The sequence below is a fragment of the Novosphingobium sp. FW305-C-30-35 genome (genome assembly GCF_058783135.1).
The window spans coordinates 401,923-458,003 of sequence record NZ_JBYSYJ010000002.1 but is presented as its reverse complement, the minus strand read 5'-3'; the positions used below and the strand labels follow the sequence as shown (position 1 = coordinate 458,003).

The window sequence follows — 56,081 nt, the reverse complement described above, 5'->3', positions numbered from 1 at the left end:
TGGACTGCGCTGGCAATGGTCCTGTTCGCGCTGGTCATAACCCTGTCCGACCGGGGTGGCCTCAAGCTCCCACCGATCGCGATCCTCACCGTCGTGCTCTACACGCTGGGATATTTCCTGCGCCTGTTCGTAATGACGAAGATCTCCAAGAGCGGTGACCCGGCCTCGGTAAGGCGCTATTTCGTCGAGGAAAAGATGATCGCGCTGCCGATGTCGGTCGTGATTCTGGGTGTCATCTCGGCCAGCGGCATCGGCGGCCAATCGGGCGAGCTTGCCTGGGGCTTCATCGGCGTGTGGAGCGATCCGGTGCTGCTCGACCTCTTCTGGATCGGCGCAACGCTCACCGTGATTTCCGTGCTGGCGATCATCATCCTGCTCGACCCGCGCGAGAACGCCTACTGCGTGCCTTTGGAGCGCGCGGCGAGTCTTGTCGCCGGGATCGGCGGTTCGGTCCTGCTCGCATGGTTCTGGGGCCTGAAGATGCCGCGCGATGCCGAATTGATCGGCGCGGGCGTGCTGGTCGGCGCGATTGTCCTGCTCTCGCTCGCCCCGCGCCTTTCCGCGCATCGGCACGCGCGAAGCGAAACTGCCTGAATTGAACGATTTGCCAGGCGGAGTGCGTCGGGCCGTGAAGATACAAATGGGAGACTGAAGATGGGGAACCGGAACTCTTTCAAGGTGTTGCTTGCCGCAACATCTGCAATCGCTTGCATCGCATCTGCTCATGCGCAGGAGACGCAGAATTCAGCTGCGGACGCGCCCGAAGACCAGTCCATTATCGTCACCGGCAGCCGCATCCGCGGCATAGCCCCGGTCGGTTCGAACGTCATCGCCATCGGCGCGGACGACATCGCGCAGGAGCCGGTCACCTCGACGAATGACTTGCTCCGCCGCGTGCCGCAAGTCGTGTCGCTCGGCGCCAACCGCAACGGCGGCTCGGCCCAGAATGGTGCGGCCAACGCCACGCGCGGTGCCGGTATCAACCTGCGCGGCATCTCCACCAACGCCACGCTGCTGCTGTATGATGGCCGCCGCTTCCCGCCGCAGGGCACGCAAGGCCAGTACACCGATCCCTCGGTCCTGCCGGCCATCGCGCTCGAGCGGGTCGAGGTTGTCGCCGATGGTGCCTCGGCGGTCTATGGCTCCGATGCCATTGCCGGCGTCGTCAACTTCATTCTGCGCCGCAACTTCGATGGCGTAGAGGTGCGCGCCCGCGCCGGTATCGCCGAGGGCGGATATACCGAAAAGCAGTTCGCTGGAATCTTCGGCAAGAAGTGGGATGGCGGTTCGGCCATGATCGCCGCCGAATACACCGACAACACCCACCTGCGCGGCTACGATCTCGATTTCTACCAGGACGATAACCGCAACCGGGGTGGACGCGATCTGCGCGTGCAGAACTGCAATCCCGGCACGATCAGCCTTGGCGGCAAGACTTACGCGATTCCGCAGGGCGGGGTAACAGCGGCCAATGTCGGCTCGCTCGTCGCTGGCACTGCCAACCGCTGCTTCTACAACGCGCTGGATACCGTAATTCCCGAACAGAAGCGCTACAACGTCACGGCTGCCGTCTCGCAGGACGTGGGCGAGAGCGTGCGCCTGTTCGCCGACGGGTTCTATTCCTATCGCAACGGTACCATTGCCGGCATCAACAACATCAGCGCCACGGTGCGCAACACCAACCCGTTCTTCGTTACCCCTGTTCCGGGCACCACGCAGCAGACGGTCCTGTGGTCGATGGTCCCGACGCTGGGGCCTGACTTCAACCCCTACCACGGTGAATCCTGGAACGTCGTCGGCGGGATCGAGGCCAAGCTGGTCGGCGATTTCAAGGCGACCGCCTATTACGCCCACGGCGAGTCCGAGGACGTGGCCGATCGCCGCCTCGGCGTGAACACCGCCGCACTAAACGCTGCCCTTGCCGATACAAACCCGGCCACAGCGCTCAATGTCTTCGGCGGGCCGAACAACCCCGCCACTCTGGCGAAGATCCGCGACAATCTGTTCGTGATCACCGGCCGCACCAAGCTAGACGTTGCCAACGTCCAGCTCGATGGCTCGCTGTTCGACCTTCCCGGTGGCGCCGTCCGCGTGGCCCTTGGCGGCGAATATCGCGAGGAATACACCTACACCGACCTGCTCACCGGGCAGGCCGCCACTCCGCGCCGCACTGCCGATTCCGGCACACGTAACGTGAAGGCAGTGTTCGGCGAGCTCTTCGTGCCGATCGTCGGCAGCGGCAATGCGATGCCGGGGATAGAGCAGCTCTCGCTGTCGATCGCGGGTCGCCACGAAAAGTACAGCGATTTCGGCAGCACCACCAATCCGAAGATCGGCCTCACCTGGAAGCCGGTCGAATCTCTGACCCTGCGTGGCAGCTATGGCACGTCCTTCCGCGCGCCGACCTTCACCGAGGTCTCGACCATCGCGGGCGGGGCGGGGCTCTACTATGATACGCTGCCGGGTGCCTCGGGCAACCTCACCGGCATCGGCATTGCGGGCGGCAATCCGGGGCTCAAGCCCGAGACCGCGACGACCTGGTCTGTTGGCGCGGAATTCCGCCCGATCAGCGCGGTGCGCCTGTCGCTGACCTATTTCGACATCGACTACAAGGATCAGATCCAGGCTCTTCGCGGCACGCCAGGCATCCTCACCAACCCGCTATATGCCTCGTTCGTGAAGCTGAATCCGACGCAGGCCGAAGTCGATGCACTGATTGCCTCAGGGCTACCGATCAATAACACAATCAACGCCAACGCCGTGCAGTTCATCGTCGATGGACGCCGCCAGAATCTCGGCCGTTCGCGCGTGCGTGGCATCGATTTCGCGGCCTATGCCAACTGGGATGTCGGCGCGGTGAAGTTCGATGCGGGCGTTTCGGGCACCTACTATACCAAGTACCTGTTCCAGGCGCTGCCCGGCGCTGCCGTATCCAATGTCATCGGGCTCATCAACTTCCCGCAGAAGTTCCGTTCGCAGGCGGATATCGGTGCGAAGGTTGGCATCTTCTCCGGCCGCCTGACCTGGAATCACCTGGCTGCCTACACCAACACCACGGTCACGCCGGTGCAGAAGGTCTCGAACTACGATACCTTCGACCTTGGCCTCAACGTCGAGGTGAACGAGCATCTGCGCATCGGCTTTGACGTGCGTAACCTGCTGAACGAAGATCCGCCGTTCGTCGATACCTCGCGCGGCTACGATCCGCAGTCCGCCAACCCGATCCCGCGCATGTTCTCGATGACGGCAGGCGTGAAGTTCTGATGGCGGCGCTGCTATCGCTCCTGGCGGCGGCCACGATTGCCAGCGCCAGCCCCGGCGATTGCAGCGCGCTTGAGGGCGCCAGCGGGTACGTGGTGGTCGAAAAGGCCACCGCGATCCCCGCAGGCGTTGCCTTCAGGCCCGACGACAAGACCACCTTCTACAAGTCCGTTCCGGTCGATGCGCCGTTCTGCCGGGTCGAGGGCAGGATCGAGGGCACCATCGGCTTCGAACTTTGGCTGCCGATGGCGTGGAACGGGCGGTTGCTCGGTGCAGGCGTCGGCGGTGATGCCGGGGTGTTCAACTACCTGGACATGAGCCTGCGCGTCGCCCAAGGCTTCGCCACCGTCACAACCGACAGCGGCCACAAGGTGACCGAGGCCCACTGGATGCGTGTGCCCAAGGCCCGAACCGATTATGAACATCGCGCGGTCCACCTGACGGCACAGGCCGCAAAGGCGCTCGCTGCACGGTTCTATGCAAGGCCAGTCGAACGCAGCTACTTCACCGGCTGCTCGGGCGGCGGCCGGCAGGCGCTCAAGGAAATGCAGGTTCACCCGCTCGATTATGACGGCGTGATTGCAGGTGCGCCGGGGCCTAACATGCCGCTGCAATCGGTGCGGATGATGTGGTTCGCGCTCGAATCACAGCGCAAGCCGGCGGCCGCGCTCAGTGACGGTGACTGGTCGCTCTACGAGAACGCAGTGACCCGCGCCTGCGATCCGCTGGACGGCAAGGTCGACGGGATCATCACCAACCCCTTGCAATGCCGCTTCCGCACGGCGACGCTCCTGTGCAAGCCGGGGCAGGCCGAAGGCTGCCTGACCGCGCCCAAGCTTGCTATGCTCAAGGCCGTCATTGCACCATTGCGCGACGAACGGGGCAGGGCGATGGACCGGGGCCTGTTCCCCGCTGTCCGCACGCGCCCCGGCCCGCCGTCGCCGCTGTTGCGTGCGATGTGGGCCGACGCCGCGCACGATGATCCCGAATGGGATGCGCTGACCTTCAGCCGCACCGGTGATCTTGCCACAATCAACCGCGTGATGCCGCAGTTGCGGGCTGACAGCACGGCGATCAGCCCTTTCCTCTCAGCCGGGCACCGCGCGATCATTTATCAGGGCTGGCAGGACCCATCGACCAACGCCGGGCCGACGCTCGAATATTACGGCGCGCTGGCCCGCGATAACGGTGGTCTCGCGAAGCTGTCCGAAGCCGTGCGCCTCTTCATGGTCCCCGGCATGTACCATTGCCGTGGTGGTCCGGGAGCGGACACATTTGGCGCTTCCGGTCATGCGCCGATCAGCGAAGATCCGGCCAGCGACATGCTTTGGGCGCTGATCCGCTGGGTCGAGGAAGGCATCGCCCCCGCGCGCATCGAGGCGCGCAAGATTGCCGATGGCACAAGCTTCACTCGCCCGATCTGCGCTTTCCCCGCATCGGCCCGGCTTGAGCGTGGCCAGTGGACCTGCCGCCACGATCCCGCCCTGCTGGCATGGCCCTCTGCCCGGCTGAAACGATGACTGAAACTCTCAGCGACCTGCTCTGCCGCCACATCGCCACGGCCCGATGGGAAAGCCTGCCCGATCGTGCCCGGGACGGCGCACGCAGCGTCGCGCTCGACGCCATCGGCGTGATGCACGCGGCCAGTGGCTTGGCGCCCGAGGCCGCACCGTTCATCGCGCTGGCCCGTGCCAACGGGGCAGGGCCGTGCTCGATCATCGGGACGCCGCATCGTGTCCAGCCGCTTGGCGCAGCGCTTGCCAATGGCGCGCTGGCCCACGCGGTCGATTATGAGGACGCCTTCGATCGCGCCCCGGCACACCCCAACGCCTCGCTCGTCCCCGTCCTGCTCGCGCTCGCCCAATCAGAAGGCCTGGTCGATGGCCGCCGCTTCCTCACCGCGCTGGCCGTCGGTGGCGATGTGGCCTGCCGGATCGCGCTTTCGCTACGCCAGCCGATGGAGCAGGGTGGCTGGTACCCCCCGCCGATCGTTGCGGCATTCGGCGCGGTGGCGGGGGCGGCCAATCTGCTGGGCCTGTCCCCTCAGCAGACCAAGGATGCCCTTTCGCTGACCTTGTGCCAGGTGACGATGCCGGGCGAGATCAAGCACAGCCGCCGCACCACCTTGCGCGCGGTGCGCGAAGCCTTTCCGGCCCAGGCCGCGCTGACCGCCGCGTTGCTGGCGCGCGAAGGCGTCCCCGGCTTCGAAGAGCCGCTCGAGGGCAAGTCCGCCTTTTTCGCGCTCTACGCTGGCCGACAGTTCGATCCGGCTGACCTGACGGACCGCCTCGGCACCCATTACTGGGGCAGCGAGTTGACCTTCAAGCCGTGGCCGTCCTGCCGCGGCACGCACCCGTTCATCGAAATGGCGCTGGACCTATCCGCGCGCCACGGCATCAGGCAGTTCAGCATCGAATGCGTCGAAGTCAGCGTCGATGCCATCCAGTCCATGCTCGTAGAGCCGCTGGCCCGCAAGCAGGCGCCCGAGACGGCGATTGACGCCAAGTTCTCGGTTCCCTTCACCACCGCGCTGGCCCTGGTGCGCGGCGCGGTGCGGCTTGACGATTTCGACGCCGCCAGCCTCACCGATCCCGAAGTTATGGCCATGGCCGCCCGCGTCCAGGCCACGGTGGAGCATCGGCCAGAATGGCAACCCGGCGTGGGCGGCGCGATGCGGATCGTGTCGAGCAATGGCGAAAGCCATCACGCCTGGCTCGAGAACGCGCTGGGCTGCCCTGCGCGGCCACTCTCCCCGGCAGCTCAACGCGCCAAGTTCATCGATTGCGTCGGGCGTGCAGCCGTCCCCGTCATGCCCGAGGGCGCCAGCCGCCTTGCCGATGCGATCCTCGGGCTCGATACTCTGGCTGACGTTGGCGCGCTGTTTCAGCCGACGGAGTAAGTGCCCTCGGCGTCGAGACAAGCCGGTCGGATCGCCAGAACCTCGATCGCCTCGGCCTTGCCACCGAAATCGACAAGCTCGCCTTCCTCGGCCTCCATCATCGCCCGTGCCAGCGGCGCGGACCATGCGATCAGCCCGGCGGCGGGATCGGCCTCGTCATCGCCGACGATGGTGATCCACCGCGCCTTGCCGTTGAGACGATACTGGACCGAGCAGCCGAACGCCACGGTGTCGCCATCGGGAGCGGGCATCAACTCGGCCGTTGCGGCGCGCGTGCTCCAGTAGCGCTGTTCGCGCCGCGCCTTCTTGATCACTGCCTCATCCGCGCCCTCGGCTACCAGAGCCTGCACCTTGTCCTCGCAAGCCTCCACCTGCGTCCGGATCAACGCCAGTCCCCGCTCGGTCACCAGATTCGGCCCCGGCGGGATCGGCAGTTCGAACACCGGTTCAAGATGTTCGTCATCACTTTCCCGGCGAAACGCGACGCTCATGCACAAAACTCCAAACAGGCTGGCTTCCGATTGGCGGTCCTGCCAAAGGACCGCCTATGGCACAGGCAACCCGGGCAACTAAAGCGCTCGAACAGGCCGGTATCCGGTTCGAACTGCGCAGCTACCAATATGATCCCGATGCGGACTCCATCGGGCAAGCCGCCGCGTCCGCGCTGGGCGTGGAACCGGCGCAGGTGTTCAAGACGCTGATGGTGCTGATCGACGGCAAGCCCGCCTGTGCCATCGCGCCCAGTGACGGCGAGGTTTCCATGAAGCGCGTCGCGGCAGCGCTGGGGGCAAAGTCCGCAACGATGATGCGTCCCGGCGATGCCGAACGCCTCACCGGCTACAAGGTCGGCGGGATCAGCCCGTTCGGCCAGATGAAACGCGTGGCCGTGGTGATCGACGAGACCGCGCTTCTATGGGACGCGATCTTCATCAACGGTGGCCAGCGCGGCCTGCAGGTGCATCTGGCCGGAACGGACGCGGCGCGCTTGCTGGACGCGGTCGTCGCCGATATCAGCGCGGCCTAGCCTCGCGCCGACGCCAGCCGTGAACGCGCCAGTGCGCAGCACAATGCCGTCGATGTCGTGATAACCAGCGCCACAGCCAACCGCAGCGGATCTATGGGCGCAAACAGCCCCAGCACGCTCATCGCCGAGCCGCTTGCCAGCATCTGCAGCGCGCCTGCGAGGCTGGTTGCCGTGGCGGCACGGCCGGGTTCGGCAAAGCCCACTGCGTTGAAGGCAACAGGTCCGGCAAGGCCCGCTCCAAGACCCAGCAGCATGATCGGCGCGATCAGTAGCCCGACACCTTCGATCCCCACCAGCGCCAGCACCAGCGCAATCCCCGCGCCCAGAGCAGAACTGCCCGTGCCGATGATCAGAGCACTCGAACGCCGCTCCACCGGCACGACCAGACGCGTCCCGACGATGCTTGCGGCGGCCACCCACAGCAGCGCGGTGCCGGCTTCGCCCGAGGACAGGCCGAAACGGTGGACCAGCAGGAAGGGGGCGGCACCAAGGAACATGAACAATCCGCTACTGGCGGCGCCCAAGGTAGCCGCCGTGAGCACGAATTGCCGGTTTCTTGCCAGCTTGGCGTAGGAAGCGATCAGTCCGCTGCGCGCGCTTGCCACTCCGGCCTGAACCGTTTCCGGCAGGCGCCAGAAGGCCGCTGCCAGCGTGGCCGCTCCGCTCAGCGCAAGCAGGGCGAAGACGGCGCGCCACCCGGCAAGATCGGCCAGGCTTCCGCCGATCACGGGGGCAACCGCGGGAGATATCAGCACAATGGTCATCAAGGTCGCCTGCGCGCCGGCTGCGCGGTCCTTGCCGAACAAGTCGCCGACCATGACCCGGGCAGTCACGACGCCGAAGGCCCCGCCTGCTGCTTGCATGGCGCGTGCGGCAAGCAGCAGGCCAGTGGTCGTTGCCAGCGCCCCCGCCAGTGCCCCGGCAATGAACAGCATCAGGCCCGCCAGCATGACCGGTCGTCGTCCAAGGCGGTCGATCATGGGGCCGGCCAGCAATTGGCCCGATCCTAGCCCGGCAAGGTAGATGCTCACCACTTGCTGCGCCTTGGCTTCGCCGATTGCCAGATCGGCTGCGATCAGGGGCAGCGCCGGCACCAGCATGTGGATGGCGATCGATCCGGTGGCCGCAATCGCCGCCAGGGTCACGATAATTGCCCAGTAGTCTCGTCTCGCGCTCAACACTTCACGCTCTCACGTCCCTTGGTCCATATGCCGCGCCCAAACGAATGATAGCGCTTGCATGCGCTTGAATGCGTGCTTATGCAACCGATCATGACCGATCGCCTGCAGGATTTCGATCCGGAACTTCCGGAAGACTTTGACAGCCCCCATGCCGAATATGCGCGCCTGCGCCAGCAGTGCCCGGTTGCCTGGACAGAAGGCCTCGGCAGCTTCTGGGCAGTGACGCGGTACGAAGACGTAAAGCGTGTGGCGTCGGATTCTGCCACCTTCATCACCTCGGTCCAGAATGTGATTCCGAAAGTCGCCTATACCGGGCGCCGGCCGCCGTTGCACCTCGATCCGCCCGAGCACACGCCATATCGGAAGGCGCTCAATCCCCTGCTCTCGCTCGATCGGGCCGAAACCTTCGCCCCGCGTGCCCGCGAACTGACCCGTGCCCTGCTGGCGCCGATGGTGTCCCGGGGAGGCGGAGATATCTGCGTCGAACTGTCCAGCTATCTTCCGGTTCACGTGTTCGGCGAATGGATGCGCATTCCCGAGGACTGGCTCGATACGCTCCATGACAATGGCCGCGCTTTCATCCTTGCCGTGCATTCCAACAAGCCCGAGGTGATGAAGGGGACTTCGCTCCGCCTTTATGACATGGCCCGCGCCCTGATCGCGCTGCGCCACGAACACCCGCAGGATCCGGCGCTCGATCCCACCAGCGCGCTGCTTCAGGCGCGGCACGAAGGCGAGCCATTGCCCGACGAATTGCTGGTCGGCACCGTCCGGCAGGTCCTTGTCGTCGGCATGGTCGCGCCCATGGTGATGATCGGCAACATCTGCGTGCATCTCTCGCGTGACAAGGCGCTGCAGCAGAAACTGCGGTGTGACCCTTCGCTCATTTCCGCGGCAATAGAAGAGTTTCTCCGGCTGTACACGCCCTATCGCGGCTTTGCGCGAACCGCTGTCTGCCCGGTGGACCTCGGCGGTCGTACCATCGAACCGGGCGAGGCGATTGCGCTGATCTATGCCTCGGCCAATCGGGATGAGGCCGTGTTCCCCAACCCTGACGAGTTCATTCTGGATCGGCCCAACATCGCCCAGCACCTTGCCTTCGGGCGCGGCCCGCACAACTGCCCGGGCATTCATCTGGGCCGCATGCAGCTGCGCGTCGCGCTCGAGGAAATCTTGGGCGCAACCAGCGAGTTCGAACTTTCCGGGCCGGTCACGGTCAGCCGCTGGCCAGAGATCGGCGCGCTATCCGTGCCACTGCGGTTCGCCTGATCTGGCAAAAGAGAGCGATTGCATCATCGGCCGGGATCGCGCTAGCGTGGGCGGGATGAGCGCACCGATCGACAAGACGCCGACCCTGGACGATGTGGCTCTGATGGCCGGGGTATCGACCGCGACCGTCAGCCGCTTCGTCAACAATCCCGAGGTCGTGGCAAAGGGTACGGCAGAGCGCATCCGTGCTGCGATCGCTGCAACCGGTTACATTCCCAATCTGCTGGCGGGCGGTCTGGCCTCGAGCCGGTCGAAGATGGTCGCGGTGCTGATTCCGTATCTCACCGACTCGATCTTCAACGATACGATCCAGGCCATGGTCGAAGAACTTTCAGCAGCAGGGACAACGGTCATGCTCGGCCTGACCGGCGTTTCGGAGAAGCGCACCGAGGACCTGATCCGCGCGGCCCTCAGCCGCCGGGTCGACGCGATCATCTTCACCGGGCCGGTCACGCCGCAGGTCGATGCCATGGTGCGGCGCAGCCCGGCCTTGTTCATCCAGATGTGGGACCTGCCTGAAGACCCCATCGGCATGGCGGTCGGCTTTTCGCACCATGCCGCCGGGCGTGACATCGCACGCTTCCTGATGTCGCGCGGCTATCGCCGTCCGCATGTCGTCACCGCCGAAGGTGCACGCGCCAATATGCGACGCGCCGGTTTCGTCGAGGAATGGCAGGCAACCGGGCACGAGCCGCCCAGTGAATCCTGCGTGCAGGTGCCCTCGAGCTTTGGGCACGCCCGCCGCATCTTTGCCGAGGTCCGCCGTTTGCCCGAGATGCCCGACGTCGTGGTCTGCGGCTCGGACTATCTCGCGCAAGGCGTCATCGTCGAGGCGCTGGCCGCCGGGCTGCGCGTGCCTGAAGACATTGCCGTGGTCGGCTTTGGCAACAGCTCGATCGCCGGGGAGATGCGCCCCACGATCACCTCGGTCGAGGTGGACGGTGCCCGGATCGCGCGCGAGGCCATCGCCGCCATCCGCAAGCACCGCCCGAACCAACCCCCGGCAGAGCGGTGGGTCGATGTCGGCTTCCGCCTCGTCGCCCGCGAAAGCGCCTAGCGCGTAAGGTAGCCGCCTTCCACCGCAAGGCTGTGCCCGGTGACATAGCTCGCCGCGTCCGAACACAGCCACGCGCTGGCCTCTGCCACTTCTTCCGGTTTGCCGAAGCGACCGAACAGGCTGAGCGCGGGGGCGAACTCTTCCTCGGTGAAGCCGGTCGTCTCCAGCGCACCGCGCAGCATCGGCGTGTCGATCGCGCCGGGCAGGACCGCGTTCACGCGGATGCCCTTGCCGGCATATTCAAGACTGCCGGTCTTGGTCAGGCCGATCACGCCATGCTTGGCGGCAACATAGGCCGCGTTATTGGGCTGCGGGCGGAACGAGCTGACTGAGCCGATATTGACGATCGAGCCCGAGGAACCCTGCGCAAGCAACTGGCGAATCTCGTATTTCATGCAGAGCATGACCGAGCGCAGGTCGACGTTCAGCACCTTGTCGAACACTGCCATGTCAGCTTCATGGATCGGCAGGACATCGGGTGTGATCGCAGCGTTGTTAACCGCGCAATCGAGCCTGCCGAACGTGGCGACCGTTTCCGCCACCAGCGCCTCGACCTGGGCCTCGTCCGCCACGTCCGTGCGCACGGCATGGGCGCTGCCTCCAGCCTCGCGGATCGCGGCGACAGTGGCCGCAGCGGTGTCTGCGTTGATGTCCGAGACGATGACCTTTGCCCCACGCGCGGCGAGGAGGCGCGCGGTTGCCGCGCCCATGCCCACGCCCGCGCCGGTAACGATGGCGACCTTGCCTTCAAGCGATACGAGGTTCGGATTCACGATGTAGCTCCCTGTGCGATCCACGTGCGGATCTTGGCCATGTCGGTTTCGTTCAACGGCGCTCCGCCGAAAGGCATGCGCGCGCCCTGTCCGCCATGATCGTTATGCGTACCTTCCAGCTTCATCACCAGATAGGACTTGTCCGGGGCGCCCGGTGCCACCCGCATGATCGCAGGCGCCCCTTCCGAAGGCTTGCCGACAAGGAAGCCGATCGCCGCATCGCCAACCAGCGACATGCCCCCTGCCTCTTCGCCGGTCAGATGGCAGGTTGCACAGTTCTGCTCCAGGATCGGCACAATATCCGTTTGATACGAGACGGTTGGCGCAAGTTGTTCAGCACGTGCCGAGAAGGCGAGAGCGAGCAGGGCAGCGCCGCCCAGGGCAAGCTGTTTCATGCCGACACCGCGTGCCGTCCGGCGATGTAGCCGAAAGTCACCGCAGGACCGATCGTGCCGCCAGCGCCGAGATAGGCCTGGCCCGTCGGCGCGGCGATGCAGTTGCCGGCAGCATAGAGGCCCGGGATGGGTTGCCCGTTTGCAGCCAGCACTTGCGCATCGGCATTGATCTGCGGACCTCCCGCCGTATCGAGTGTGCCGGGTGCGAGCACGATCGCGTAATAAGGTCCTTTTGCAGAAAACGGGTGCATCGTATTGTTCGGGAACGGGTTTTCAGGTTGGCTGGTGCCTTGCCGACGCGCCGAGAACAACAAGTGCCATTCGCGGTCGTACAGGTACTTGCCCCGCCCGAATTCGGGATCGACGCCCTTCTTGGCGTAAGCATTAAAGTTCGTGATGGATTGCTTTGCATTTACTGCAAATTCTGCGCTGAGCCTCACGCCACCGGTCCGGTCCTGCCACGCTGCCAGCTGTGCGTCGATACCGGCGAAGACCTCGTCCCACGTCTGTCCTTCGACCAGATGTGGCTGCTCTGCTTTGTTCACCGGGAAGGGGAAGGCCCCACCGAAGGCATCGATGCTGCGCTGGTCGAACAGCATGAACATCAGATGGTTGGGGTATTCCTCGTGCGCCGGGTCGTACCAGAAGTGGGCCTGCGTGCGGTCGTTGTAATCGCGCTTCTCGTTGACCACGCGCTTGCCGTACTTGTTGACGAGGATCATCGAATCCCCCGGCAGAACGAAGGCGCCAAGGCCGATCCCGCGCGTCTTGAGCGCCTCGCCCAGCACGACCTGCGTCCGCCAGCCAAGCCCCATGTTGCCCATCATCGCGCCCGCTTCCTGCGCGATCGGAATAAAGTCTCCGGTCGAACCCGGCAGCGAGCATGAGCCGTAGACGGCGGGCTGGTGGACATCGCACAACTGCACGTTGTGGCTGTAACCACCGGTGCCAAAGACCACGCCCTTGTTCGCCTTGATACGGATGGTCTTGTCACCCTGCTTGGCCTCGGCCCCGATCACCCGGCCCGATCCATCCTTGACCAGCCGGGTAACGCGGGTCCGCGTGAGGATCGGCACGCCCTTGGCCTTCAGATATGCATGCATCTGCGAGGCAAGGCTGCCGCCGCCTTGGGTCGAGCCCGAACCCACCGCCGGTTCCAGCGCGCGGCCAGTCGGCACCTTGTTCTCGGGCAGATGGTCGGCATAGTCCGGGGCGGGCTTGTCCACCTGGAACAGGCGGAACTGCTTGAACTGCACCGCGCCCAGCTCACGCAGGTGATCGACCGCGGCAGAGCCATGGTCATAGAACGCCTCGACCACGCGGTAACGGTTTTCATCAAGGCCCAGCGTCGGGCTGTTAGGGTTGTACTGGCGCGGATAGCCATAGCGCACGACGTAGCGCAGCGCATCGGCCTTGGGGTCCTCGATGCCCTGTTCGCGAAAGATGAAGTGATTGAAGATCCAGGTGACGCCGCCTGATTTGGCGGTGGTGCCGCCAAGGATCGGCATCTTCTCGAGCATCATCACCTTCGCGCCTGCCGCAAGGGCGGTAACCGCCGCCGTCCCCGCCGCCGCGCCAGAGCCGACGCACAGCACGTCGAATTCATGGTCCCAGCCCGAAGCGGGCGCGTCTGCGGCCTGTGCGGCGGTGGCGATGCCGCCGGTTGCTGCCGCCGCCGCTGCAACGCCTGCACCGGCGAGCAGCTGGCGGCGATCGATACCCTTGCTGGGCTGGGTCATGTCACGTTTCTCCCGTCGTCTCTTGCCATGGTTGCGGGGCGCTCACCGCCGCCCCGCGATGTAATCGTTGATCACCTCGTGGAACCGCCGCACCCGGTTTTCCTGCCGTGCCAGATAGGCGTCATCGTGCCCGAGTGAGTGCAGGCCCTGCTGCTGCGTCACGGCCACGTCGAGATCCTGGATGAGGAAGTCGCCCTGCGGGATCTCTGCGCTGTAGGCGTCAAAGTCGCCGCTCTGATGCTCGGCTTCCTTCCACGGGCGCAGTCCATAAAGCGTCGGCACATCCGCGCCCCCGGCCACTTCCGGCGCAAGATACCAGTAGTCGAAGGTTGACCAGTTGGGATCTTCCATGTCCGGTTCGGTGCGGAATACGTGGAGTCCTTCGGGCGTGCCGGTCAGCGTCAGGTTCGGGAAGCAAGTGTGGTGGAACTGGTCGGTCAGCTCGTCATCGGCCAGCTTTTCGAAGTGCTTGTAGCCCCGCTCCGGCCCGAGCTTGCGCCGCGCCTGCTGCAGCGCGAGGCGGCCTTCCTGTGCGCGTCCTTCGAAGTCTGCGGGATCGAGGTCCCACTCCTTGAGCACTTGCGCCCACAGCGGTTTCATCTGCTGCGCGTCCTGATAGCGGCTCGAAGGCTGCAGCTTCTCGATCATGCGATTGTGCCCGGTCGGGTACATTTCGAACACGGTGGTCGAGTAGTGATCGTCGATCATGCCCTCGAACTGCGGGTGGACCGCAGGGATGTGGTAGGCTTCGTTGAAGTTGTCGGAAGCGAACTTCCAGTTGGTGTTGACCCGCAGCGTGCGCCACACCACGCGCTTCCAGCTGGCGAGATCGCGATTTCCGAGCAGCGCGGGGATGGGATCGAGGTATTCCATCAGCGGCACGGCATTGGGATCGAAGCTGTAGAAGATGAAGCCGCCCCAAGTCTCGCAGGGCACTTCCTTCATGCGCAACTTGCCGCAGGGGGAGCCCTGCGGGAAATCCTCTTCGTCCTGCACCCAGTCCAGCGCGCCGTCTATGTTCCACTTCCAGCCGTGGTAGGGGCAAGTGAAATGCTCGCCCACGCCGCCCTCTTCCACGGTGACGAGGCGGTTGCCACGGTGGCGGCAGACATTGTGGAAGGCGCGGATGCCGCCGTCCTTCTGGCGCACCATGATGACCGACTGGCGCATGAAGTTGTGGGTGATGAAATCGCCCGCTTCCTCGAGCTGGCTTTCCCGCCCGCCGACGTGCCACACGCGCTTCCACATGTGCTCCCATTCCAGCGCGGCGAAGTCCTTCGACCAGTAGCGGTCACCGGTGATGGCATCGCCGCGCGGTTCGGGGAACTGCGCGCTGGCGTGGGTGGGGTAGGGGGCATCGACTTCGGGGACCTGGATATAGGTGGCCATGGTAAAGCGCTCCTGTAACCGGCGATCTCCCCGAGCGCCGGATGGGGTTGGTTTTCTTGCTTTTTCTAAGTTACTTCGCGTTATCGAGCGTGCCCGAGAGCGGCATCAGGAAGTCCATGGTGTAGCGCGTGGCCTTCCAGCCTGCTCCGGTGCGACGGACTTCGAAATAGTAGCGACCGTTGACGGTCACGGCGCGGCCGTCCTTGCCCACGCCCATGCCGATCACATAGGCGCGCATCGAAGCGGTATCGCCTTCGTAGCCGGTCAGCGCGAAGTTGGTCAGGTAGTGGGCGTGGTGCTCCATGTTGGCGAAGACGTTGGTGAAGAACTCGCGGATGCCGGCGTGGCCGACCTGCGGGGTCAGGCCAATGCCCGAGAGATCGAACACCGCGTCCTCGGTGAAGACGTCGAGCACCGCGTCGATGTCGCTGACGGTATCGACCGCATGGGCATAGGCGATCATCAGGTCCTGAATCGCCAGGCGATCCTCGATAGGGCAATTCATTGACGTGTCCTTTCAGATACTTATTATCTTTGTTGGATGTTTCCCCGGGGAAACATCGCTTGGAACATTACGTGAACGTATTAATCGAACAGGGGCCGTATCGGGTCGGTCACGCCGTCCCAATCGGCGGCGCCCTGCGCGATGCGGGTGAAGGCGGAGGTCTGGTTATCGTCCTCTTCGACAATCTCGATCATGCAGCCGAGCGCCGTTGCCGTGTCGACGTAGCAGAAGCGCATCGCGCCGAACTTGCCGTCGATGGCCACGGCAAAGCCCTGGTCGACATAGCGCTGGCGGCAGGCATCGTAGTCGGCGGTGTAGATGCAGAAATGGTGGAAGCCGGTCTGGCCCTTGGCGATGGTATCGCGATAGGCGCTGGGGCGGTCGCAGTGCTGCTGGATCAGTTCGATCTGCACGGCGCCGGACTGCGCGAGGGCAACGGAGAAGTCGATGCCTTCGGAAGGTGCGCCCCGATAGGTCGCCTCGGCCAGTTCGATGTGCGGGACCATGAAGAACGGCCCGATTCCGGTTGCCGCGATCCACGCCTTTGCCGCCTCTTCCACGTCCTCGACGATGAAGGCTGCCTGCATGACGTGCGGGCCGGTTTGGCCGGGGGTGATGGTGATGTTGCTCATTCCTTGTCCCTCTCCAATGCGCAAAACCTTCCTGCTCCCCCGCGCAGGCGGGGGCCTCAGTCGTTTTACGCTGTCGTTCTGTAGCAACACCGAGGCCCCCGCCTGCGCGGGGGCGCCAGTGATCAGATCACTCCCGCGCTGCCGTCGGATGCCCCAGCACCATGTCGTTCAGCTTTTCATGGAACCGCTGGACGCGCTTTTCCTGGCCCGGCAGCAGGCAGCCCTTGAAGCCGCGCGAGTTGAGGCCCTGCTGCTGCGTGGTGCCGATCGAAAGGTCCTGGTCCGCGACAAAGCCCAGCGAAACGCCGTCGCCATAGACCGAATGGCGCGCGATCGCGTCGTGCCGGAGGGGCGCCGGGCCGACGGGCGTGACGACTTCGGCCATCTTCGCGTTGGGCGGATAGAGGCACCAGTGCTGGAACACGCACTTTTCGGGGTCCGTCGGGTGCGGTTCGGTGCGCAGGATCTGGCACTGTTCGGGCGACATCGTGATCGTCAGGTTGGGGAACAGCGTGCAGTGGAAGTAGTCCACCAGCTGCTGGTCGGTCATCGACGAGTAGTCGTAGCCCGCGTCGGCCCCGCGCTCGCGCTTGGCCTTGATCACGGCCTCGCGGATGTCGGAGGTGCGGCCACGGTATTCCTTGGGATCGATGCCCCAGGCTTCCGCGGCTTCATAAAGCCCCGGCGGCACGTCGCCGCTCACGTAGTCCTTGCGGCTGGTGGCCTGGTGGCCGATCATCCACATCGCGTTGTGGCCGTTCTCGTACATCTCGAACACGGTGGTCGGCAGGCCATCGTTGATGAAGGTGGCAAGTTCGGGGTGGATCGTCGGGAGGTGGTAGCTCTCGTTGAAGTTGTCGCGGATGATCTTCCAGTTGAAGTCGCAGTCCGCCGAGACATTGAGCACGCGCACCCAGTTGTCGAGCTTGTAGCCGGCGAGCCGCTCGGTATAGGGCCACAGCCATTCGTGCAGAGGGGCGACGTCATCGTCCATGCACCAGAACACGAACGGGCCCCAGGTGTCGCAGCGCAGTTCGGACAGGGTAACCTTGCCGCATGGGTTGCCGCCGGCAAAGTCGTCCGGGTCCTGCACGTGGACCAGCGTGCCATCGGGATCGAACTGCCAACCGTGATAGCCGCAGGTCAGGCGCGGGGCGGAACCGACATCCCCCAGCACCAGGCGGTTACCGCGATGGGGGCAGGTGTTGTAGAACGCCTTTACGGAACCGTCGGCCTGTTTGACCATGACGACCGATTCCTTGCCGAAGTTGTGGCGGATGAAATCGCCCTCTTCCTCAAGATCGGCCAGCACGCCGCCAAGGTGCCAGACCTTGGGCCAGAGGTGCTTGTTCTCCAGCTCCATCCATTCACGGGTGATGTAGCGATCAGCGGTGATCGTGTCGCCGCGCACGGCAACGTCGAACTCCGGGGAATAGCGGGAAATCTTGTCCTGAGCGGTCATTTCGGCGTCCTCTGATACTGTCTCAGACCGGCCAGTCTCGGGTCTGGCTGAAGTCCGTTCCGCGCCGTCCCGGCCGGACCAGCGGATTGCCTTCAAGGAATCCGTCGGCTGCCGGGTCGGTACGCGCCCAGTCCACTATTTCGCGGCGGCGACTGATACGCCACTCCCCATTCTTGCAGGTATACTCGTCGACATAGCGTCCGGCGACGACCAGGTCCTTGGGCTCGCCGTCCTCGCGGATGCGGTGCCAGGCGTAGAAGTAGACTTCGCCGCTGGCCTCGTCGCCCCGCAAGCTGATCTGTGCCTGCCCGATGATGTGCTGGCTGCCATCGAGATCGGCGAGGAACCCTTGCGCGAAGCTGACAAACTCGTCGGCGCTGCCCTGCATGAGCCCGCAATCGACCCAGGCGTCATCATGGAAGGCGCTGCGGTGCAGTTCGGGGTCCAAACGGTCCTGCCCGCGCATGTAGCGGCACAGCGCATCATGGATGTCGCGGCGGGCGCAGAGGTCGCGCAACTCGGCTTCGATGTCGAAGGCCATCAGGCTTCCCCCGCCAGATACTTGTCGACGACCATCTGGAAGTGGCGGATGCGCGATTCCTGATAGTTGCCGAGCTGCTGAACGCCTGTCGCGCTGGCGCGGAAGCCCTGCTGCTGGGCGCGCAGGTTGTCGGTGTCCTGATCGTAGACGTGGCCCATGGCGGGATCGAAGCCGGGAGCGGTGGCGTAGCTCTGGTCCTCGGCGACGTGGAAGGGCTCGGCCGGTTCCGGCGCCGGCCCACCTTCGGGATTGGGGCGCAGGAACAGGATTTCGAACAGGGTGCGGTTAGGGTCGGTTCCGATCGGGCGGAAGCGATAGACCATCGGCAGCGACAGGCCCGGGAACAGCACCATGTTGGGGAAGACATGGTATTCGATGGTGTCGATCATCTCGCTGTCCGAGACCTTCGACAGATCGCAGCCATAGGCCTCGCCCATGACCTTGCGCAGATGGCGGGCCATCACGGTTCGGGCGGTTTCCCCGGGGCCGACGGTGAGGCCCTCGCCACGGGAATCCTTGTCGCCAAGGATCATCGTGGCGAGGAGCTCTTCCTCGCTGAGGGGGGTGGCGAGGTGCGGGGAGTTGACGCCGCTGGCGGCATAGAACCGGGTCACGTGGTCCGAATGGCAATCGTACTGCACGTTGGCATCGCCCACGCCCTTCAGCAGCTGGGGATGGGTTTCGAGCACGTGGTAGGATTCGAGGAAGGCTTCCTGCGCGGTCTTCCAGTTGCAGGGCAGTTCCTTCGCCACGTGAACCGCGACGTGGCGCCCGGCGATGTCCCAGTCCTTGAAGTGCTCGGGCAGGGGGGCGAGGTATTCCTCGAGGCTCTCACCGCCTAATTGGGGACCCTCGGCGCTCGGATTGATGAAGATGAACCCGCCCCAATGGCCGACGCGCGCTTCGGGGAGGTTGGCCGTCTTCGGATCGATATGCCTGAAGTCCCAGGCGCAGGGCACGGAAGCGAGCGTACCGTCGTTGTTCCACGTCCAGCCGTGGTAGGGGCAGCGCAAGTTGTCGCCCGAGCCGACGCCTTCGCCGCGCTTGAACTTGGTCGAGCGGTGCAGGCAGGAATTGACGAAGGCGCGGACCGACATGTCCTCCTGCCGGACGACGACCCAGGAGAGGTGGGCGACTTCGTAGGTGTAGTAGTCGCCCGGCTCGGGGATGTGGTCCTCGCGGCAGACCCACTGCCAGGTGCGCTTCCAGATGCGCTCGATCTCGGACTCGAAGATCGACTGGTCGAAATAGCGGTTCACGCTGACCGGCGCGCTGCCGAGATAGACAGGCTCTTCCATGGTCAGCACGGCGGGCGGGGGAAGCGCATCGGCCGCAACGATCTGCTGGACGCTCGGGGCGTCCGGGCAGCGGATTGCGGCGAGGTCATCCGCAACGGCGGGCTCGGGCAGTCCGTGGGGGTTGATCGCGTCCAGCATCAGGCTCTCCGGGACTGCCTTCATTAAAACCGGCAGTGTTGCCTGTTTTATGGACGCAGGCGCGAGTCGGCTCAACCTAGCGGTTGCGCTAGGTTCGGGCGTGGATGCACAGAAAGCGGGACCCCGGGTCGTTGCCCGGGGTGACGATCAACGCAGGACGGTCTTGCGGTTCAAGGAGTCCAGACAAGCTCTACCCGGCGCAATGCGCCGACGATGCCGGGGACGGGGGACAGGTCGGAGCCTTCGCCCAGAGCGAATTCGGGGATGCGCTTCAGCCATTCCTCAAGCGTGATCGCCACTTCCTTGCGGGCGAGTTCCTGCCCCGGGCACATGTGCGGGCCGGAGCCGAAGGTTGAGTGGCGGGCGCGCTTGCGGGCGGGGTCGATGGCCAGGGGATCGGGATTGACGCGCGGGTCAAGCCCGTGGACTTGCGTGGGGATGGCGATCATGTCGCCCGCCTTCAGGGCGACACCATGGAAATCGGCGATGTCATGGCGCACTTCGCGGGCGATCGAGACGAGGCCGAAGCGGCGGAACAGTTCGTGGACGACCGGCGCGATATCGCTGCCGCGCTGCTTCAGATCGGCGCGCAGGGCCGGGTTTTCCGCCAGCTCGCGCATGATGAACCCGAGCACGTTGACGACAGTGTCGAGCCCCGCGATCAGCACCTGCGTGACGATGGACAGGGCCTCGTCACGGCTCAGCGTGCGGCCTTCGCCAAGATCGGCATGGAGCATGGCGCTGATCATGTCCTCGCCGGGATTTTCGCGGCGGGCATCCACCAGAGGGCCGACATAGTCGAAGAACACGGCCTTGGCCTCGTCAAAGGTCATGTCCATGCCCGGCCTTGTCATGCATTCGGCCCAGTGGCGGATCTTCGGAGCTTCTGCCGCATCGATGCCGACCAGTGCCATGAATACCCGGATCGGGAACTGTTCGGCATAGTCTGCGGTGAAGTTGCAGTGGCCCTTGTGCGCGAAGCTGTCGATCAGGTCGATGGCGGTCTGGCGGACGCTTTCGGACAGGCCGCGAATGGCGCCGGGATTGAGATGGGCGTTGAGCAGCTGGCGATAGGGGCGATGTTCGGGCGGATCGATGGTGGTGGGAATGAGGCCGTGCATCTCGCCCACCGACTTTGGCAGGACGATCACACGCGAGGAGAAGCGTTCGGGATCGGACTGGACTTCCTGCAGGGCCTCGCCGCCCAGCGCAATCCAGTGGCCTTCGTTGCGCGGCGTCCAGACGACGGCAGGATTGCCAGCAGAAAGCGCAGACCAGGCCCGATGAAAGCCCTGGGCTTCAAGCCCGGGCGGCAGATAGATGTCGATATCGACCACACGATCTGCGGGGACGTGCGACGGGCGCTGCATGACGTGATCCTCTCCTGATCTTTTGCGAAGATCATGCGGGACAGCACGCCCCGGCGCGCTTGGCGTTTTGGATAGGTAGAGGAGGCCTGAGCCTAGTGCGGTGCTCCGGGGGCGTATGGGAAGCGTTGCTGCTTGTACCACGCAAGGTCGTGCGCAGGCGGTGGCGAACCTGCGGGCAGGGGCAGGTGGTTGAGCGACATCCAGTAGGCGAGGCTGGCATCGCGCCACCAGCGCGCCTCGCGGGCCTGAATGCCGAGATAGGCATCGGTCTTGGCCCAACGCTCGGCATCCACGCGCGATTTCAGCGTGGCCCACTGTTTGCGCATGGCTTCAACTTCGGCAACGCCATGATCATAGCGGCGGACCATGGCCGACCACAGCGTTTCTCCACCGGGCATCGGATAGGTCCATGGCAGATGGTGGAACCACAGCAGGAACTGCGGCGGCGTTGTTTCGGGGCGGGCGAGGCGCGCGGCGATGGTCGGGGCATATTGCCCAGTGGCGTTGCTGCCGGAAGCCGTGCGGTCAAAGCCGATGCCATCTGCATCGGCGCGGTGATAGTAGACCGGATTCCATTCGGGCCGCTTGAGATCGGCAATCCACGGGCCGGGGCCATAATGATGATCGGGGCCGAACAGGTGGGCGAGACCGAACGGACCGGTGTAATCGACGACCGCCTCGCGCGAGCGCAGCATAATCGCTGTGACCGTATCGGTGACTTGCGCATCATTGCCGAAGGTCTGCCGCGACCATTCGCGCGCAATTGTCTGCGATGAAAGCTTCGGATCCCAGGCGAGACGACCGAAGGCATACCAGTTGGCCTGATTGAAAGTGCTGCCCGCCCAATCGCGATCGCGGCCGATATTGGACACGCCCGAGATCGCGCCGAGCGTTGCCGCCACGGTCTGACCCGGGGCCTGGCCGGTTGGCGTATCGAGCGCTTCCTCGAACAGGGGGCCGAGGTAGGCGAGGTGCGTGGCAAAGCCGAGGTATTCCTTGGTGATCTGGAATTCCGCAGCCAGTCTTGTACGCGGCATGGCGCCGAACAGCGGGTGTACAGGTTCGCGCGGCTGGAAATCGATCGGGCCGTTCTTGACCTGAACGATGACGTTATCCGCGAATTTGCCGTCGAGCGGTCGGAATTCGCTGTAAGCCTGCTTGGCGCGGTCGGTCGGGTCAGTATCGGCATAGACGAAGGCGCGCCACAGGACGGTTCCGCCGTGGGGACGCAGCGCGGCGGCGAGCATGTTGGCACCATCGGCGTGGCTGGCGCCATAATCACGCGGGCCGGGCTGGCCTTCGCTGTTGGCCTTGACCAGAAAGCCACCGAAATCGGGGATCAAGCGGTAGATCTCGTCGGCCTTGGCCTGCCACCACGCAGCGACCGCCGGATCGCGCGGATCGGCAGTCTTGAGGCCGCCAAGTTCGATCGGCGCGGAAAAGCGCGCCGTGAGATAGACCCGGATGGCCCATGGGCGGAACACGTCAGCCAGCGCGGCGGCCTTGGCGAGATAGGGCGCGGTGAGGCTTTCGGCCTTGGCATTGACGTTGTTGAGCACGGTGCCGTTGATGCCGATCGAGGCGTTGGCGCGGGCGTAATCATCATAGCGCGGGTCCTTGAAGTCAGGCAGGGTCCACCAGTCCCACAAGGATTGCCCGGCATAGCCGCGTTCGACCGAACCATCGAGGTTGTCCCAGTGGTTGAGCAAGCGCAGCGGAATTTCGGGGGCAGACGCGATGTTGATGGCGGCGGTCGATTCGCCCGCGCGCACATGGCGCAGCAGGGCAAAAGCGCCGTAGAGCACGGCGACATCGCTGTTGCCGGTCACAAGGATGACGGGACGGTTGCCGATCTTGACTTCGCGAATCAGATAGCCTTCATGGCCGAGCGCCCGCGTATCGAGATCAAGCATGGCGAGATGCGAGGCGTTGCTGGTGGCCAGCATCACGGCGGCTGGCAGGTGAGGCAGGCTGCGGCGCAATTCGGCAGCGGCGCGGTCAATGGTGGGGGAGCGGCGAGGGACTTCGATTTCTGCCCCGGCCGTTCTGGCTGCGACGGGACCGAGCCAGAGGCCGTAGCCGTCGTCGGCCCGCGCCGGGCACGTTGCAAGGCACGCCAAGGTTGCCATCACGAGGGCGATTGCTGCACGCAGGCGTGTCATTTCCCGATCCTCTCTGCAGGGGTTTCCGGCCCGATTTATGATAGCGGTATCAGTGTGTCGGAGCTGATGCAAATGCCTGGGGGCTCCGGGCCGCCCCCTTGCCAAACCTGCAATGCTGAAAATCAGGTCAGGCGCTCTTGATCTTGCGTCGCCGACCATCTAAGGTAGCGCTATCAGACAATGGGATGCCGGGGGATGTTTTGATGGGTTTGGGCCTCACGGCTTGCCTGCCACGCGACTATGCAGATGGCGTTTTCAGCGGTCGGGCCGAAGCGCCTGACGGGCCGCATGTCATCGTTTTGCGCAATGGCCGCATCCTCGACATCACGCAGACGGCCAGTTCCGTGTCGGGCGCGATTGCGCGCCGCACTTTCGCGGGGGGAAGCGATCTCGGTGCCATTGAGGATGGCTTGCCCGAGGGGTGGTCCCTGCTTTCGCCGATAGACTTGCAGTGCGTCAAGGCCTGTGGCGTGACCTTTGCTGTTAGCGCTATCGAAAGGGTGATCGAGGAGCGTGCGCGTGGCGATGCCGCCGCTGCGGCCAGTATCCGCCAAAGTCTGGAAGATACGGTGGGTGCCGGTATCCGCGCCGTCGTGCCCGGCAGCGAGGAGGCGATGGCGCTCAAGGCGGCGCTGATTGCGCAGGGCATGTGGTCGCAATATCTCGAAGTCGCGATCGGGCCGGATGCCGAAGTCTTCTCGAAATCGCCGGTGCTTTCTACTGTGGGTCACGGTGGGCTGATCGGCGTGCGATCGGATTCGAGCTGGAACAATCCTGAGCCTGAAGTGGTGCTGGTGTGCGATGGCGCCGGCGAGGTTGTCGGCGCGACGCTGGGCAACGATGTGAACCTGCGCGACTTCGAAGGGCGATCTGCGCTGTTGCTGTCGAAGGCGAAGGACAACACGGCGTCCTGCGCGATCGGGCCGTTCATCCGCCTGTTCGACGAGGGCTTCGGCATCGAGGACGTGCGCGCCGCTGAAGTGGAACTGGTGGTCGAGGGCACCGACAACTTCCGCATGGAAGGCACCAACCGCATGACCGAGATCAGCCGCGATCCGCTGGAACTGGTCCGCCAGACGATGAGCGAGCACAGCTATCCCGATGGCTTCGTGCTGTTCTGCGGCACGCTGTTTGCCCCGGTGCAGGACCGCGACGAGCCGGGCGGCGGCTTTACCCACAAGGTGGGCGATGTGGTGACGATCCGTTCCGATCGGCTCGGCGCGCTGAGCAACACCGTCACGACATCGCGCGATGCGCCCAAGTGGACGATGGGCATTGGCGCATTCATACGCAATCTGGCCGCGCGCGGCCTGGTGGAGAAGATCTGAATGGCCGCGCATACCCTTGCCAATCACGCTGCGGGCCAGCAGGCAGAGCCGCGGCTGATGGCGGCGCAATACCCCAGCTTGCGCGACAAGCGCGTGATCGTGACCGGCGGTGCGAGCGGCATCGGCGAGGGGATCGTGGAGGCCTTTGCCCTGCAGGGCGCGCAAGTGGGCTTCATCGACATACAGGAAGATCCCGCAAGGGAACTCATCGCGCGGCTGGGCTCGGCGCACCACGTTCCGGTGCTGAAGGTGCAGGACGTATCGGATGTCGAAGGACTGGGCGTGGCGATGACAGCGCTGGTTGACGAACTCGGCGGTTGCGACGTTCTGGTAAACAACGCCGCCAGTGACGACCGCCACGTGCTCGACGATATCACCCCGGCCTATTGGGACGAGCGGCTGGCGGTGAACCTGAAGCACAAGTTCTTTGCCTCGCAGGCAGTGTGGCCCGACATGAAGGCCAATGGCGGCGGAGTGATCCTCAACCTCGGGTCGATCTCGTGGCACCTCGGGCTGGATGAACTGGCGCTCTACCAGATTGCCAAGGCCGGCGTCGAAGGCTTGACCCGGAGCCTGGCGCGCGAGCTTGGGCCCTATAACATCCGCGTGAACACCATCATTCCCGGCAACGTGCAGACCGAGCGGCAGATGCGCTGGTACACGCCGGAAGGCGAAGCGGAAATCGTTTCGGCGCAATGCCTCAAGGGCCGGCTCCAGCCGGTTGACATCGCCGCCATGGCCCTGTTCCTTGCCTCTGACGATGCGCGGTTCTGCACCGGGCACGAATACTGGGTCGACGGGGGATGGCGGTGATGGTGGCTGTGCGGCGGGTTCTGGAGCTTGGCTGCACGCTGGGCGAAGGGCCGGTGTGGGACGCGGCGCGAGAGTGCCTGTGGTTCGTGGACATCAAGAACAGGCGCATCCACAGCTTCGATCCGGCTACCGGGAGGCACGAAAGTTTCGGCGTGCATGAGCAGGTCGGCTGGGTGGTGCCTGCCATCGGTGGCAGGCTGCTGGCGGGGATGAAGGACGGGTTGCACCTGTTCGATCCGGCGCTGGGCACGAGCGTGCACGTGGCGGATGTTCCGGGGGAGCCTGAGGGCAACCGCCTCAACGATGCCTGCGTCGACTTGCAGGGCCGCGTCTGGTTCGGTTCGATGGATGACGGCGAGGAAGCGCCGAGCGGCCGCTTTTACCGCGCCCATGTCCGCGAAGTGGTGGCGCAAGGGCCGGACGGGGTGTGCATCACCAATGGTCCGGCGGTATCGCCCGACGGGACGAAGCTCTATTTCACCGATACGCTTGCCCGGACAATTCATGTGGCGGACCTGGCCCAAGACGGCAGCGTCGGGGCAGCGCGGGTCTTTGCGCAAGTGTCCGACGATTTTCCCGAGGCTTATGCCGATGGGCCGGTGTGCGATGCGGAAGGGTGTGTCTGGACCGGGTTGTGGAACGGCTGGGGCGTGGCGCGCTATTCGCCCGAGGGCAAGCTGCTGCAGAAGGTTGACCTGCCGGTCGCCAATGTGACGAAGCTGGCATTCGGCGGGGCGGACTTGAAGACCGCCTTTGTGACGACCGCGCGCAAAGGTCTCGATGAGGAGGCACTTGCCGCGCAGCCGATGGCGGGCGACCTATTCGCGTTTGATGTGGCAGTGCCGGGCTTTGCCGCCCCGCTCGCGGAGTTCAGGGCGTGATGCGGCCATTGCTGGTGGTGCTGGCCGCGGGCGTCTCCGCACCAGCGATGGCCGCACCCGCGCTGGAGTTGGGCGCGGTGTGGAGCGATCATGCGGTGATCCAGCGCGATCGGCCGGTGGTGGTCGAAGGGCGTGCAGCAGCAGGCGCGGTGGTATCGGGAACTCTGGGTTCCGAGCAGGCCGAAGCCAGGGCCGGGGCTGACGGTGCCTTTGTGCTGCACTTCCCGGCCCGCAAGGCTTCGGCGGAATCGATCGACCTCAAGGTAACTTCAGGTTCCGAGTCCGTGACTGTTGCCGACCTGCTCGTCGGGGATGTGTGGCTGTGTTCGGGCCAGTCCAACATGGAATTTCAGCTTTCTCGCGCGCTGAACGGTGGCATGGAAGTGGCGATGTCGGCCGATCCTGCACTGCGCCTGCTGCAGGTGCCAAAGGCGATGTCCTACCTGCCCGAGCGCGAATTCGGCAAGGTGACGCGCTGGGCGGTTTCTGGGCCGGAGACGAGCGGCGGCTTCTCTGCGGTGTGCTGGTTCATGGCGCGTGAATTGCGCCGTGCGCGCGGCGTGCCGATTGGCGCAATTCACGCCAGTTGGGGTGGATCGAAGGTGACCCCATGGCTCGACCCTGCAGCCGGGGCCGAGATCGGCGGCGCGCAGGAGATGGCGCTGCTTGGTCTGTTCGCCAAGGACAAGCTGGCGGCCGTCACGCAGTTCGCGCCGCGCTGGACGGCATGGTACGGGGGCGAGAGCGGCGGTAGCACTCCGTGGACAAAGCCCGATGCCCTGCAGTGGCAGCCGGTTCCATCCATCAAGGGCTGGCTGGCCTGGGACGCTACGCCTCTTGCTGCCAAGCCGACAGGCACGGTGTGGATGCGGCGGCAAGTGACGCTGACCGCAGCGCAAGCCAAGGCGGGCGTTACGCTGGCGCTGGGCGTGCTCGATGACATGGACATGACCTTCGTCAACGGCCATGCGGTGGGCAATACCTTCGGCTGGGACGAGGAGCGCGCCTATGCGGTGCCGCCCAGGTTCCTGAAGTCCGGCGTGAACGAGATCATGGTCGCGGTGACCAACACTTATGGCAACGGCGGCTTTGCCAGCGCCCCGGACCGGTTGTTCCTGACGCAGGCGGGGGGCGAGAAGCTGCCGCTGGGCGAGGGCTGGCGCTATGCCATCGCGCCGACCAGGACCTATCCGCCGCGTGCACCGTGGGATGCCAATGCCGGCATCGGGCTGATGCACAATCGCATGATCGCGCCGCTGGGACACTTCGCGATGGATGGCGCGGCCTGGTACCAGGGCGAGAGCGATGTCGACACGGCGGACTACGCGCGCCGGATGAAGGGACTGATTGCCGGATGGCGCGCGCGGTTCGGACCGGAGCTGAAGGTCGGCATCGTGCAGCTTGCCAATTATGGTCCCGCTTCGGACAAGCCGGTCGAAAGCGGCTGGGCGCAAACGCGCAACGTGCAGCGGCAGATCGTTGTCGACGATCCGAAGGCGTTCCTTGCGACGGCCATCGATCTTGGGGAGCGGACCGACATTCATCCGGCCAACAAGCTGCTGGTGGCGCAGCGGCTGGCGATGGGCGCGCAAGGCAAGGCCTTGCCGATGCCACTTGCGGCGAAGGCGGAAGGCAGCACGGTGCGGGTTTCCTTCAGCGGCATCGAGGGCGGGCTTCACGCCTGGAGTTCCGACACCGCGATCGGGTTCGAACTGTGCGACGCCGCTGGCGCCTGCCGGTTCGCACCGGGCCGCGTTGATGGCGATGCGGTGGTCCTGGCCACCGACGGCAAGCCGGCGGCGAAAGTTCGCTATGGCTGGGCCGATAACCCGGTGGTCAATCTGTTCGACGGGCGCGCGCAGGCCGTGCCGGGGTTTGCGCTGGACGTGGTGCGCTGATCAGCCTTGTGGCGGGGCCGCATCGGATTCGCGGCGGACCAGTTCGTAGTCGAGCGTGGCCAGGCGTGGCCTGATCTTTTCCGATGCCCGCTCGGCACGGATTTCCTGTGCCAGAAGATCAAGCGCAGTTTCCGCCATCTGGCGGATCGGCTGGCGGATCGTGGTCAATTCCGGCCAGATGTTCGAGGCAAAGGCGGTATCGTCGAATCCGCAGACGGTAAGGTCGTGCGGAACTTCGAGATCGTTGCGATGGGCAGCGGCGACGCAGCCTGCGGCCATGTCATCGTTCGAGGCGAAGATTGCGGTGGGGCGGGATGGCAGGGCGAGCATGTTCATCGCCGCATCAAGGCCGGAACGATAGGTGAAGTGACCCTGCTGCACGAGCGCCGGATCAACAGTGGCGCCGCTTTCGGCCATGGCATCGCGGAATCCGGCGAGGCGCAGGGCGCTGGCGGATTGCTGCGGGTTGCCGATGATGAAGCCGATCCGCTTGTGGCCGAGGCCGAGGATGTGCTTCGTCATGTCGTAGGCGGCCTGATAATCGTCGATCATGACGACGCCGTGGTGCGCCTCGGCCTGCCCCGGTCCGATCAGCACCGCATGCGTTCCCGCTCGGCGGAGACGGGCCAGCAGGGCGGTATCGTCGCACAAGGGCGGCGGCAGCAGGAAGCCATCGACCGCACTGTCGACAAGACGCGCGATCATCTTCGACTGATCGGTCTCGGGCTCGCAGCGTTCGACCATGAGGTGGGCATCGAGACGGGTTGCAGCGTCCATGCAACCGATCAGCAGCTCGCTCAGATAGGAGGCTGAAGGGTTGGCGTAGAGCAGGGCGATGCGCAGTTGCGAGGCACCGGCGAGACTGCGCGCGGCGCGGTTGGGAGCGTAATTGAGCTGCTTTATTGCCGCTTCAACCGCGAGACGCGTCTCCTCTCGCACGCCGGAACCGCCATTGACGACACGGCTGACCGTCATCGGCGAGCATTGCGCGAGGCGCGCCACATCGTTGACAGTGGGACGTCCGGCGCTGCGGCGGGACTTGGTATCATTCATGTTCTGCAGGCTCCCGTTGCGTGAAGTCCTGACGCTGCAACATCCCCTTTGCAAGCGGGTTTGTGAATAAAGCAGACTTAAACGCAATTGGCGCTTGCATGCTGCTCGGCTTCGGATACAAAGGTAGCGCTATCAAATGAACGGTGGCCGCGCCAGGCAACTGGCCGGGATAACTGGTGAGAACGTAAACAGGGCCGTCGACGCTGTGCATCGCGCGTGGCAATGTCCGGGCCAGTTCAACGAGTTGGGAGAGGGAAATGGCTGCAGTGCAGCAGGACCGGGTCAACATGGCGCTTGTCGGCGCAATCGTCTCGGTGGCGACAATCGGCGGATTGCTGTTCGGGTACGACAGCGGCGCGGTGAACGGGACGCAGGCCGGCCTCAAGGCGGCTTTCGCGCTCGACGACAATGGCCTGGGCTTTACCGTTGGCTCGTTGCTTGTCGGCTGTGCTGCCGGCGCGTTCATGGCAGGCCGTCTGGCCGACCGCTTCGGGCGCAAGCGCATCATGGTGCTGGCGGCGATCCTGTTCCTGGTGGGTGCGCTGGTGCAGGGGCTGACGGGCAATCACGCGCTGTTCGTGGTGTTCCGCTTCCTCGGCGGCATGGCGGTGGGCGCGGCCAGCGTGCTGTCCCCGGCCTATATCTCCGAGGTTGCCCCTGCTGCGATTCGCGGCCGACTGACGAGTGTGCAGCAGGTGATGATCATCACCGGCCTCACCGCGGCCTTCGTCGTCAACTATGTGCTGGCGCAGCAGGCCGGGGATTCGCTCGGCGAGCTGGCGGGTGTTCCGGCGTGGCGCTGGATGTACCTGGCGCAGGCGGTGCCGGCGGTGGTGTTCCTTGTGGCCTTGCAGTTCATCCCGGAAAGCCCGCGCTATCTGGTGAGCAGTGGCCGCGCCGATGACGCCAAGGCCGTGCTGACGCGCATTTTCGGCGAGACCGAAGCGAGCCGCAAGGTCGAGGAAATCCGCGCCTCGTTCGCGACCGATCACCGCCCGCGCCTTGCAGATGTGCTTGCGCCCGGCACGGTGCTGCGCCCGATCGTGTGGGCTGGCCTGATCATTGCCGTGTTCCAGCAGTTCGTCGGCATCAACGTGATCTTCTATTACGGCGAGACGCTGTGGAAGCTGGCGGGCGTATCTGAAAAAGCCGCGCTCGAACGCAACATCATCTCGGGCGTGGTCTCGATCGCGGCTTGCTTCATCACGATGGCGCTGGTCGACAAGGTGGGGCGCAAGCCGCTCCTGCTGGTCGGTTCCGCCGGCATGACGCTGGCGCTGGGCGCGATGAGCTGGGCGTTCTCGCAGGGGACCCTGGATGCCGCTGGCGCGCTGCAGATGGACCCGTCGCTGGGCATGATCGCGGTGATTGCAGCCAACATCTACGTGATCTTCTTCAACGTCAGCTGGGGCCCGGTGATGTGGGTTATGCTGGGCGAGATGTTCCCCAACCAGCTGCGCGGATCGGCCCTGGCGGTGTGCGGCCTGGCGCAGTGGGGCGCGAACTATGCAGTGGTGCAGAGCTTCCCCGCGATGGCGAGCGGTCTGGGCCTTGCCGAAACTTACGTGCTCTACACCGTGAGCGCGGCGGTGAGCTTCTGGCTGGTCAAGGCCTTCCTGCCCGAGACCAAGGGCAAGGAACTGGAGCAGATGGAAGGCTGGGGCGGGCATTGATCCGCCGCAGGTGAAGAATACGACCGGGGGCATGAACGGCCCCCGGCGCAAAGGAGAGCGAATTCGATGAAGCCGATTGCCAAGAAATTTCGGACAGTGCTGCTGGCGGCGACCTTTGCAGCTGGGTTGAGCATGCCTGCCTTGGCAAAGGACGCTGCGGTCGAAGTTGCGATTGATACCGCCACGACCGGCCCGGTGATCGACAAGCATATCTTTGGCCAGTTTGCAGAGCACCTTGGCACCGGGATCTACGGCGGCGTGTGGGTCGGCAAGGATTCGCCCATCCCGAACGTGCGCGGAATCCGTACAGATGTGGTCACTGCCCTGAAGGCGCTCAAGGTGCCCAACGTCCGCTGGCCGGGCGGGTGCTTTGCCGATGAATATCATTGGCGCGACGGCATCGGCCCGGCGGACAAGCGCCGGGTGCAGATCAACACCAATTGGGGCGGCGTGCCGGAATCCAATGCCTTCGGCACCCACGAGTTCATGGACTTTGCCGAGCAGATCGGGTCGGAGGCCTATATCTCGGTGAACATCGGGTCGGGCACGGCGGCGGAAGCTTCGGCCTGGATCGAATACATGACCGCCGAAAAGGACACGACGCTGGCCAAGGAGCGGGCCGCCAATGGGCATCCCGCGCCGTGGAAGGTGCCGATCCTTGGCCTCGGCAACGAGAACTGGGGTTGCGGCGGCGCGATGTCGGCCGACCACTATGTCGAGGAAATGAAGCGCTTCGCCAACTTCACGCGCAATTTCAACCCGGCGCAGCGTGAAGGCGCAGCACGGATGAAGCGCATTGCCGTGGGCTGGGACAGCGACAAGCTCGACTATACCGAGGAAGTGATGAAGGCGTGGAGCACGCACGTCTATTCCTGGGATATCGAAGGCGTCTCGCTGCACAAGTACACCGTCGGCGGTGGCTGGCCGCCGGTGCGTCCGGCAACCGGCTTCGGCAACGATGAATACGCCCTGATGATTGCCGATACGCTGACCATGGACACCCTGCTCAAGAAGCAGAAGGCGATCATGGACAAGTACGACCCCGCCAAGAAGCTGCTGATTGCGGTGGACGAGTGGGGCGCGTGGCTTGCACCGACCCCGGGCAGCAATCCTGGCTTCCTGCAGCAGCAGAACTCGATGCGCGATGGCGTGATCGCGGCGCTCAATCTCAACATCTTTGCGCGCCATGCGGACCGGGTGAAGATCGCCAACATCGCACAGATGATCAACGTGTTGCAGGCGATGATCCTGACCGACGGCAGCAAGATGGTGCTGACGCCGACCTATCACGTGTTCAAGATGTACGTGCCGTTCCAGGACGCGCAGTTCGCGCCGGTGAAGTTTGCAGCGGGTGAATACACGGTGGGCGATCGCAAGCTGCCGCGCGTCGATGCCATGGCGGCAAAGGACAAGGGCGGGCAGGTGTGGGTCTCGCTCGTCAACGTCGATCCCGATGCGGGCACGAGCGTGACGATCCCCGGCTTCCGCAGCGCCAGCGGCGAAGTGCTGACCGCGCCGAAGGTGGACAGCGTCAACACCTTCGCCGCGCCATCGGTCGTCGCGCCAAAGGCGATCAGCGGCAAGGCAGCGGGCGGTGGCGTGACGATCACCTTGCCGCCGCGCTCGGTGACCGTGGTGAAGGTTTCGAAGTGATCTGAAGAAGTGCCCTGCGGCGGTCTCTATCCTCCCTCCTGAGGCTGCTGCAATACCTGAACGGCCCGGAAGGCAATGCGCTTTCCGGGCCGATTTTTGTTTGCTTGGGGGTGCGGGAAGGGGCAGCGGGGCCCCGGGGCAGGCTGAACAGTAAGGCCCGGTGTGACGGGCCTTGAGCAGTTATCACGGCAATTTTTGCATCCGAGCCCCATTCCTGCTGATTGGAGGGGAAGGCTGGCGGACTGGCCGTTGGTGCAGACTGGCGGCTTTCGGGCATTTGCGACCACAAAGCGGACTATCGGGACACGACGCCATTGCGGACGTTCAGCCCTAGCGGCTTTTCGGCCACCACCAAAACCTGAAGATAGTGTCGCTCGCGCCGAAGCTCACTCCAAAGTCAGCGCGATTGGCTGATACATCTCTCATAGCTTCCGAGAGATTGGAGATATCTTCCGGTCTGAGGGGCATTGCAAAAATCTCGGCTGAAAGGCCGATCGACCCGGTTCCTTCTAGGTCATTGCCAAGGCGGAGTTTTGCGGGGACTTCAAGGCGAAGGTCGTGACCGCCGAAAATGTTATCTGCCCCAACCACTCGGGGATCCGTCACCGAGATAGTCCGATGAGCGGGTTCTGTCGCACTCGAAAGAATAGAACACAACTCGATCAGGCTGGCACAGCCCATTGCATCTGCTGTGAAGTGCCAATCGTCATACATCCTGCGGGCTTTCCGGTAACGCCAAAGGCTAACCCGCCCGTCCTGCCGCCATGACCCGAGTGCTTGATCCATCCGCGTATGCTAGTCCGAAATCAACCCTTTTCCACCCCATTCCAGCCCTTCACTGCCCGTCAGCGCGTAATGACAGCGGTCGTCACCCCACTATTCCCGGCGGCCTAGCCTAAGTCACAGGGGGGCTGGGCGGGGATTCTTGACCTTGGTCAAACGACGGGGGCCTCTGGCATGACACTTTCCCGCCATCACCAGGATGGAGAGGAAAGACATGGCAGACCGCGATCCCGGCGCGTTCGAACAGGCCCGATGCCCCGGCACCAGCTGGGAGGACATTCTGGCTGCCGACGAGGTGCAGCCCCCCGCTTTCATGGGCGAAGACCGTTCGCAGTATCTCGGTTCCGAGCCGATCGATGCGGCGCGGTATTACAGCCCCGAATTCTTCCGCGCCGAGTGCGAGAAGATGTGGCCTGCGGTGTGGCAGTTCGCCGCGCGCGAGGAGGACCTGCCCGAGCCGGGCGACTATGTGACCTATGACAATGCGGGCCGGTCCTGGCTGATCGTGCGGCAGGAGGATGGCAGCGTGAAGGCGTTTCACAACGTCTGCCTGCATCGCGGCCGCAAGCTCAAGACCGACAGCGGCAGCGCCGAACAGTTCCTCTGCCCGTTCCACGGCTTTTCGTGGAACCCGGACGGGTCTTTACGCAACATTCCCTGCCGCTGGGACTTTGCCCACCTGACGGACCGGAAGATGCAACTGCCCGAAGGCCATGTGGCGCAATGGGGCGGCTATATCTTCATCCGCGAAAATGCCGAAGGGCCGACGATCGAGGAATATCTCGATCCGCTTCCCGAATTCTTCAAGCGCTGGCGCCACGAAGAGTGCGTGACGGTGGCTTGGGTGGCCAAGGTCATCCCGGCCAACTGGAAGATCGCGATGGAGGCTTTCATGGAAAGCTACCACGCCTATGTCACCCACCCGCAGCTGATGCCGTTCACCGGCGATGCCAATGCTGCCTATCACGTGCTGGGCCGGCACGTGAACGTGAACTACACCCCGTTCGGCGTGGTCAGCCCGCATATCGAGGCGCAGGCCAGGGCCGAACACTGGCCGCAGCAGCGCATCATCAACGAATTCCGCAAGTACAACGGCCGCAGCGCCGACAACTACGATGCGGACAAGGACAACTATGCGATCACGGTGCCGGAAGGGCGCAGCGCCCGCGCCGCGCTGGGCGCGAAGATGCGCGAGGTTTCGGAAAAGCAGTTCGGCGGAGACTATTCGGGCGTTTCCGAAAGCGAACTGCTTGATGCGCTGGTCTACAACGTGTTCCCCAACTTTGCGCCGTGGGGCGGGTTCATGCCCAACATCGTCTATCGCTGGCGGCCCTGGCCCGATCAGGACAAGTGCCTGATGGAAGTGCGCGTGATCGCCCGGGTTCCGGAGGGACAGCCGAGACCTGCGGGCGTGCCGATGCACTTGCTCGGCGATGACCAGATCTGGGCCGACGCGCCCGAGCTTGGCGTGCTGGGCGCGGTGCTCGATCAGGACAGCGAGAACATGGCGCTGTGCCACGAGGGGCTGAAGGCTTCGAAGAACCAAGCCGTCGAACTTGCCGACTATCAGGAAGTGCGCATCCGCCACATCCACCAGACGCTGGATTCCTATCTGAACGCTTGAGCGATTGCCCACCCCCGACCCCTCCCGCCTGCGGGAGGGGGGATGAGACGCCGCTCCTTTGCCCTCCCTCCTTCGACAGGCTCAGGAAGGGCGGGGGTGGTGCTTGATGAAAGGCTGACCCACATGACCGAACTTTACGACAAGTATGCCCGCGCCGCCGAGCGGATGCTCCATTTCGTCGAGACCAGGACGACCGACATGGCAAGCGGCACGATGCGGGTGCCCGTGGCCGATTACCTCAGCGAGGAACGCTTCGAGGCGGAGATCGCGCGGATATTCAAGCGGTTGCCGCTGATGCTGGCGCTGACCATCGAGCTGCCGCAGGTGAACGACTACAAGGCGATGGAAGTGATGGGCCTGCCGGTGCTGATCACCCGCGGAAAGGATGGCAAGGCGCGCGCGTTCCTCAACGTGTGCAAGCATCGCGCGATGCATCTGGCCAAAGAAGGCAAAGGCAATTGCAAGGCCTTTGCCTGCCAGTACCACGGCTGGACCTATTCCAACGAGGGCAAGCTGATCGGCATTGCCGAGGCGAGCACCTTCGGCGAGGTGGATCGCTCCACCCTCAACATGACCGAGCTGCCCTGTGACGAGGCGGCGGGTCTGATCTTCGTGATCCTGACACCTGACTTGCCGATCAACGCCATCGAATGGATGGGCGGGATGTATGAGGACTTCGCCGCGCTGCGCCTCGAGACCTGGTACTTCCACAAGGCGCGCACGATGAAGGGGGCCAACTGGAAGGTCGCCTATGACGGCTACCTCGAAGGCTATCACTTCCAGGCCGCGCACACCAACACGGTGGCCACGCGCAGCCCTTCGAACCGCGCCCACTACGAGGGCTTCGGGCCGCATATCCGGCTGGGCTTCCCGCAGAACTCGATCACCCGCCTGGCCGACCTGCCGCGCGAGGAGTGGGGGCGACAGGAGAACAACGGCTATGATTTCATCCGCATGCTCTTTCCGAACATGAGCTTCTTTCTGGCGCCCGAGATGGGCCAGCTGGCGCAGCTGTTCCCCGGGCCGAAGGCAAACCAGAACACCACCGTGATGAACTACATCTTCCCGGTGAAGCCCGAGACCGAGGAAGGCCTCGCCGCGCTGGACCGGATGTGCGACTTCTTCTTCGATGTGGTGGAGGAGGAGGACTACTTCCTTGGCCTGAAAGTGCAGAACGGGCTGGAATCCGGCGCGATGACGCACCAGACGTTTGGCCGGAACGAGCCGGGCAACCAGTTCTTCCACAAGTGGATCGCCTATTACCTCGACGAAAGCGGCAGCACGCCGATGCCGGTGATGAAGGCCTAATCGGCCGGGCGGGTGAGCGCCTGGGCCGGTGCGCCGAGCACGGCCTGGCGCAACTGGAGCGAACGGGTGAACATCGGTCCGCAGGCTTCAAGGAACTGCGTGGGCTTCATGCCGAGGAACTCGTGCGCCTCGCGGATGAAGTGCGAGTAATCGGTGTAGCCGGCGTCGATGGCGAGCGCGCGTCGGCCCGGCCCGCCCCGGATCAGCGCATGGAGCGAGCGCAGGAAGCGGGCGCGGCGCAGCAGCAGCTTGGGCGCAAAACCGAACGAGCGCAGGCAAAGGCGCTCCAGCTGGCGCAAGGCAATGCCGAGACTGTGCGAGAGCTGGCCGACCGTGCGCAGATTGGGATCGAGCAGGGCCGAGAAGATCCGGGCAATGGTGTCCTCGTCGCGGTGAGGCGTGCCCATCCGGTCGATCAGCCAGGCATCGAAGATTGCAGGGACCGCGCCGGGCGCCGCGTTGCGCAGGTGCCGGGCCAGAGCTTCTACATCTTCGCCCAGCACGTCGCGCGCAGGGACGACGCGATCGGCGATCTTGGCAGCGGAGCAGCTGCCGAGGCGCGCCCACCCCAGCGGGGTGATCCCTGCGCCGATGACGGTGCCGGTATCGCTTTGCGACCAGCAGGCCGTGGACGAGGGGCCGAACAGCCCGACATCGGGCACGCGCACGGCTTCGGGCGAGCCGCAACGGACATGCCAGCGGGTCTGCGGATCAAGCAGAATGCGCAAGTTGAACCAGGCCGGCTGGAACACATCGCTGTGGACCTGCCCTTGCGGCGGCGCGACGGCGTAAAGGTGGTAGCCGCTGACCAGCCCTTCGAGCCTGGGGGAGGGCTTCCAGTAATCCATGCGCATGGCCGCTGGCGGATCGGCCCGCGCGCTGCCTTCATCGAATGCCGCGACCTTCATCAACTGGCGTTCCTGCCCCTAGCCCAAGCCCTTGACCGGCTTTGGAAAAGGAACGGCCTGAACGGGTTTTAGTGCCGGACCATGGCCCCGCCATCGACCCATACGCCATGGCCGGACATGAAGCGGGCATCGTCGCTGCACAGGAAGGCGATGACGTCGGCGATGTCTTCGGGCTGGCCGAGGCGGCGCAAGGGAGCCTTGTTCTCCCAGAAGGTGCGGAATTCGGGCATCTGGGTAAAGGCCGGCGCGGTCATCGGCGTGGCGATGGCGCCGGGCTGGACGCAGTTCACCGTCACCCCGAACGGGCCGAGTTCCGCCGCGACCGACTTGGTGAAGCCGAGCACCGCGTGCTTCGAGGCGGAATAGGCGCTGAGGCCCTCGTCGCCGTGGCTCGACGTGGTGGAGCCGATGGTGACGATGCGGCCGTTGCCAGCGGCCTTGAGGTGCGGCGTGGCATCGCGCACGAGGCGGAAGACGGCGACGAGGTTCACCTCCATCACGCGCAGGAAATAGGCGTCGTCATGGCCTTCGAGGGGGTGGAACGCGCTGATCCCGGCGCAGGGGACAAGCGTATCGAGCCCGCCCATCGCCGCCACGGCCTGTTCGATCAGGTGGGCATTGGCATCGGGGGCGGTGAGATCGCCTGAGAAATCGACATCGCCCTGCACGTCTGCGGTGAAGACTTGCGCTCCGTCGGCGCGGAGGCGCGCAGCGGTGGCCGCGCCAATGCCCGAGGCTGCGCCGGTGACGATGACCCTGCGGCCCGTAAGGCGATCAGAGGCCATCGGCGATCTTCAGCACGAGCTTGCCGGTATTGGCGCCCGTGAACAGGCGCATGAAGGCATCGTAGGCGTTTTCGAGGCCCACCTGCACGTCCTCGTCGATGCGCAGGCGCCCTTCGGCCATCCACTGCGCCATGATCGCGCCGCCTTCGGCAAAGCGCGGGGCGTAGTCCATGATGAGGTAGCCATAGAGCGTGGCCTGGTTGGTGAGAATCGACCAGAGGTTGCGCGCGCCGACCTTGGCGGGCGAATTGTATTCGCTGATCAACCCGCACAGCACGATGCGGGCGCGCTTGGCGAGGTTGAGCAGTTCGGCATCGAACACGTCGCCGCCGACGTTCTCGAACACCACGTCAGCCCCGTTCGGCGCGGCGGCGCCGATTTCGGCGGCGAGCTGTTCGACCGACTTGTTCTTGTAGTCGATGGCGACGTCGAAGCCGTAGTCCTCGATCAGGCGGCGGCACTTTTCGGCACCCCCGGCAATGCCGATCACCCGGCAGCCGAGAATCTTGCCGATCTGACCGACCGCGGAGCCAACCGCCCCTGCGGCGCCCGAAACCAGCAGCGTTTCGCCCGGCTTTGGCTTTGCGACGTCGATCAGGCCGAAATAAGCGGTGAGGCCGACTGCGCCCATTGCCGACAGGAACCGCGATGGCGAATCGACCTGGGCGACATCAACCTTCATGGTGAATCCGCCTGCGCCGTTGACCGAATAGTCTTCCAGGCCATTCATGCCCAGAACCCAATCCCCAACGGCGAAGTCGGGCGAGTTGGAGGCGGCGACGACGCCAACCGTCGTCGCTCTGACGGGATCGCCCAGGGGGATCGGCGGCATGTAGCTGGGCGCATCGTCCATCCATCCGCGCTGTGCGGGATCGAGCGAGGCATAGCAGTTGCGCATCACGAAGCCGCCTTCGGGCGCGGAGGGAACGGCTTGTTCGACAAGGGAAAAGTCCTCTGGCACCGGCGTGCCGACAGGGCGGCGAGCCAGCAGGAAGCGGCGATTGACGGTCATTGTGATCTCTCCCGGATTCTTGTCCGAACGCTACGGCAAGGATGGATGATGCACTGGCACATGCACCTGTAACAAGTCGCAGTTGGTTCGATGCCCGCAGCGGTGGATGAAGGAGGCGAGCCATCGTCCCTGAGCGGACGAGGTTACCCTTGGAGGGAGGATAGACATGAGAACCACTGCTGCACGGCGCATGCTTGCCGTTGCCATGACCACGACCGCGCTTGGCCTTGCGCTGCCGGCATTTGCCACCGAAGCAGACGAGCCGCAGGCGGTCCAGGCCGACGAGACCACAGCAGCCGATGCAGGCGATACCGGCGCGATCATCGTGACCGCACGCCGCCGTTCGGAAACGCTGCAGAGCACGCCGGTGGCGATCACTGCGGTCAACACCGCCTTCCTTGAAAGCAAGGCCGCCGTGAACATCGGCGACCTGCAGGGCGCGGCTCCGGGCCTGCTCATCACCCAGCAGAATTCGGGCGCGCAGGCGGCCAACATCTCGATCCGCGGCCTGACCTATGCCGACATCGAAAAGTCGCAGACGCCGACCGTGGGCGTGCTGGTCGATGGCGTGGTGATCGGCACCAACACCGGCCAGCTGCAGGATGCGTTCGACATCGCCCAGCTCGAAGTGCTGCGCGGACCGCAGGGCACGCTGTTCGGCGCCAACACCATCGGCGGCGTGATCAACATCCAGCGCACCAAGCCGACGATGAAGCCCGGCCTCAAGGCCGAGGCGACCTTTGCCAAGTTTGGCACGTTCTCGACCAAGATCCTGGCCAACTACGGCAACGAGGAGAGCTGGGGTGTCAAGGCGTGGTACTTCCACAACGAGACCGACGGTTTCTACAAGAATGTCGTGCGCAATGTCGACGCGGGCTGGAGCAATGGCGAGAACTACGGCGCCAGCCTGCTGTTCAAGCCGACCGGCTCGGGCTTCGATGCGCAGCTGACCGTGGCCCAGGTCGAGCAGGTGTTCGACCCCGTGGTCAGCAACATCACCAACAGCAGCGAAGTGTTCTGCGCGTTCATCCCGGCGCGCGAATGCAACCGCAACACCACGACCGATCTCTACACCACTTTCGGCGACGCCGCTTCGAGCAACTACAAGGCGCCCGAAGCGACGCTGGAAATGAACTATGACGCGGGCGGCGTGAAGCTGACCTCGATCACCGGCTGGCGCAAGAGCACGGAAGCGCAGACGCAGGACTTCGACGGTTCGTCGGTCGACCTCTACTACGTCGATCGCCGCCAGCACTACGAACAGTGGAGCCAGGAGCTGCGCGCTGCGGGCGAGCTTTTCGACGGCTTCGACTATGTCGTCGGCGGCTTCTACTTCAAGTCGGAATACGACCTGACGCAGTGGTCGCGCGTGTTCGGCTTCAGCCCGACCACTCCGCCGACCCTGTTTGACCGCAACGCCCAGCGCGTGGAAGGCAAGACCGAGAGCTACGCCGTGTTCGGCGATTTCAACTGGGCCTTTGCCGAAGGCTTCCGCCTTTCATTCGGTGGCCGTTACAGCCACGACAAGAAGGAGCTGAGCAACGGCTTTGCCGCCAACACGCTGCTTGACCCCGACAACATCGACCTGAGCAAGATCGCACTGGTCGGCAAGGGCAAGGCGAGCTTCAACAAGTTCACGCCCAAGGTCGGCATCGACTGGCGCCCGAACCAGGACCTGATGGTCTATGCCTCGTGGTCGCGCGGTTACCGTTCGGGCGGGTTCAGCCCGCGCGCGGCAACGGCTGCCACCGCCAGCACGCCGTTCCAGCCTGAAACGGTCGACGCCTATGAAGTGGGCGTGAAGCTTTCGGCGTTCGACCGCAAGCTCGAGCTTAACCTTGCCGGCTTCGTGTCGGACTACAAGGACATGCAGCAGAACCTGACCGTTCCGGGCGGCCCCACCGGCAACCAGACGATCACCGGCAACGTGCCGGGCGGCGCGCTGATCAAGGGCATCGAGGCGGACGGCACGCTGCGCGTGACCGAGAACTTCCGCATCACCGGCTCTATCGCGATCATGGATTCGCACTTCCGCAACTTCGTCACCTGCGGCGCCTATGCGGCAGGGCCGGTGGCGACCAATGCCTGCGGTGCGGGGCTGGTGCCGTTCAACTACTCGGCCAACCGCCTGATCTATGCGCCGGACTTCACCGCGTCGCTGGGCGCGGAATACGTCGCACCGACCGGCTTTGGCGACATCACCACCAATGTCGGCTGGCGCCACATCTCGCCCTATGACGAACAGCTTTCGGCAGCTTCGCTGACGCCGACGCTGAACGGTTCGGGCCAGGCGACGCTGATCACGGTGGGGGGCAACGATCCGCGCGTGCGCACCACCACGCAGGATCTGGTCGATGCGTCGATGACCTTCAACTTCGACCTGAAGGACAGCAAGGCCTACCTGCGCGTGTTCACCCGCAACTTGCTGAACGAGAAGACCACGACCCACGCGTTCACCGTGGCTGGCCTGTGGTCGTTCGGCATGGCGCTTGAACCGCGGACCTACGGCGTGACCGCGGGCTTCAAGTTCTGAGGCCAGCGCATATAACCTGATCCACCTTGCCGGGGGGGCGGGGGAGGGTCGCTTAGGCGACGTTCCTTTCCGTCCCTCCGGTTTTTTATAGGGAGAGTTTCAAATGGGCCGTCTTGCCGGAAAAGTTGCATTGATCACCGGTGGCGCTTCGGTGCCGGGTCTGGGCAGCGCCACCGCGCAGCGCTTTGCCGAGGAAGGAGCCAAAGTGTGGTTGACCGACCGCGACCTGGCAGGGGCCGAAGAGGTGGCCGAAGGCATCCGGGCGGCGGGCGGTGAGGCCCGGGCCCTGCTGCATGACGTGACCAACGAGGCGCAGTGGGACGAAGTTTTCGCCGCCATCGAGGCCGAGGACGGCAAGCTGGACGTGTGCGTCAACAATGCCGGTATCGCGGTGCTGCGCCCGATCGAGGACATGACCAGCGCCGACTGGGCGCTGCAGAACTCGGTCAACCTCGACAGCGTGTTCCAGGGCACCAAGCGCGCGGTGATCCTGATGCGCAAGACCGGGGTGAAGGGCTCGATCATCAACATCTCGTCGGTGGCGGGGCTGATCGGCGTTCCCGCGTGCGGGGCCTATGCCGCGGCGAAGGGTGGCGTGCGCCTGTTTTCAAAGACGATCGCGGTGGAAACCGCCAAGGACGGCATCCGCGTCAATTCGGTCCATCCGGGCATGATCCTGACCAATATTCAGGGTGTGGCGCAGGAAGACAACGCGGCAAACTATGATGCGACGCTGGCGCTGGTGCCGATGGGCTACATGGGTGCGCCGCTGGACATTGCGAACATGAACCTGTTCCTCGCCTCGGACGAGAGCCGCTATGTGACGGGCACGGAACTGGTGGTCGATGGAGGCATGACGGCGCTTTGATTCTGCCGGGCCGATGCGTCCCCGCGCAGGCGGGGACCTCAGTCGGCTTAAGCTGAAGTCGAGGTCCCCGCCTGCGCGGGGACGCATTGTTTCAGGACGAGGCCACCCAGCGGATCGCGTTCTCAACCAAGCGGCGGTAGTGCGGGTTGTCGTAGGCCGAGGGGCCATCGCCCGGCTGGAGATAGACGAGGCGGCTGTTGAGAGCCTGCCGGGTCCAGCCGACGAGATTGGAGCCGGGCGGGTGATCCCAGCCTTCGCGGCTGAACATTTGGCCTTTGACGGCAAGGTCCGCCGACCAGAAGTGATCGCGATCAAAAGCGGCGCTTGAGCGCAGGAGCGGGGTCACGCCTGCTTCATGGATCTGGCCGAGATAGAGTTCGTCGGTCAGCGTGAAGCTTTCGGGCAGGCCGGCGGTGACGGGATGATCGGCGACGACCGAAATCTCGTGAGTGACATCGTGGCAATAGCCGCTGTCCGCCACGGCGGTCCCGCGCCATTGGCCGGGATGGTAGAAGAACTGCCCGCCCAGCCAATCGTGATATTCGCCCCAGGTCGGCCAGCCTGCCAGCGCGTGATGCAGCGCGACCACGCCCTTGCCCTGTTCGAGCAGGGCGCGAAATCCGGCCTTCAGTTCGGCCGAGGGCTCGCGGTAGAGCGGGGCATTTTCCGGGGCTTCGAAATCGAGGCCGGGCATGTCGTAGAGTACCAGCGCATCGAACCCGCGCATGGCATCGGGGTTCATCAGCAGCGCGGCGGCGGGCTGATCGACCATGGTGGCCGAGATGCCGTCCATGGCCTGAAACATGGCGTCGAAGGCCGTGCGATCGAAGGGATGGCCGCGCACGGCGACGAGGCACTGGAGCGGGGCGCGGTACTTGATGATCGGCATCAGGCGACTTTCACGATGACTTTGCCGATCGCCTGGCCCGAAAGCATGCGGCGATAGGCGACGAGCGTGTTCTCCAGCCCCTGCGTCTCGTCAAGATTGACGGTCAGCGTCCCGGCATCGACCCATTCGCGCAAGACGGGGAGGAACTCTGCGCCGCGATGGAGGAAATCGGGGATGAAGAAGCCTTCGATCCGCAAGCGGCGCATCAGCACCTGATCGAAGCGGGCGGGGCCGGGCAGGGGGGCATCGTTGTCATAAGCCGCGACCATGCCGCAGACGGCGACGCGGCCATAGTGCGCCATGTTGGGCAGGACCGCATCGAGCAGCGGGCCGCCGACGTTGTCGAAATAGGCGTGAACGCCGCCCTCGATCCCGGCAAGGCGCGCGGCAACGTCGTCGCTCTTGTAGTCGATGGCGATATCGACGCCCAGTTGTTCGGTCAGGTAGCGGCACTTGGTCGGTCCGCCAGCGATGCCGACAACCTTCGCGCCGAGATTGCGGCCGACCTGGCAGGCCATCGATCCGGTGGCTCCGGCGGCGGCGGAGACCACCAGCCATTCGCCCGCCTTGATCGCGGCCACTTCCCTGACGCCGACATAGGCCGTCCAGGCGTTCATGCCGAGCGCGCCGAAGTGGTGGCGGATGTCGGCCACGGTATCGTCGACGATTTCGAGGCCGGCAAGGGCAGGGACCATCGTGGCATATTCCGCCCACTGGCCGAAGCCGCGCACCAGTGCGCCAACGGGATAGGCGCCATCGCGGCTTTCGCTGACGTGGCCGAGCACGAGGCCCGCCATCTTCGCGCCCAGCGGCAGGGGCGGCTGATAACCATCGGTGCGCGGGCTCATCCACATGCGGGTGCCCGCGTCCATCGACAGGTAGCCGACCCTTACCCGCACTTCGCCATCGGCCAGCGGCGGCAGGGCTTCGGTCTGCAGGCTGAGCGCGGCTTCGAAGTTTGAGCCTTCAGGGTGACGATCAAGGCGCCAGAAGCGGTTTTCGGTCATGGGAATTCCTCTCAAGGCACAGAGGTGCCGACGCTACGGCAGCGCAGCACCTAGCCAAAGGAAGAGGCTAACGCATTGGCGAGGCGAGCGTTCGTTACAGGAGGCGTAAACGCGCGAGACTAATCACAAAGGGAGGATGCGGTCATGCGCACCATCAAGGGAATTCTTCTCGCCACTTGCGCACTTGGCGTCAGCGCACCGGTCATGGCGCAGGATGCAGCACAGGAAGGCGCATCTGCAGGCGGCCTCGCATCTGCAGGCGGCCTCGAGGAAATCATCGTAACCGCGCGCAAGCGCGAGGAATCGGTGCAGACGGTTCCGGTGGCGGTAACCGCCATCTCCGAAAAGACCATCCAGCAGCGCGACATCACCTCGATCGAAAAGATCGCTGCGGCCACGCCCAACCTCAACGTCGGCCGTGCCTCGAACGGTTCGGGCGCGCAGCTGACGATGCGCGGCATCGGCTCGTCCTCGACCTCGATCGGTATCGAGCAGTCGGTCGCCGTTGTGGTCGATGGAGCCTATTACGGGCAGGGCCGCATCATTCAGGAAGGCTTCTTCGACCTGAAGCGCGTGGAAGTGCTCAAGGGTCCGCAGGCGCTGTTCTTCGGCAAGAATGCGACCGCAGGCGTCATCAGCCTGGCCACCAACGATCCCGGCCAGGACCGCGAATTCATTGCGCGCGCCGGTTACGAGTTCCGTTCGCGCCAGTATCAGGGCGAGCTGATTGCCTCGATCCCGCTGAGCGATACGCTGGGCGTGCGCTTTGCCGCGCGCGGTTCGATCATGGATGGCGGCTATTATCGCAACGTCTCGGTCGACCGCACCTATACCACCGTCGACATCCGCAACTTGCTGGCGGGCGGCAGCGGCAATCCGATCGGTTCGGTGGCCAAGCCTGCCGCATCGCGCGCGCCGGGTGAAGACGAGTTCCTGGGCCGCGTGACGCTCAAGTACACCCCGACCGACCGTCTGACGATGACGCTCAAGGGTTCGTACAACTACAATCAGGTCAACAATTCCTCGTGGAACTACGTGGCCTACAACTGCGGCCTCGCCACGGGCGTGAGCCAGTTGACCGGGTATCGCTGCGGCACCGATTTCGTGACGCACCAGAACAACATGCCCGCCGATATTGCCAAGGACTTCCCCTTCGCGAAGGACAATGGCGAGCTTTACAACCGCTATCGCTCGTGGGCGATCAACGGCGCGGTTTCGTACGAGCTCGACAACGTGACGATCAGCTCGGTCACCAATTACAACACCAACAACAACCGCTGGACCTGTGCCTGCGACTTCCAGAGCAGCAACAACGGCACCTGGGCTACCGAGAACAGCACCTGGAAGGCGTTCAGCCAGGAACTGCGTGCGCAGACTTCGTTCGACGGTCCGATCAACCTGATGGTGGGCGGGCTGTACCAGAAGACCAAGCGCGACTTTGCGCAGTACGTCATGTTCGCCGGGCTGCGTGACGATACCGCCTCTGCCGCCAACCGCTTTGTCGCCTCGTCGAAGACAAGCTTTACCGATGGCGAGACTGCGGCCCTGTTCGGGCAGGTGACGTGGAAGCTGATCGACACGCTCGAGCTGGCAGGCGGCGTGCGCTATACCCACGAGACCAAGGACAGCTTCTTCACGCAGCCCTACAACAACCTGGGCGTGCAGGGGATCTTCCGTGACCAGAACGATCCTGACGGCCTGGGCGAAGTGACCGCAAAGCAGGTGTTCGACGACTGGTCGCCCGAAGTGACGCTGACCTGGAAGCCGCAGGACGGCATCCTTGTCTATGGCGCCTACAAGACGGCCTACAAGTCTGGCGGATTCTCGAACGGCGGCATCAACTCGAAGTTCTCGTCCGATCCGCTGGCGGACCTCACCTTCAATCCGGAAAAGGCACGTGGCTTCGAAGCCGGTATCAAGACGACGCTGGCCGACAACCAGCTGCGCCTGAACCTGGTGGCGTTCACGTATGCCTACAACGATCTGCAGGTCGACTTCTTCAACTCCCCGATCTTCGCCTTCCAGACGCTGACGGCGGATGCGCGGACCAAGGGCGTGGAGCTGGAGTTCGAATACGCCCCGCGCAGCATTGACGGGCTGAACGTCCACGGTTCGATCAACTACACCAAGGCACGCTACACCGATTTCCCCTCCGCACCGTGCTATGCCGGGCAGACTCCGTCGCAGGGTTGCACGCTGGTGGGCGGGCTGGATGCGCGCCAGAACCTGAACGGGGCGCCGCTTTCGGTGGCGCCGGAATGGACCGGGGCCTTTGGCGTGGGCTACGAGACCGCTGCGGGCGAAGGCCTGAAGCTGGGCTTCAACGTCGATACCCGCTATTCCTCAAGCTACCTCGCCTCGGGCTTCGGCAATCCGTTCTCGCGCCAGGGCAAGTATGCCGTGCTTGATGCCGGTATCCGCTTCGGGGCGGAGGACGACAACTGGCAGATCGCGGTGATCGGCAAGAACCTGACCAACCGCTTCTACGTCAGCGGCGTGGTCGATGGGCCTTCGACCGGTGGCGGCACGGGCACGGCGGCGGGCGTCCGCGCCGACCAGCTTGGCTTCGGCAACCTGCCGCGCACGGTGCAGGTCTCGGTGATCAAGCGCTTCTGATCGCATCAGGCGCAAGCGACACTGAAAGGGCGGGGCTTCGGCTCCGCCCTTTTGCGTTTGGGGGCACGATTGCGCCTTGCATCGGCGATCAATTCAATTATTCTTGAATTATCGAATCGAAAGGGTCGTCCGTGGATTCTGCACTCGTCGTACGCGCGCTGGCAGCGCTGGCGCAGGAACATCGGCTTGCCGCATTCCGGCTGCTGGTGCAGGCCGGGCCCGAGGGCATTGCCGCAGGCGCGCTGGCCGAAGCGCTGGACATCGCGCCGTCGTCGCTCAGCTTCCATATCGCCCAGCTCGCCAATGCCGGGCTGGTCGGGCAACGGCGGCAGGGCCGGTCGATCCTTTACTCCGCCGATTACGGGGCGATGGCAGCCGTCATGGGCTTTCTGACCGAGAACTGCTGTGGCGGCGCGGCCTGCGTGCCCGCCATCGATTGCCATCCTTCAAGCTCAACCGAAAAGGACGTCGCATGAAGCGCTTCCATGTTCACGTCGGCGTTGCCGACCTCGATGCCTCGATCGCTTTCTATTCCGGCCTGTTCGGCGCCGAAGAGCTGGATCGCCGATCCGGATGGCGTGATCTGGGAGGCTTTCCTGACCGAAGGTGAAAGCACGGTCTATGGCGAGAGCCCGGACTTTGCGCCGCTCGCTTCGGCCCATGCCTCGGACACGGCGTGCTGCGCCCCGAAGGTTGCCGCCCCGGCAGCGAAGGCGGGGTGCTGCTGATGAGCGATCGTCCGTTTTCGATACTGGTGCTGTGCACCGGCAATTCGGCGCGCTCGATTCTGGGGGAAGCGATGCTTGGCACCATGGGGGCAGGGCGCATCGTTTCGTACAGCGCCGGGAGCAAGCCCAAGGGTGTGCCGCATCCCGGCGCGCTGCGGCTGCTGGCGCGCAAAGGGATCGACGTGGCGCCGTTCCGGTCAAAGAGCTGGAACGAGTTTACCGGGCCTGACGCGCCGCCGATCGATCTGGCCATCACGGTCTGCGGGAATGCCGCTGGCGAGGCCTGCCCGGTGTTCATGGGGGCGCCGCTGAAGGCGCATTGGGGCCTGCCCGATCCTGCCGATGTCGAAGGTGATGAGGCTGCGGTCGATGCCGCGTTCGAGCAGACCTGGGCCTGGCTGGAAATGCGCGTGGCCGCGCTGCTGGCCCTGCCGTTTGAAACCATGGAGCGCGCCGAACTGACGCGCGAACTTGCCCGCATCGGGCAGATGGAAGGAGCTGCCTGATGGCGACGATTGCTGCCTTGGCGCCGGAGCGTCCGCGCCTGTCGTTCCTCGATCGCTGGCTTACGCTGTGGATCTTTGCCGCGATGGCGCTGGGCATTGCGCTCGGCCGTTTCGTGCCGGCGGTGCCGCAGGCGCTGGGGGCGATGACGGTCGGTTCGACCAGCATCCCGATTGCCATCGGCCTGATCCTGATGATGTTCCCGCCGCTCGCCAAGGTCCGCTACGAGGAACTGGGAGAGGTGTTCCGGGATCGCAAGATTCTGGCGGTTTCGTTCGGGCTGTGCTGGATCGTTGCGCCCGCGTTCATGTTCGCACTGGCCGCGCTGCTGCTGCCGAACAATCCCGAATACATGACCGGGCTGATCCTGATCGGCATTGCGCCGTGCATTGCCATGGTGCTGGTGTGGAACCAGCTGGCGGGGGGAAGCCCCGAGTACGTGACCGGGCTGGTCGCCTTCAATTCGCTGTTCCAGATCCTGTTCTATGTGCCCTATGCCTGGTTCTACCTGACCTTCCTGCCGCCGGTTTTCGGTCTGGAAGGGCAGGTGGTGGACATCGACTTCGCGATGATCGCCAAGGCGGTGCTGACATATCTTGGAGTGCCGTTCCTCGCCGGATTTCTGGTGCGCAAGGCGCTCGTCGGCGCGCGGGGGCGCGACTGGTACGAAACGCAGTTCGTGCCGGCAATCAGCCCGCTGACGCTGGCGGCGCTGCTGTTCACGATCGTGGCGATGTTCAGCCTCAAGGGTGGCGAAATCCTTGCCCTGCCGTTCGATGCGCTGAAGGTGGGTCTGCCGCTGGTGGTGTTCTTCGTGGTGATGTTCGTCGCCGCGTTCGCTGCGGGCAGGGCGATTGGCGCAGGCTATGAACGCACGGCATCGCTGGCCTTCACGGCGGCGTCGAACAATTTCGAGCTGGCGATTGCTGTGGCGATTGCGGCATTCGGCCTTGCCTCGCCCGTGGCCTTTGCCGCGGTGATCGGTCCGCTGGTGGAGGTGCCAGTGCTGATCGCGCTGGTCAATCTGGCGCTGTGGTTCAAGGGTGCGTGGTTCCGCGCACCCTGAACCGCGCTGCCGCTCAGCAGCCCTTGGGGGCGTGCTGGCGGTGGATGTTGCGGAATGAGCGGCTCTTGAACAGCCATTTGCCATCGATCTTGACGCAAGTGTCTTCATAGACGCCGCGGTCGCGCATGGTCGTGCCGTTCTGGTCGTAGACCTCGCTGGTGTAGCTGCGCATCGTGGCGGTATCGCCGTTGACTTCGATCGACCCCGGCCAGGCTTCGAACATGATGCCGGGGTAGTTCTTCATCGCCTCGATCCACATCGCCTTGATCGCCGCGCGGCCACGGGTGGTGCCGAGTTCGGGGTAATCGGGCAGGGACCATTCGGCGTCCTCGGCCCAGGTCGCGGCCCAGTCGTCGGCATCGACGCGGGTGACGGCGTCGGCATAGGTTTCGAGCAGCTCGCGGATGGCGAGGCGGTCTTCGGCGGGGCCGGTGAAGGGCATGGTCCTGTCTCTCCCGTTGGTTTGGTTGTGGGGAGACTAACGCGCCTGCGGGCAGGGTGAACCTGCGCTTTCAGCGAGTTCAGAGAACGACCGGCAACTCGTCCATGCCGGGAGCCTCATCGGGAATGCACACCTCGATCTGTCCGCCTTCGACGCGGACGGGGAAGGTGCGCAGGTCCTTGTACGCACCGCCGATGCAGCGGCCAGAGGCCATTTCGAACCGCGCGCCGTGCAGCGGGCACATCACCGCGCCGCGCCGGATGCGGCCGGTAGAGATGAGCGCGGCCTGATGGGTGCAGCGATCGTTGACGGCAAACAGGCCGTCTTCGGTCTTTGCGACAAGGACGTGCCAGCCGGCGATCTTCGTGGCGATCTTGCCCTCGGCGGGGAATTCGGTTTCGGCAATCAGGCTGTGCCAGGTCTCGCTCAACGTCTCGGTCCTCAAGTCAATCGGATGGTCTGGATCGGGTCCGATCCCCGATAATCCTTCGCCGCGTGCGCGACCATGGCGTAGAAATCAACCAGCGTTTTTGTGGGGGCGTAGAGTTCGGTGAACAGGCCCAGCGTGGCGGTGGTGTCGGCAAAGGCGAAGACGAACCCGTCGGTCATCTCGGCGCGCAGGGCGCATGGTGCGCCGCGTGCGGCAAGACGGGCAAGCTCTGCATCGACATCGTCCACGAAGACCGCGACATGATGCATTCCCCAGCGGCCCGAGCCTTCGGGATAGAGATCGCGGAAGGGGGAGGGGCCGGGATTGTTCTGGGCGACGAACTCCACCATCACATCGCCCCACTGGCCATAGGCAGAGCTGTGATCCAGCTCGCGCTCCACCCCGCGATGGACCGCGCGAGCCAGCGGAATGTTGTCGGCCACGAAGAACGGGCCGGAGCCGAAGGCTTCATGGTGTGCCCGGGCGGCCGCGCGCACGTCTTCGACGAAGAACGCCACCTGCCGGATCGGAAGCCCGCTCATCAGATCGAGGCGCCGCCGTCGACGCGGAATTCGGCGCCGGTGGCAAAGGCGCTGGCATCGCTGGCAAGGAACACGGCCATGGCCGCGATTTCCTCAGGCTTGCCGAGGCGCTTGACCGGGTGGACATCGACGAAGCTCTGGTAAAGCGCGTCCGGATCGTCACTCTGCGCCAGCACCTTGTCGATGATCGGCGTGTGGATGGCGCCGGGGTGGATCGAGTTGCAGCGGATGCCATAGCCCTTTTCGGCAAAGTGCAGGGCACAGGACTTGGTCATCAGCGTCACTGCCGCCTTGGCCGCGTTGTAGGCGACGAGGTTGGCCGAGGCCTTCACGCCCGAAAGCGAGGACATGTTGATGATCGACCCGCCATGGGCCTTCATCTTCGGCAGGACGGCCTGCGTGCCCATGAACACGCCGAGCACGTCGATATCGAGTTCATGGCGGAACTGGTCGAGCGTGATCTCCTCGATCGAGCCGAGGGTGGTGATCCCGGCATTGTTGACCAGCACGTCGATGCGCTCAAACGGGGCGAACGCCTTGGCCCAGGAGGCTTCCTGCGTCACGTCGAGATGGACGAAGCGCGCGCCGAGTGCCGTGGCGAGAGCTTCGCCATTGGCCTGGTCTATGTCGGCGATGATGACCGACGCGCCTTCGCTGGCATAGGCGCGGGCGATGGCTTCGCCGAGGCCCGATGCGCCGCCGGTGACGAACGCGATCTTTCCGGCCAGCACCGCCATCAGATCAGCACCAGTGTCTTGCCGGTGGTCTTGCCGCTCATCAGTTCGATGAAGGCTTCGGGCAGCTTCTCGATGCCCGAACGCACGTTCTCCAGCGGCTTGAGCTTCCCTTCGGCGAAGAGGCGATCGAGCATGGCCTGCGCTTCGCCCAGAACCTCGGGGTGGTCATAAGTGATGAAGCCGCGCATGGTGAGGCGATTGACCACCAGTTGCCACAGGTTGCGGTTGCCGTGGGGATTATCGGCATCGTTGTATTGCGCGATCATGCCGCAGACGGCGATGCGGCCGTGCAGGCGCATCAGCGGCAGGATGGCGTCGAGCGTTTCGCCGCCGACGTTGTCGAAATAGACATCGACCCCGTCTGGCGCTGCTGCCTTGATCGCTTCGGCCAGATCATCAACGGCGCGATAGTCGATCGCCACATCCGCGCCGAGGTCATTGACGATCTGCGCCTTGGCCGGACCACCGGCAAGGCCGATCACGCGGCACCCTGCCGCCTTGGCGAGCTGGACCACGGTGCTGCCGGTGGCGCCGGCCGCGGCACTGACGACCACGGTTTCGCCAGCTTTCGCCTTGCCGATCTCGAACAGGCCAACCCACGCAGTGAGCCCGACCGGCCCGAGTGCGCCCATGTAATGCTGGAGCGGCACGCCCGGCGCCTGCTCCACTTTCTCGATCCCGAGCGCATCTGCGCCGACGACATAGTATTCCGACCAGACCGCGAACGTGCGCACAAGCGTGCCGACGGGCCAGTCCGGGTTGTTCGATTCCACCACTTCGCCAAGCGACATGCCGTTGATCGGTGCGCCGAGCGCGACCGGGGGCAGGTAGCTGGGCCGGTCATCGAGAAAACCGCGAATGGCGGGATCGCACGAGCCGACGCGCATGCGCACGAGGATTTCCCCCGGGCCGGGCACTGGCCGATCAACCTCGACGAGCGAGAAGTCCTCGGGGACCGGGATGCCGACGGGGCGGCGGGCGAGCGTGATCTGGCGTGTCCTCTCCATCAGTGGACCTTAGCGGCGCCCCGCGCAAACGCATCGCTAGCCATATCGCTAGGTTTCCGCGAAGCAGCTCATGGTTGATCCTGTGGCCAAGAACGAGAGAGGACAACGCCATGACCATGACCGCACAAGAGATGATCCAGTTTGTCGACGACCTCTATGCCGCAACCGGCACGGGCGATTGGGACAAGGCAGCCTCCATGCTGACCGACGACTTCATCGTCAGCGAAGCGCCGGGCCTGCCGATGGAAGGCGTCTATCGCGGCAAGAATGCGCTGAAGGAACTCTACATCAAGGTCATGGGGCTGGTGGATGTTGCTGGTCTTAACCGTGTCGAGACCACGGCGGGCAAGGATCACGCGGTGACGATACTATCGTTCCAGTTCGCCGACCCTTCGCTTGCGCCGGCAGAACTGTGCGAAATGTTCCGCTTCCGCGACGGGAAATGCTGCGAAATCAAACCCTTCTATTTCGACCATGCCGTCTTTCGGGCTGCGGCGGAGGTGAAGGCGAAGGGCGCCGCAGTCAGCTGATTCGCCAAACCTGACCCTGTCCCTTCGTGCATAGACGGATTCCCATAACGCCCCATTTCCGACCAATTCAGTCCGGTTAACTAGCTTGCGGCCTGTACCGGAAAGGATTGTACATGGTCGTCGCACGGGATCTGCAGGAACGCATTGGCTTCTACGAACTCGGCAGGAACGAGGGCAGCTTCAATCGGCTGGCGCGCTTCGTGGCGCGGACGGTGGATGGCGGGCTGGAGAAGTTCTACGACAAGCTCGGCGCCACTCCTGCGCTGGGCAAGTTCTTCTCCTCGTCGGACCGGGTGCGCCACGCCCGCAATGCGCAAGCCGACCACTGGATCAGGGTGTTCGAGGACGGGCTCGACCAGGCCTATCACGAGCGCGCACTGACGATCGGGAATACCCATGCCCGCATCGGTCTCGAGCCCAAGTGGTACATCGGCGGCTATGCGCTGATCCTCGAGCACATGATCGAGGCGATGGTGCTGCGCGGGGCAGGGCGCTTTTCGCCGGCAAGGCGGCGGATGGCCAAGGATCTGGTGGCCTTGGTCAAGGTGTCGATGATCGACATGGACATCGCCCTTTCGACCTACTTCGAAATGGCCGAGAAGACCACGCGCGACATCGTGCTGGGCAAGATGGGCGTATCGTTGCGTGCGCTGGCCGAAGGCGATCTTTCGACGCGGATGAGCGACCTGCCGGAAAGCTTCCGACAGGTCGAGGACGACTTCAACAAGGCGCTGGAACGGCTTTCCGCGACGATCGGCCTCGTGGCCGACAGCAGCAGCCACATTGCCACCTCGACCGACGAAATTCGTGCAGCAACCGAGAACCTGGCTTCGCGCACCGAGCGGCAGGCCAACAATGTGCAGGATTGCGCGCGCGCCATCGATGAACTGAGCAGTGGTCTCAACAAGACATCACGGTCGATGGCAGACCTGAGGGTATCGGCGCACGATACCGAGAGCGAGGCGACGCAGGGCCGCGAGGCGGTGCGCGAGGCGATCAGCGCAATGGACGATGCCCAGCAGAGCGCTCAGGAGGTGGTCCAGATCGCCGAGATCATCGACGGCATCGCCTTCCAGACCAACCTGCTGGCGCTGAACGCGGGAGTCGAGGCTGCGCGCGTGGGCGAGATGGGGCGCGGCTTTGCCGTTGTGGCGAATGAGGTGCGGGCGCTGGCGCAGCGATCGTCGGAAGCGGCCGACAATATCAAGAAGCTGCTTTCGGCAAGCCGGGAGCAGGTGGATCGGGGCGCCGAACTGGTCAAAGGCACGGGCGTGATGCTCCATGCGATCATCGGCAAGGTGACCGAGATCAGCACGGGCGTGGTCGAAGCCGCGCAACTGACCGAAGAACAGGCGGCCTATGCCCTGAAGGTCAACCAGGCAATCAGCGAGATTGACCTCGCAACGCAGCAGAACGCGGCCATGGTGGAACAGAGCGCGGCGGCAACGCGCAGCATGGCCACGACATCGGGCAGGCTTGCCACGGCGGTGGCGGTCTTCTCGGGACACCACAGCCACCAGGTGCCCGAGTTGCGGCGGGTAGCCTAGCGAATCTTCCGGAGCGTTTCGAGAACGGCGCGGTAGGCGTCCTCGCCGATGGCATCGGTGAGCAGGGCCTCACCCTCGTGCGAGGCGGCGTGAATGCGAGGCATGACCGATTGGCCCTGGCTGGACAGGAACATGCCGATGGTCTTGCCCTTGCCCGGCCGGCGTTCGAGCAGGCCGCGATCCACCAGCCGCGAGACCATAGTCGCGATGTTGGAGCGCTGGATCTTGAGCATCTTGCCGATGGCGCTTTGCGTGATGCCCGGATTGGCCTCGATGACCAGCAGGACCGCAGCGTCGGGATGGCGCAGGCCAAGATCGCCATAGGAGGCGTTGACGGCGCGCAGGGCAAGGTTCGCGGTCCGCACCAGATGAAAGCCCAGCATGGGATCGAGCGGATGTTTCATGCCTGCTGCCTATCATCGCCGGGGCGGTTTTGCATCACCAACCAGTCACGCCAATTCTACCAAAAGTTGCTATTGACCATAACATGAAATCGGGCATACTCCCGATATCGCCGATGCTTCGACCGAAAGGCCGCGATCCGAAAAAATCGGAGCGTGCCGACAGGTGAAAAGCCTCCAGGTCGCAACCGGGCACGGCGTGGGAGGAGAGGATGATGAAACTGCTTCGCGCGGGCGCGAGCCTGCTTGCCCTGTCGATGACCGGATCCGCCCTGGCGCAGGATGCTGCCGAGGAAAAGGTGCCAACGACCGACGAGATCGTCGTCACCGCGCAGTTCCGCGCCCAGAACCTTCAGGATACCCCGCTGGCGATCACGGCTGTGAGCGGCGAGCTGTTGCAGCAGCGCGGGCAGACCAACGTGTCGGAAATCGCCGCGCAGGCGCCCAACGTAACGCTCAAACCGCAGGGCCAGGAACTCGGCCCCGGCATCATTGCCTTCATCCGCGGTGTCGGCCAGACCGACCCCAACTTTGCGCTCGAGCCGGGCGTGGGCATGTACATCGATGACGTATACCTGCCGACGCTGACCGGTTCGCTGCTGGACCTGACCGATCTTGACCGCGTGGAAGTGCTGCGCGGGCCGCAGGGTACGCTGGCCGGGCGCAACTCGCTGGGCGGTTCGATCAAACTCTATTCCAAGAAGCCGGAAGGCAGCAACAGCGGTTCGATGGAGGCGACCTATGGCCGCTACAACCGCATCGACATGCGCGGGCTGTTCGACCTCAAGCTGTCGGAAAACCTGTTCATGCGCGTGGCGGGCGTGACCAAGAATATCGACGGCTACGTCAAGCGGCTCGATTACAACCTGACCCATCCGGGCACGAATGTCCCGACCTTCGCCAAGGGCGCCAACCCGGTGCTGGGCAATGTCGGCGGCACGTCGTCGGTGGCGGGCAAGGTCTCGCTGCGCTGGCAGCCGACCGAGACGGTGGATATCAACCTTTCTGGCGACTACACGCGCGAGCGCAACGAGCCGGGCGCAAACGTGCTGCTCTATGCAAATACCTCGGCAGTGTTCGACGGCCCGAATGCGACCTTCACCGGTGGCCGTCCGTTCCTGCAAGGTACCAACGGCGCGGGCATTCCGCTCAACTGCATGTTCGTGCCCAACGGGGTGAACAGCTGCGACACGATCACCGGATACGATCGCCGCTATATCTCCTATGCGACTTATGCGGACCCGGCCCGGCCCGACAGCCAGATGCCCTACAAGCCGACGTTCACCGATCCGCATTCGGATCTGGATAACTATGGCGCGGCGCTGACCATCGACGTTGACGTTTCGGACCAGCTCAAGCTCAAGTCGATCACGTCATGGCGCCGGTACACGGCGGACTGGTCCTACGATTCCGACGGTTC

Annotated in this window: 50 protein-coding genes (2 of these 50 only partly in view); 25 read left to right on the top strand and 25 right to left on the bottom strand. The window is 64.5% G+C overall.

Features of this window, described 5'->3' with window-relative positions:
* The 4 genes in view from AC3WLM_RS18775 to AC3WLM_RS18760 are tightly spaced (at most 60 nt apart) and all read left to right on the top strand, a layout consistent with a single transcriptional unit that may run on beyond the window.
* Positions 1–594: the 3' portion of a hypothetical protein gene (locus tag AC3WLM_RS18775; protein WP_492478417.1), read on the top strand. 435 nt of this gene lie to the left of the window's left edge; the window shows 594 of its 1,029 coding nt (coding positions 436–1,029); its start codon lies beyond the left edge, outside the window; the stop codon is at positions 592–594.
* A gap of 60 nt (positions 595–654) precedes the next feature.
* Positions 655–3,264 (top strand): TonB-dependent receptor, encoded by a 2,610-nt coding sequence (locus AC3WLM_RS18770; RefSeq protein ID WP_492478416.1) that lies wholly within the window; start codon positions 655–657, stop codon positions 3,262–3,264.
* On the top strand, positions 3,264–4,781 hold the full coding sequence (locus AC3WLM_RS18765; protein ID WP_492478415.1) for a tannase/feruloyl esterase family alpha/beta hydrolase: 1,518 nt from the start codon (positions 3,264–3,266) through the stop codon (positions 4,779–4,781). The genes AC3WLM_RS18770 and AC3WLM_RS18765 overlap by 1 nt, the downstream gene beginning before the upstream one ends.
* Positions 4,778–6,160 carry an MmgE/PrpD family protein gene (locus AC3WLM_RS18760; RefSeq protein WP_492478414.1) on the top strand — a complete coding sequence of 461 codons (1,383 nt, stop codon included), beginning with the start codon at positions 4,778–4,780 and terminating at the stop codon, positions 6,158–6,160. The genes AC3WLM_RS18765 and AC3WLM_RS18760 overlap by 4 nt, the downstream gene beginning before the upstream one ends.
* On the opposite strand, the gene AC3WLM_RS18755 is transcribed toward AC3WLM_RS18760, so the two are convergent.
* Positions 6,145–6,651 (bottom strand): GreA/GreB family elongation factor, encoded by a 507-nt coding sequence (locus tag AC3WLM_RS18755; RefSeq protein ID WP_492478413.1) that lies wholly within the window; start codon positions 6,649–6,651, stop codon positions 6,145–6,147. The two genes, AC3WLM_RS18760 and AC3WLM_RS18755, sit on opposite strands and share 16 nt — an antisense overlap.
* A 56-nt stretch (positions 6,652–6,707) precedes the next feature.
* Between AC3WLM_RS18755 and ybaK the strand changes: the two genes are divergently transcribed.
* The gene (gene ybaK / locus AC3WLM_RS18750) at positions 6,708–7,184 is read left to right on the top strand and encodes a Cys-tRNA(Pro) deacylase (protein WP_492478412.1); all 477 of its coding nucleotides are present in this window, start codon (positions 6,708–6,710) and stop codon (positions 7,182–7,184) included.
* On the opposite strand, the gene AC3WLM_RS18745 is transcribed toward ybaK, so the two are convergent.
* Complete coding sequence (locus tag AC3WLM_RS18745; protein ID WP_492478411.1) at positions 7,181–8,362, bottom strand: MFS transporter; 1,182 nt, start codon at positions 8,360–8,362, stop codon at positions 7,181–7,183. The genes ybaK and AC3WLM_RS18745 overlap by 4 nt on opposite strands.
* Positions 8,363–8,455: 93 nt before the next feature.
* Between AC3WLM_RS18745 and AC3WLM_RS18740 the strand changes: the two genes are divergently transcribed.
* Together AC3WLM_RS18740 and AC3WLM_RS18735 are read left to right on the top strand one after the other, a co-directional pair.
* Positions 8,456–9,634, top strand: a complete 1,179-nt coding sequence (locus AC3WLM_RS18740; protein ID WP_492478410.1) for a cytochrome P450 — start codon at positions 8,456–8,458, stop codon at positions 9,632–9,634.
* 55 nt (positions 9,635–9,689) lie between these two features.
* Positions 9,690–10,691, top strand: coding sequence for a LacI family DNA-binding transcriptional regulator (locus AC3WLM_RS18735; protein ID WP_492478409.1), 1,002 nt, complete (start codon positions 9,690–9,692; stop codon positions 10,689–10,691).
* Here the strand turns inward: AC3WLM_RS18735 and AC3WLM_RS18730 are convergent.
* The 11 genes from AC3WLM_RS18730 to AC3WLM_RS18680 form a co-directional block, all read right to left on the bottom strand.
* On the bottom strand, positions 10,688–11,464 hold the full coding sequence (locus tag AC3WLM_RS18730) for an SDR family NAD(P)-dependent oxidoreductase (protein ID WP_492478408.1): 777 nt from the start codon (positions 11,462–11,464) through the stop codon (positions 10,688–10,690). The genes AC3WLM_RS18735 and AC3WLM_RS18730 overlap by 4 nt on opposite strands.
* Entirely contained in the window at positions 11,461–11,859 is a 399-nt protein-coding gene (locus AC3WLM_RS18725) for a c-type cytochrome (RefSeq protein ID WP_492478407.1), read from the bottom strand. Before AC3WLM_RS18725 ends, AC3WLM_RS18730 begins: the two co-directional genes overlap by 4 nt.
* Complete coding sequence (locus AC3WLM_RS18720) at positions 11,856–13,598, bottom strand: FAD-dependent oxidoreductase (protein ID WP_492478406.1); 1,743 nt, start codon at positions 13,596–13,598, stop codon at positions 11,856–11,858. Before AC3WLM_RS18720 ends, AC3WLM_RS18725 begins: the two co-directional genes overlap by 4 nt.
* A gap of 42 nt (positions 13,599–13,640) precedes the next feature.
* The gene (locus AC3WLM_RS18715; protein ID WP_492478405.1) at positions 13,641–14,987 is read right to left on the bottom strand and encodes an aromatic ring-hydroxylating oxygenase subunit alpha; all 1,347 of its coding nucleotides are present in this window, start codon (positions 14,985–14,987) and stop codon (positions 13,641–13,643) included.
* Between the two features lie 70 nt (positions 14,988–15,057).
* Positions 15,058–15,492: a nuclear transport factor 2 family protein gene (locus tag AC3WLM_RS18710; RefSeq protein WP_492478404.1), complete on the bottom strand. Its 435-nt coding sequence runs from the start codon at positions 15,490–15,492 to the stop codon at positions 15,058–15,060.
* A gap of 80 nt (positions 15,493–15,572) precedes the next feature.
* On the bottom strand, positions 15,573–16,124 hold the full coding sequence (locus AC3WLM_RS18705; protein WP_492478403.1) for a VOC family protein: 552 nt from the start codon (positions 16,122–16,124) through the stop codon (positions 15,573–15,575).
* A 127-nt stretch (positions 16,125–16,251) separates the two neighbouring features.
* A complete protein-coding gene (locus tag AC3WLM_RS18700; RefSeq protein ID WP_492478402.1) occupies positions 16,252–17,586 on the bottom strand; it encodes an aromatic ring-hydroxylating oxygenase subunit alpha in 1,335 nt (444 codons plus the stop codon).
* A gap of 22 nt (positions 17,587–17,608) precedes the next feature.
* A complete protein-coding gene (locus tag AC3WLM_RS18695; RefSeq protein ID WP_492478401.1) occupies positions 17,609–18,127 on the bottom strand; it encodes a nuclear transport factor 2 family protein in 519 nt (172 codons plus the stop codon).
* The gene (locus tag AC3WLM_RS18690) at positions 18,127–19,587 is read right to left on the bottom strand and encodes an aromatic ring-hydroxylating oxygenase subunit alpha (protein ID WP_492478400.1); all 1,461 of its coding nucleotides are present in this window, start codon (positions 19,585–19,587) and stop codon (positions 18,127–18,129) included. The genes AC3WLM_RS18695 and AC3WLM_RS18690 overlap by 1 nt, the downstream gene beginning before the upstream one ends.
* Before the next feature lie 146 nt (positions 19,588–19,733).
* The gene (locus tag AC3WLM_RS18685) at positions 19,734–20,933 is read right to left on the bottom strand and encodes a cytochrome P450 (RefSeq protein WP_492478399.1); all 1,200 of its coding nucleotides are present in this window, start codon (positions 20,931–20,933) and stop codon (positions 19,734–19,736) included.
* Positions 20,934–21,025: 92 nt separating this feature from the next.
* Positions 21,026–23,095, bottom strand: a complete 2,070-nt coding sequence (locus tag AC3WLM_RS18680) for an alpha-glucuronidase family glycosyl hydrolase (RefSeq protein WP_492478398.1) — start codon at positions 23,093–23,095, stop codon at positions 21,026–21,028.
* Between the two features lie 203 nt (positions 23,096–23,298).
* Here AC3WLM_RS18680 and AC3WLM_RS18675 point away from each other — a divergent pair, with 203 nt between their 5' ends.
* The 4 genes from AC3WLM_RS18675 to AC3WLM_RS18660 are packed head-to-tail and all read left to right on the top strand — an operon-like array spanning position 23,299 to position 28,015.
* Complete coding sequence (locus tag AC3WLM_RS18675; RefSeq protein ID WP_492478397.1) at positions 23,299–24,423, top strand: fumarylacetoacetate hydrolase family protein; 1,125 nt, start codon at positions 23,299–23,301, stop codon at positions 24,421–24,423.
* 54 nt (positions 24,424–24,477) lie between these two features.
* On the top strand, positions 24,478–25,236 hold the full coding sequence (xylB, locus tag AC3WLM_RS18670) for a D-xylose 1-dehydrogenase (RefSeq protein WP_492478517.1): 759 nt from the start codon (positions 24,478–24,480) through the stop codon (positions 25,234–25,236).
* Positions 25,227–26,117, top strand: coding sequence for an SMP-30/gluconolactonase/LRE family protein (locus AC3WLM_RS18665; protein ID WP_492478396.1), 891 nt, complete (start codon positions 25,227–25,229; stop codon positions 26,115–26,117). The genes xylB and AC3WLM_RS18665 overlap by 10 nt, the downstream gene beginning before the upstream one ends.
* Positions 26,117–28,015 carry a sialate O-acetylesterase gene (locus AC3WLM_RS18660; protein ID WP_492478516.1) on the top strand — a complete coding sequence of 633 codons (1,899 nt, stop codon included), beginning with the start codon at positions 26,117–26,119 and terminating at the stop codon, positions 28,013–28,015. The genes AC3WLM_RS18665 and AC3WLM_RS18660 overlap by 1 nt, the downstream gene beginning before the upstream one ends.
* Here AC3WLM_RS18660 and AC3WLM_RS18655 read toward each other — a convergent pair whose 3' ends face one another.
* Positions 28,016–29,068 (bottom strand): LacI family DNA-binding transcriptional regulator, encoded by a 1,053-nt coding sequence (locus AC3WLM_RS18655; RefSeq protein WP_193828517.1) that lies wholly within the window; start codon positions 29,066–29,068, stop codon positions 28,016–28,018. It lies immediately after the preceding gene.
* A 257-nt stretch (positions 29,069–29,325) separates the two neighbouring features.
* Between AC3WLM_RS18655 and AC3WLM_RS18650 the strand changes: the two genes are divergently transcribed.
* From AC3WLM_RS18650 to AC3WLM_RS18635, 4 genes are all read left to right on the top strand, one after another.
* Positions 29,326–30,741, top strand: coding sequence for a sugar porter family MFS transporter (locus tag AC3WLM_RS18650; RefSeq protein WP_492478395.1), 1,416 nt, complete (start codon positions 29,326–29,328; stop codon positions 30,739–30,741).
* A gap of 66 nt (positions 30,742–30,807) precedes the next feature.
* The gene (locus AC3WLM_RS18645; RefSeq protein ID WP_492478394.1) at positions 30,808–32,394 is read left to right on the top strand and encodes an alpha-N-arabinofuranosidase; all 1,587 of its coding nucleotides are present in this window, start codon (positions 30,808–30,810) and stop codon (positions 32,392–32,394) included.
* Positions 32,395–33,391: 997 nt separating this feature from the next.
* Entirely contained in the window at positions 33,392–34,801 is a 1,410-nt protein-coding gene (locus AC3WLM_RS18640) for an aromatic ring-hydroxylating oxygenase subunit alpha (RefSeq protein ID WP_492478393.1), read from the top strand.
* Between the two features lie 123 nt (positions 34,802–34,924).
* Complete coding sequence (locus tag AC3WLM_RS18635) at positions 34,925–36,109, top strand: aromatic ring-hydroxylating oxygenase subunit alpha (RefSeq protein WP_039336754.1); 1,185 nt, start codon at positions 34,925–34,927, stop codon at positions 36,107–36,109.
* Here AC3WLM_RS18635 and AC3WLM_RS18630 read toward each other — a convergent pair.
* From AC3WLM_RS18630 to AC3WLM_RS18620, 3 genes are all read right to left on the bottom strand, one after another.
* Entirely contained in the window at positions 36,106–37,017 is a 912-nt protein-coding gene (locus tag AC3WLM_RS18630) for a helix-turn-helix domain-containing protein (protein WP_492478392.1), read from the bottom strand. The genes AC3WLM_RS18635 and AC3WLM_RS18630 overlap by 4 nt on opposite strands.
* Before the next feature lie 68 nt (positions 37,018–37,085).
* Entirely contained in the window at positions 37,086–37,802 is a 717-nt protein-coding gene (locus tag AC3WLM_RS18625; protein ID WP_492478391.1) for an SDR family NAD(P)-dependent oxidoreductase, read from the bottom strand.
* Positions 37,792–38,814: an NADP-dependent oxidoreductase gene (locus tag AC3WLM_RS18620; RefSeq protein ID WP_492478390.1), complete on the bottom strand. Its 1,023-nt coding sequence runs from the start codon at positions 38,812–38,814 to the stop codon at positions 37,792–37,794. The genes AC3WLM_RS18625 and AC3WLM_RS18620 overlap by 11 nt, the downstream gene beginning before the upstream one ends.
* Positions 38,815–38,980: 166 nt before the next feature.
* Here AC3WLM_RS18620 and AC3WLM_RS18615 point away from each other — a divergent pair, with 166 nt between their 5' ends.
* Together AC3WLM_RS18615 and AC3WLM_RS18610 are read left to right on the top strand one after the other, a co-directional pair.
* Positions 38,981–41,347 (top strand): TonB-dependent receptor, encoded by a 2,367-nt coding sequence (locus AC3WLM_RS18615; protein ID WP_492478389.1) that lies wholly within the window; start codon positions 38,981–38,983, stop codon positions 41,345–41,347.
* A 103-nt stretch (positions 41,348–41,450) separates the two neighbouring features.
* Positions 41,451–42,215: an SDR family NAD(P)-dependent oxidoreductase gene (locus tag AC3WLM_RS18610; RefSeq protein WP_492478387.1), complete on the top strand. Its 765-nt coding sequence runs from the start codon at positions 41,451–41,453 to the stop codon at positions 42,213–42,215.
* Positions 42,216–42,306: 91 nt separating this feature from the next.
* On the opposite strand, the gene AC3WLM_RS18605 is transcribed toward AC3WLM_RS18610, so the two are convergent.
* Positions 42,307–43,104 (bottom strand): ThuA domain-containing protein, encoded by a 798-nt coding sequence (locus AC3WLM_RS18605; protein WP_492478386.1) that lies wholly within the window; start codon positions 43,102–43,104, stop codon positions 42,307–42,309.
* Positions 43,104–44,111: an NADP-dependent oxidoreductase gene (locus AC3WLM_RS18600; protein ID WP_492478384.1), complete on the bottom strand. Its 1,008-nt coding sequence runs from the start codon at positions 44,109–44,111 to the stop codon at positions 43,104–43,106. Before AC3WLM_RS18600 ends, AC3WLM_RS18605 begins: the two co-directional genes overlap by 1 nt.
* Positions 44,112–44,255: 144 nt before the next feature.
* On the opposite strand from AC3WLM_RS18600, the gene AC3WLM_RS18595 reads away from it, so the two are divergent.
* The 5 genes from AC3WLM_RS18595 (at position 44,256) to arsB (ending at position 49,025) form a co-directional block, all read left to right on the top strand.
* Entirely contained in the window at positions 44,256–46,727 is a 2,472-nt protein-coding gene (locus tag AC3WLM_RS18595) for a TonB-dependent receptor (protein ID WP_492478383.1), read from the top strand.
* A gap of 131 nt (positions 46,728–46,858) precedes the next feature.
* Positions 46,859–47,203 (top strand): ArsR/SmtB family transcription factor, encoded by a 345-nt coding sequence (locus AC3WLM_RS18590; protein ID WP_039336738.1) that lies wholly within the window; start codon positions 46,859–46,861, stop codon positions 47,201–47,203.
* Complete coding sequence (locus AC3WLM_RS18585; RefSeq protein WP_492478382.1) at positions 47,200–47,337, top strand: VOC family protein; 138 nt, start codon at positions 47,200–47,202, stop codon at positions 47,335–47,337. Before AC3WLM_RS18590 ends, AC3WLM_RS18585 begins: the two co-directional genes overlap by 4 nt.
* Positions 47,338–47,454: 117 nt before the next feature.
* Positions 47,455–47,961 carry an arsenate reductase ArsC gene (locus tag AC3WLM_RS18580; RefSeq protein WP_492478515.1) on the top strand — a complete coding sequence of 169 codons (507 nt, stop codon included), beginning with the start codon at positions 47,455–47,457 and terminating at the stop codon, positions 47,959–47,961.
* The gene (gene arsB / locus AC3WLM_RS18575; protein WP_492478380.1) at positions 47,961–49,025 is read left to right on the top strand and encodes an ACR3 family arsenite efflux transporter; all 1,065 of its coding nucleotides are present in this window, start codon (positions 47,961–47,963) and stop codon (positions 49,023–49,025) included. Before AC3WLM_RS18580 ends, arsB begins: the two co-directional genes overlap by 1 nt.
* Before the next feature lie 13 nt (positions 49,026–49,038).
* On the opposite strand, the gene AC3WLM_RS18570 is transcribed toward arsB, so the two are convergent.
* From AC3WLM_RS18570 to AC3WLM_RS18550, 5 genes are all read right to left on the bottom strand, one after another.
* Complete coding sequence (locus AC3WLM_RS18570) at positions 49,039–49,467, bottom strand: nuclear transport factor 2 family protein (RefSeq protein WP_062344660.1); 429 nt, start codon at positions 49,465–49,467, stop codon at positions 49,039–49,041.
* Positions 49,468–49,546: 79 nt separating this feature from the next.
* Positions 49,547–49,897, bottom strand: a complete 351-nt coding sequence (locus AC3WLM_RS18565; RefSeq protein WP_039336731.1) for a Rieske (2Fe-2S) protein — start codon at positions 49,895–49,897, stop codon at positions 49,547–49,549.
* Between the two features lie 11 nt (positions 49,898–49,908).
* Positions 49,909–50,439: a VOC family protein gene (locus tag AC3WLM_RS18560; RefSeq protein WP_492478379.1), complete on the bottom strand. Its 531-nt coding sequence runs from the start codon at positions 50,437–50,439 to the stop codon at positions 49,909–49,911.
* The gene (locus AC3WLM_RS18555; RefSeq protein ID WP_492478378.1) at positions 50,439–51,176 is read right to left on the bottom strand and encodes a glucose 1-dehydrogenase; all 738 of its coding nucleotides are present in this window, start codon (positions 51,174–51,176) and stop codon (positions 50,439–50,441) included. Before AC3WLM_RS18555 ends, AC3WLM_RS18560 begins: the two co-directional genes overlap by 1 nt.
* Entirely contained in the window at positions 51,176–52,183 is a 1,008-nt protein-coding gene (locus tag AC3WLM_RS18550) for an NADP-dependent oxidoreductase (RefSeq protein ID WP_492478377.1), read from the bottom strand. Before AC3WLM_RS18550 ends, AC3WLM_RS18555 begins: the two co-directional genes overlap by 1 nt.
* Positions 52,184–52,293: 110 nt before the next feature.
* Between AC3WLM_RS18550 and AC3WLM_RS18545 the strand changes: the two genes are divergently transcribed.
* Both AC3WLM_RS18545 and AC3WLM_RS18540 read left to right on the top strand, forming a co-directional pair.
* Positions 52,294–52,713 carry a nuclear transport factor 2 family protein gene (locus tag AC3WLM_RS18545; protein WP_082013445.1) on the top strand — a complete coding sequence of 140 codons (420 nt, stop codon included), beginning with the start codon at positions 52,294–52,296 and terminating at the stop codon, positions 52,711–52,713.
* A 113-nt stretch (positions 52,714–52,826) separates the two neighbouring features.
* Entirely contained in the window at positions 52,827–54,260 is a 1,434-nt protein-coding gene (locus AC3WLM_RS18540) for a methyl-accepting chemotaxis protein (protein ID WP_052242603.1), read from the top strand.
* On the opposite strand, the gene AC3WLM_RS18535 is transcribed toward AC3WLM_RS18540, so the two are convergent.
* Positions 54,257–54,664, bottom strand: coding sequence for a MarR family winged helix-turn-helix transcriptional regulator (locus tag AC3WLM_RS18535; protein ID WP_052242602.1), 408 nt, complete (start codon positions 54,662–54,664; stop codon positions 54,257–54,259). The genes AC3WLM_RS18540 and AC3WLM_RS18535 overlap by 4 nt on opposite strands.
* A gap of 212 nt (positions 54,665–54,876) precedes the next feature.
* Here AC3WLM_RS18535 and AC3WLM_RS18530 point away from each other — a divergent pair, with 212 nt between their 5' ends.
* A protein-coding gene (locus AC3WLM_RS18530) for a TonB-dependent receptor (RefSeq protein ID WP_492478376.1) crosses the window boundary here: on the top strand, positions 54,877–56,081 show its beginning. Its footprint extends 1,369 nt past the window's final position; 1,205 of the gene's 2,574 nt are visible here — the first part of the coding sequence; the start codon lies at positions 54,877–54,879; its stop codon lies off the right edge, out of view.

Bases quoted from the DNA above. Each gene is read 5' to 3' on its own strand.
- AC3WLM_RS18600 (WP_492478384.1), bottom strand. From the start codon at position 44,111: ATGACCGAAAACCGCTTCTGGCGCCTTGATCGTCACCCTGAAGGCTCA.
- AC3WLM_RS18725 (WP_492478407.1), bottom strand. From the start codon at position 11,859: ATGAAACAGCTTGCCCTGGGCGGCGCTGCCCTGCTCGCTCTCGCCTTC.
- AC3WLM_RS18625 (WP_492478391.1), bottom strand. From the start codon at position 37,802: ATGGCCTCTGATCGCCTTACGGGCCGCAGGGTCATCGTCACCGGCGCA.
- AC3WLM_RS18630 (WP_492478392.1), bottom strand. From the start codon at position 37,017: ATGAAGGTCGCGGCATTCGATGAAGGCAGCGCGCGGGCCGATCCGCCA.
- AC3WLM_RS18685 (WP_492478399.1), bottom strand. From the start codon at position 20,933: ATGCAGCGCCCGTCGCACGTCCCCGCAGATCGTGTGGTCGATATCGAC.
- arsB (WP_492478380.1), top strand. From the start codon at position 47,961: ATGGCGACGATTGCTGCCTTGGCGCCGGAGCGTCCGCGCCTGTCGTTC.
- AC3WLM_RS18770 (WP_492478416.1), top strand. From the start codon at position 655: ATGGGGAACCGGAACTCTTTCAAGGTGTTGCTTGCCGCAACATCTGCA.
- AC3WLM_RS18640 (WP_492478393.1), top strand. From the start codon at position 33,392: ATGGCAGACCGCGATCCCGGCGCGTTCGAACAGGCCCGATGCCCCGGC.
- AC3WLM_RS18655 (WP_193828517.1), bottom strand. From the start codon at position 29,068: ATGAATGATACCAAGTCCCGCCGCAGCGCCGGACGTCCCACTGTCAAC.
- ybaK (WP_492478412.1), top strand. From the start codon at position 6,708: ATGGCACAGGCAACCCGGGCAACTAAAGCGCTCGAACAGGCCGGTATC.
- AC3WLM_RS18650 (WP_492478395.1), top strand. From the start codon at position 29,326: ATGGCTGCAGTGCAGCAGGACCGGGTCAACATGGCGCTTGTCGGCGCA.
- AC3WLM_RS18620 (WP_492478390.1), bottom strand. From the start codon at position 38,814: ATGACCGTCAATCGCCGCTTCCTGCTGGCTCGCCGCCCTGTCGGCACG.
- AC3WLM_RS18535 (WP_052242602.1), bottom strand. From the start codon at position 54,664: ATGAAACATCCGCTCGATCCCATGCTGGGCTTTCATCTGGTGCGGACC.
- AC3WLM_RS18765 (WP_492478415.1), top strand. From the start codon at position 3,264: ATGGCGGCGCTGCTATCGCTCCTGGCGGCGGCCACGATTGCCAGCGCC.
- AC3WLM_RS18545 (WP_082013445.1), top strand. From the start codon at position 52,294: ATGACCATGACCGCACAAGAGATGATCCAGTTTGTCGACGACCTCTAT.
- AC3WLM_RS18710 (WP_492478404.1), bottom strand. From the start codon at position 15,492: ATGAATTGCCCTATCGAGGATCGCCTGGCGATTCAGGACCTGATGATC.
- AC3WLM_RS18740 (WP_492478410.1), top strand. From the start codon at position 8,456: ATGACCGATCGCCTGCAGGATTTCGATCCGGAACTTCCGGAAGACTTT.
- AC3WLM_RS18720 (WP_492478406.1), bottom strand. From the start codon at position 13,598: ATGACCCAGCCCAGCAAGGGTATCGATCGCCGCCAGCTGCTCGCCGGT.
- AC3WLM_RS18760 (WP_492478414.1), top strand. From the start codon at position 4,778: ATGACTGAAACTCTCAGCGACCTGCTCTGCCGCCACATCGCCACGGCC.
- AC3WLM_RS18585 (WP_492478382.1), top strand. From the start codon at position 47,200: ATGAAGCGCTTCCATGTTCACGTCGGCGTTGCCGACCTCGATGCCTCG.
- AC3WLM_RS18645 (WP_492478394.1), top strand. From the start codon at position 30,808: ATGAAGCCGATTGCCAAGAAATTTCGGACAGTGCTGCTGGCGGCGACC.
- AC3WLM_RS18550 (WP_492478377.1), bottom strand. From the start codon at position 52,183: ATGGAGAGGACACGCCAGATCACGCTCGCCCGCCGCCCCGTCGGCATC.
- AC3WLM_RS18680 (WP_492478398.1), bottom strand. From the start codon at position 23,095: ATGACACGCCTGCGTGCAGCAATCGCCCTCGTGATGGCAACCTTGGCG.
- AC3WLM_RS18560 (WP_492478379.1), bottom strand. From the start codon at position 50,439: ATGAGCGGGCTTCCGATCCGGCAGGTGGCGTTCTTCGTCGAAGACGTG.
- AC3WLM_RS18570 (WP_062344660.1), bottom strand. From the start codon at position 49,467: ATGCCCTTCACCGGCCCCGCCGAAGACCGCCTCGCCATCCGCGAGCTG.
- AC3WLM_RS18755 (WP_492478413.1), bottom strand. From the start codon at position 6,651: ATGAGCGTCGCGTTTCGCCGGGAAAGTGATGACGAACATCTTGAACCG.
- AC3WLM_RS18690 (WP_492478400.1), bottom strand. From the start codon at position 19,587: ATGAAGGCAGTCCCGGAGAGCCTGATGCTGGACGCGATCAACCCCCAC.
- AC3WLM_RS18715 (WP_492478405.1), bottom strand. From the start codon at position 14,987: ATGGCCACCTATATCCAGGTCCCCGAAGTCGATGCCCCCTACCCCACC.
- AC3WLM_RS18665 (WP_492478396.1), top strand. From the start codon at position 25,227: ATGGCGGTGATGGTGGCTGTGCGGCGGGTTCTGGAGCTTGGCTGCACG.
- AC3WLM_RS18580 (WP_492478515.1), top strand. From the start codon at position 47,455: ATGAGCGATCGTCCGTTTTCGATACTGGTGCTGTGCACCGGCAATTCG.
- AC3WLM_RS18735 (WP_492478409.1), top strand. From the start codon at position 9,690: ATGAGCGCACCGATCGACAAGACGCCGACCCTGGACGATGTGGCTCTG.
- AC3WLM_RS18675 (WP_492478397.1), top strand. From the start codon at position 23,299: ATGGGTTTGGGCCTCACGGCTTGCCTGCCACGCGACTATGCAGATGGC.
- AC3WLM_RS18700 (WP_492478402.1), bottom strand. From the start codon at position 17,586: ATGACCGCTCAGGACAAGATTTCCCGCTATTCCCCGGAGTTCGACGTT.
- AC3WLM_RS18615 (WP_492478389.1), top strand. From the start codon at position 38,981: ATGAGAACCACTGCTGCACGGCGCATGCTTGCCGTTGCCATGACCACG.
- AC3WLM_RS18660 (WP_492478516.1), top strand. From the start codon at position 26,117: ATGCGGCCATTGCTGGTGGTGCTGGCCGCGGGCGTCTCCGCACCAGCG.
- AC3WLM_RS18595 (WP_492478383.1), top strand. From the start codon at position 44,256: ATGCGCACCATCAAGGGAATTCTTCTCGCCACTTGCGCACTTGGCGTC.
- AC3WLM_RS18540 (WP_052242603.1), top strand. From the start codon at position 52,827: ATGGTCGTCGCACGGGATCTGCAGGAACGCATTGGCTTCTACGAACTC.
- AC3WLM_RS18695 (WP_492478401.1), bottom strand. From the start codon at position 18,127: ATGGCCTTCGACATCGAAGCCGAGTTGCGCGACCTCTGCGCCCGCCGC.
- AC3WLM_RS18635 (WP_039336754.1), top strand. From the start codon at position 34,925: ATGACCGAACTTTACGACAAGTATGCCCGCGCCGCCGAGCGGATGCTC.
- AC3WLM_RS18605 (WP_492478386.1), bottom strand. From the start codon at position 43,104: ATGCCGATCATCAAGTACCGCGCCCCGCTCCAGTGCCTCGTCGCCGTG.
- AC3WLM_RS18705 (WP_492478403.1), bottom strand. From the start codon at position 16,124: ATGAGCAACATCACCATCACCCCCGGCCAAACCGGCCCGCACGTCATG.
- AC3WLM_RS18555 (WP_492478378.1), bottom strand. From the start codon at position 51,176: ATGGCGGTGCTGGCCGGAAAGATCGCGTTCGTCACCGGCGGCGCATCG.
- AC3WLM_RS18610 (WP_492478387.1), top strand. From the start codon at position 41,451: ATGGGCCGTCTTGCCGGAAAAGTTGCATTGATCACCGGTGGCGCTTCG.